The following is a 57,671-nucleotide window of genomic DNA, read 5'->3' on the forward strand; positions in this document are numbered from 1 at the left end:
TCTTCAGGCTTGAGCTATGACCTCTCGGCTAAATTCAGGAGGGGCGATTAAGAAGTTACGCGTTACTACCAATAATTCAAATGCTGCTGAATCAGTTGGCGTAGACAGATGAGTATGGCCAATTGATCCTGATACACCAAGAGAGCGGATTTAGCTTTTACTAGTTTGCGAACCGTTTATATCCTCCATCACGGCTTTTGAAAAGCGTCGGAAGTTAACACGCCCGATTGATTTACACTCCTGGACTTCTACTTATGCCCATGCTGACTCGGTCAGTATGGGCATAAGTATATCATAATCTAAACTATTTTCTGGCATCATTTATCTTACTAATTTGACACACTTTCTTCTGTTTCAATGTCTTTAATCTATTTAGAATCAGCCATTCTCTAATCTCGTTTTAATACGTTACCATCCATTCAATTTAAGACTACCATAACTCTATCCGTAGCTATTTACCATAAATGACACTCCGATTTGTTCTGTTGGAATAATAAATAGTACTTTTTAAATAGTATCCTTGTGCAATAGTAAAAGCTATCTTTTGTAAGACATGCATTATTCATTAAACTAGGCTCATAGTAGTGGATTGCTTATAAATCCAGCATATTTTCACCTTGTTAGCGATTTAAACTTTTCTAATATATTCTAATTCCCTTTTTAAATCGTTTTAATATCACGTTGCTTGCTTTGCGTCGAAGTAATACCGATACAGGCTATGCAACGCCAAAATTCTCCTTCGATTTTGCTGTACAGTTTTGGATTGGCGCTGGCGCTTTCGCTGGCGTTCAACGGGTTTCTGCTGTATGAGCAAAGTCGCCCGCGCAGCAATTATGCATATGAGCTAAGTGATTCTGCTTATTCGTTAGACAAAGCGGTTTGCCAACAACAGCTTTCTGAGTGTCAGCGAGCCAATCAACAGAAAGACAGCTTGATTCTTCGGATGGGGCAAGCTCCTAACGCACCTCCCAATCAGGCTGTGGCAGTTCAGCCAAAAGCCGGGAAATAAAATCACAACGATTTCAGCGACCTATCCGAATGGTCGATGCTCACCTTCAAACATTGTCAACATAGTGCTGTGTAAAAACAAGAGTCTTATGAAGAAAAACCTCATGCTCGTGCTGGTAGGCTTAGTTGCTTTACTGGGTCATACAAGCTGTTCACACAAAGAAGAAGAAAAAGAAGAAGAGGCTGAATATCTGGTTACCAGCCCCTTGAAGAAAGACACGACCATCACAAATGATTACGTGTGTCAGATTCATGCAATCCAGCACATTGAGTTAAGAGCACTGGAGAAGGGTTACCTCCAGAAAATTTTTGTGGACGAAGGTCAGTACGTTAGAAAGGGGCAGCTTATGTTCCAGATTCTGCCGATTCAATATCAGGCCGAACTACAAAAAGCAGAAGCTGAAGCCAATTTCGTTGGTGTCGAATACAAAAATACAAAAGCACTGGCCGACAGCAACATCGTTTCGAAAAACGAACTAGCACTGGCAAAAGCTAAGCTCGACAAAGCAAATGCAGAGGTGTCTTTAGCGAAAGTACACTTAGGCTTTACGGAAGTAAGAGCACCTTTCGATGGTATTATGGACCATTTTCAGGTACGGCTGGGTAGCCTTGTTGATGAAGGCGATCTGCTAACTACGCTCTCCGACAACAGTAAAATGTGGGTGTATTTTAACGTACCGGAAGCCGAATACCTGAATTATAAATCGCATACGCAGCAGGAAAATCTGAATAGTGTAAACCTGTTGATGGCCAACCAGCAGATGTTCAAATACCCCGGCGTAGTACAAACTGTTGAAGCTGATTTCAACAACGAAACCGGCAACATTGCGTTTCGGGCTACTTTCCCCAATCCTAACAGCTTACTACGTCATGGCGAAACTGGTAATATTCGAATGACTTTACCGCTCAATAACGCCATGATTATTCCGCAAAAAGCCACTTACGAAGTGCTGGAAAAGAAGTATGTGTACGTGATTGACAAGAACAATGTGGTTCGCTCCCGTGAAGTTACGGTAGCCGCAGAAATGCCGCACATTTTTGTTATTAGCGCTGGTCTGAGTAAAGATGACAAGATCCTTCTGGAAGGCTTACGTCAGGTAAAAGAAAACGAAAAAATAAAATACAAGTTCGTGCAGCCTGATTCTGTCATCTCGAATTTGGGATTATACGCCGAATAATTCTGACACTCTAACAACCAGACGTTATGTTTAGTAGATTCATACGCAGACCCGTATTCGCTATTGTGATATCAATCATGATAGTCTTTATTGGGGTTCTGGCGATCAAGAAGTTACCCATCTCTCAGTTTCCTGACATTGCCCCAACAACAGTAAATATATTTATTGCATATCCGGGTTCCAGCGCCGACGTATTGGTAAAATCCACACTTATTACGTTGGAACAGGCCATCAACGGTGTTCAGGATATGCGATACATTGCAACCGACGCAACCAGTGCCGGTGAAGCCACTCTTCGGATTATTTTTGAACCGGGAACCGACCCAAACGACGCCGTTATCCGGGTAAAAACCAGGGTAGACCAGGTTATGCCGCTTCTGCCTGAACTGGTTCAGCGCGAAGGGGTTATCATTACGCCCATTCAGCCTAGTATGCTCATGTACGTCAATCTCTATTCGAAGGAAAAGAGTATTGACGAAAAATTCCTGTTCAACTACGCTACAGTTAAAATGATCCCCGAAATCCAGCGGACAAAAGGGGTAGCCAGAGCACAAATATTGGGTAGCCGCCGATACGCAATGCGCGTTTGGTTGAATCCGGAACGCATGCGGGCCTATAAAATCTCCGTAGAAGAAGTAATGAAGGCCATCGGCGAGCAGAGTATTATTGGTCGGCCGGGCCGGATTGGTCAAAGCTCCGGTATCGCTGCCCAATCGCTTGAATACGTACTTACTTATAAAGGGCGCTACAATAAACCGGAAGAATACGAAGGTATTATTATTCGGGCCAATTCCGAAGGCGAAAGCATTCACTTACGGGACATTGCCCGCGTAGAATTAGGTAGTGAATTCTTCGATATTTATTCGAATCTCGACGGCCATGCGTCGGCCGCTATTGTCCTGCGCCAGAACTATGGCAGTAACGCCAGCGAAGTAATTGAGCAGGTAAAACAGAAGCTTGAGGTAATGAAAGAGTCATTTCCTCCGGGCGTCGACTATAAAATCAGCTATGACGTATCGCAGTTTCTGGATGCCTCTATCGAACAGGTAATTGATACGTTGCGCGACGCCTTCTTACTGGTAGCCTTAGTCGTTTTCATCTTTCTGGGTGATTGGCGGTCTACTCTCATTCCGATTCTTGCCGTTCCGGTATCACTGGTTGGGGCCTTCTTTGTGATTCAGGCGTTTGGCCTTTCAATCAACTTAATCACCCTTTTTGCGTTGGTACTGGCCATTGGTATTGTGGTCGATGATGCCATTGTGGTGGTTGAGGCCGTACACGCCAAGTTTGAAGAAGAGCCGGGGATATCTCCTTTCAATGCGGTGCGAAAAGTACTTGGTGAAATTAGCGGAGCCATTATCGCTATTACGTTGGTGATGGTATCGGTGTTCCTGCCAATTTCCTTTATGTCGGGTCCGGTCGGTACGTTCTATCGGCAGTTTTCCATCACCATGGCTAGTTCTATTGTGATTTCGGCCTTGATCGCTCTGACGCTTACGCCCGTGTTGTGCGCCATGCTGCTAAAAAACCATCATGGACATGAAAAGAAGAAGAATATATTCACCAAAGCGCTGGATAGTTTCAACCGGGGTTTCGATAAAATGACCGGGCGCTACGTTGGTTTGCTACGTTTGATCGTTAACCGTCGGGTTGTTACGTTCCTGATATTGGGCGGTTTCTGTTTGGGCATTGCCTACGAAAACGAAATCCTTCCAGCCGGATTTATTCCAAACGAGGACCAGAGTACGATTTACGCCATCATCCAGACTCCTCCGGGTTCTACGTTGGAAAAAACCAATCAGGTTTCCCGACACCTTCAGCAGATTTGTGAAGACGTAGAAGGCATTGAGTCAATATCGTCGCTGGCGGGTTACGAGATCATGACCGAAGGCCGGGGCTCGAATGCCGGTACGTGTCTGATTAACCTGAAACCCTGGTCGGAGCGCAAGCAGAACGTAAAGGAAATCATGGAAGAACTGGAGGTGAAATCGAGAAACCTCGGAGCCACGGTCGAGTTCTTCGAACCACCAGCTATTCCTGGCTTTGGTACGTCGGGCGGTTTTTCGATGCGCTTATTGGATAAAAATACCGATACCGACTACAGCGAGTTCGATAAAATCAATAAGGAGTTCATGGCAAATTTAGGCAAGCGTAAAGAGCTGGCAGGCTTATTTACCTTCTTTGCCGCCAATTATCCACAATACGAACTGGAAATTGACAATAATCTGGCCATGCAAAAAGGCGTATCTATCGGGAAAGCGATGGATAACCTCAACATCATGATCGGTAGTACGTACGAACAGGGTTTTATCAAATACAACCAGTTCTTCAAAGTATATGTACAGTCAGATCCCGGCTTTAGAAGGCTTCCTTCCGACCTATTAAAGCTTTTTGTGAAAAATGATGCGGGTGAAATGGTGCCTTACTCGGCGTTCATGAAGCTGAAAAAGGGGCAGGGGCCTAACGAGATTACCCGTTTTAACCTCTACAATTCATCAGCTATTCAGGGGCAGCCAGCGAAGGGTTATACAACCGCAGAAGCCATCCAGGCTATCCGGGAAGTTGCTGCGAAGACGTTGCCCAAAGGCTACGACATTGCCTTCGAAGGTCTATCGTATGACGAGTCGATTCGTGGAAATGAAACGTTGATTGTGTTCCTGATTGTGGTGGCCTTCGTCTATCTGGTTCTGGCCGCTCAATACGAGAGCTTCATCATTCCGCTAGCCGTATTAACCTCGCTACCCGTTGGAATCTTCGGCTCGTTTTTCCTACTGAAAGCAATGGGTCTGGAAAACAATATTTATGCACAGATTGGCCTCATTATGCTGGTTGGTCTGCTGGGTAAAAACGCCGTATTAATTGTGGAATTCGCCGTTCAGAAGCGACAGCAGGGAGAAACTATTCTGAACGCAGCTATTGAAGGCGCAAAAGTTCGTTTCCGCCCAATCCTGATGACGTCCTTTGCCTTCGTGGCCGGGTTGATACCGCTGATTACAGCCAGAGGTGCTGGTGCTATTGGTAATCGCACGATTGGTGCTTCGGCTATGGGCGGTATGTTGTTTGGCACTATTTTCGGGGTCGTCATCATCCCCGGATTGTATTACATATTTGGCAATCTGGCCGATGGACGCAAGCTGATTAAAGGCGAAGAAGATGATTCATTAACCGAAAATCTGGTCCATGCGGTAGACAGTTTCCCACAACCTGAAGAAAATGAACTCAATGAGCAATAAACGATTAATGAATTGGGTAGGGCTGATTGTACTCATCATCCTACTCAATGCCGCCTGTAGCGTACCTCACCTAGTTCAGAAAACGGTGAACAAAACCGTACCTGCGAGTTGGAATAACTCGCAGGACACGACCAACATAGCCAGGAAGAGTTGGCGCGCTTATTTTACCGATCCAAATCTGGTTGCCCTGATCGATACCGCGTTGTATAATAATCAGGAACTAAACATTACGTTACAGGAAATTCAGATAGCTAGCAACGAGATACAGGCCCGTAAAGGAGACTATTTGCCTTTTGTTCGGGTTGGTGGCGGAACGGGCGTAGAGAAAGTATCCCGCTATACGAGTCAGGGAGCCAGCGATGAAATCACCGAAATCAAGCCGGGTAAATCAACGCCCGTTGTGTTACCCAATTCCTATTTTGGTGCTTTTGCCAGTTGGGAAGTCGATATCTGGCACAAACTACGTAATGCCCGAAAGTCTGCCGTAGCCAATTACTTTGCGTCTATTGAAGGGAAAAATTTCATGGTAACGAATATCGTTTCCGAAATTTCGAACTCGTACTATGAACTGCTGGCTCTTGACAATCAACTGGCTATTATTCAGCAGAATATCGGTATTCTCACGAACGCACTCTCCATTATCCGGCAGGAGAAAGATGCGGCCAAAGTAACCGAGCTGGCAGTGAAACGATTCGAAGCCGAAGTATTTAAAACGCAAAGTCTTCAGTTCGAAATACAACAGAAAATTGTTGAAACGGAGAACCGGATTAACTTTCTAGTAGGTCGATTCCCGCAACATGTCCAACGGAATTCACAAAATTTCGGCGACGTAGCACCCGCTAAAATTGCAACAGGCATTCCATCGCAACTACTCGAAAATCGTCCCGACATCAGACAGGCTGAATTAAAATTACAAGCTGCTAATCTGGATATAAGCGTGGCTAAAGCTAATTTTTATCCCTCACTTAGTCTTTCAGCCTCGTTGGGTGTTATGGCCTTTAATCCTCTTTATATAGGCAATATTCCAGAATCATTAATTGCCTCACTGATTGGCGATTTAGCCGGACCTGTAATTAATAAGAACGCCATTATTGCTACGTATAAAAGTGCCAATGCCAAGCAAATACAGGCTGTTTATGATTACGAACGATCCGTTTTGAAAGCATATATTGAGGTAGCCAATCAGTTGTCGAACATGGACAATCTGGAAAAAAAGTACAACACAAAAAATAACCAGGTGCAGGCATTAACCCAGTCGACGAGTATATCGTTGAAATTATTCACCTCAGCCAGAGCCGATTACATGGAGGTTCTATTGACGCAACGTGACGTACTGGAGTCACGAATGGAGTTAATTGAAACCCGCATGTTGCAAATGAACGCGCTTGTTAATACGTACCGCGCACTAGGTGGCGGATGGCGTTAAACATTGGCAGGCGTGTAAAAACATGATTCCTCCCGAAGTTTGGTGAATACTTTGATACGTATTCACCAAACTTCGGGAGGAATCATGTTTTACTTTTATTCGTTCATCATCTGCACAAACTGATCAAACAGATAATGCGAGTCATGTGGACCAGGCGATGATTCTGGATGATATTGTACTGAGAAAGCTGGTTTATCTTTACGACGTATACCTTCAATGGTTTTATCATTGAGGTTGATATGCGTCAGTTCCACGTTGGTATGATCCATCACTTCATCAGCTTTTACGGCAAAGCCATGGTTTTGTGAAGTGATTTCACAATGACCGGTGATTAGGTTTTTAACCGGATGATTCAATCCACGATGGCCGTTGTGCATTTTATATGTTGAAATCCCACTAGCCAGTGATAGAATCTGATGACCGAGGCAAATACCAAACAGTGGTTTTTCTGTATCTAATGCCTGTTTTACCGTTTCAACAGCATAAGGCATAGCTGCCGGGTCGCCTGGGCCATTTGCGATGAAATAGCCGTTTGGTTTCCACGCAGCTAGCTCGGCATGAGCTGTTCGTGCTGGAAACACTCTGCACAATACTCCCCGCTCATTGAAATTGCTCAGGATGCTACGTTTTACGCCCAAATCTAAAACTGCTACCCGCAATTTCGCTTCCGGATCTCCCTGCTCATAAGCTTCCTGTGTACACACTTCCGATGATAGTTCCAGACCAGCCATATCAGGCACTTTATTAAGTTCGGCTAATAGAACAGCCGGGTCAAGAATTTCGGAAGAAATAATGCAGTTCATTACGCCTTTAGAGCGTATATAACGTACTAATTGCCGGGTATCAACACCATGAATACCGACAATATTAGCCCGCTCAAAATAATCCTGCAAGGATCCATCGGCGGTATAACGCGAGTGAATATTCGAGAAAAAATTACAGACCATCGCCCGAATTTTTACACCATTCGATTCTTGCTCCGCATTATTTAACACACCATAATTACCAATATGTGAAGTGGTGTTTATAATTACCTGCCCATAATAAGAAGGGTCGGTATAAATTTCCTGATAACCAGTCATGCCGGTATTAAAGCAAATTTCACCTCCGGCGGTCCCGATTTTACCGAGCGCCAAACCTCGATAAACGGTACCATCCTGTAAAACCAGTAATGCTTCAGGTTGCTTTGTTTGTTTCATCTAGTTGCTTTGGCTTAAAAGACTAAAAAAAAGGGCTAACCGTTATCGGTTAACCCATTTCTATATGACATGTTTGTAGGTCACTATTCTTCTGCTTCTTTACCACCTTTTAAACGATCTTGCAGTTCTGCAAGTTCTTCCCACTTACCGTCACGAGCTAAAGCCGCCTGTTCGTTCCAGGTCGTTGCATCGTGTACATTAAAACGAGGCCCAGCTTCAACTAATACTTGCTGAACGTCTTCGTCCTTAGCGTCGGCTAGTTGTGCAAAGGTAGTAATACCTGCGTTATTGAGCAACTCTGCAATCTTCGGACCAATACCTTCAATTTTAGTAAGATCATCGCCTGCGCTTGCAGCAGTTGCTTTCGTAGCTGGAGCAGCTTCTTCTATAACTTCGGCCGTTGTTTCTACAACAGGAGCTTCAGTCGATTCAGCCTGACGTGCGCTAGTGCTTCGACGGCTCCGACGTGTTTTAGTAGTAGCTGCTTCTTTTTCAGCGGCTACCGAAATCAGCAATTCGTTAAAATCAACAAGTTCAATCAGGCAAGTGTCAGCATTATCACCAATGCGATTACCCAATTTAATAATCCGTGTGTAACCACCCGGACGGCTAGCAATTTTATCAGCAACCGTACCGAACAATTCTTTGATGGTTTCTTTATTATGCAGCGATTGGAAAACGACCCGACGATTTTGGTAGGTGTCATCTTTTGCCCGCGTCAGAATAGGCTCTACAAACTTGCGTAGCTCTTTCGCTTTAGCAACCGTCGTTTCAATACGCTTGTGCATGATCAGCGATGAAGCCATGTTTTGCAACATCGCTTCGCGGTGCGAATGCGTACGACCTAAGTGATTATCTTTTTTCCCGTGTCTCATTGTCTTTTGTAGTCATCGGTCGACAGTCGTTAGTCGTTAGCAACTAACGACTGACGACTAACGACTATTAATCTTCGTCTAATCTGTACTTCGAGACGTCCATTCCGAACGTCAGATTTTTTTCTGCCACCAGTTGCTCTAATTCGGTCAATGACTTTTTACCGAAGTTACGGAATTTCATCATATCCGAAATCTCTAACCGAACTAGGTCACCCAATGTCCGAACATCAGCCGACTTAAGACAGTTATAGGCACGTACTGACAAGTCAAGATCAGCCAGCGACGTTTTCAGCAGTTTCCGCATGTGCAATACCTCTTCATCAACGACATTTTCTTCTTCCGGTTTGGTTGTCTCAAATGTCATTGTTTGATCAGAGAACAGCATAAAGTGCTGAATCAGGATATAAGCAGCACCTTTCAGTGCATCTTCAGGATGGATAGAACCATCCGTTTCAATATCCAGTAGCAAGCGCTCAAAGTCTGTCTTCTGCTCTACCCGCGTATTTTCTATGCTATATTTTACATTCTTAATTGGCGTGTAAATAGCATCGATAGGAATATGACCAAAAGGCAATTCGTTTGCACGAGGCTCATCGGCAGGAACATAACCGCGACCTTTCTCAACGAAAATTTCCATTTCTAAATCCCGCGTATCGTCGATATGACAGATTTCAAGTTCGGGATTTAGCACCTCGAACGACGGCGAGAATTTAGATATATCACCAGCTTTTAAAACTGACTGTTTTTTAATGTTGACGGTAATTTTGTTGTCAACCATGTCAGAAATTTTCTTGAACCGGATCATTTTCAGATTCAGGATAATTTCAGTTACATCTTCAACAACCCCCTCGATGGAAGAAAACTCGTGCAACACTCCGGGGAATTTTACGCTTGTAATAGCATAACCTTCCAGCGAAGACAACAAAATGCGACGTAGCGCATTTCCGATTGTTACACCGTATCCTTTTTCAAGGGGTTTAAATTCAAACACCCCGTGAAAGTCGTCGGCTTTCTCCACTACGACTTTGTCGGGCATCTGGAACGCTAATATTGACATACGTTTCGTATTTTACAGCAGTTCTCTGCCTTGGCGTGAAGACTCTAAACAAGTTTTCAATTTACGATTTACCAGTTTCTGTCTTATTAACGACTAAACGTAATGAATAACAACAAAAACTAGTAAACCATAAATTATCTATTACTTCGAATACAATTCGACGATGGCCTGCTCGTTGAAGTTCTCTGGAATTTGGTCGCGCTCTGGGTAACTGATGAATTTTCCCGTTAGTTGTTGAGCATCCCATTCAACCCAGTTATACCGTTTTGTATTGCGGGCAGCAACGCTAGAGCTAATAGCTTCGAGCGATTTCGATTTCTCACGAACGCTGATCAATTGACCAGGTTTCAGCGAATACGAAGGGATGTTTACCACTTCGCCATCAACAACAATGTGTTTATGAGATACTAGCTGACGAGCAGCCCGGCGTGATGAAGCAATACCTAAACGGTAAACCGTATTATCTAAACGAGCTTCGCAAAGTTTTAGCAGGTTTTCACCAGTGATTCCTTCACGTACCTGAGCCCGGTGGAATAAGGCACGGAACTGACGTTCCAGAATGCCGTAGGTATATTTTACTTTTTGCTTTTCAGTTAATTGGAGCGCATATTCAGACTGTTTCCGTTTGCGTCCACGACCGTGCATACCCGGTCCGTAATTTTTCTTCTGTAGCGCTTTACTCGGTCCCATTATAGGCTCACCGAATTTGCGCGAAATTTTGGCTTTTGGCCCTGTGTAACGTGCCATTCTTCAATGAATGAATAATTGTGAAACATTGGACAGACACAACCAAATGTCGCCTGCCCGTATTCATGTCATCCGTATTATACGCGACGACGTTTTGGCGGCCGGCAACCATTGTGCGGCAACGGGGTAATATCGCGGATAGTCGTTACTTCGATACCCGAGTTCTGAACGGTACGAATAGCTGATTCACGACCAGATCCTGGACCTTTCACGAACACCTCAGCTTTACGCATACCCAAATCGTGGGCAACAGCAGCACAGTTTTGCGCTGCCATTTGAGCTGCATAAGGTGTATTTTTCTTCGAGCCACGGAAGCCCATTTTACCAGCCGATGCCCAAGAAATAACCTGACCATTCATGTTAGTAATCGAAATGATGATGTTATTGAACGTAGCCCGGATATGTACCTGACCAACGGGTTCAACAATTACCACCCGCTTTTTCGCTTTGTCTTTGCGTTTTGCTTGAGCCATTGTTTTTAGGTAATCGTCAATGTGTCATCGGTTGTCATTACTTGCTATTTAGTTTCGTAACAAACAGCTTCAAATGTCCCTTATGACGATGAGCGACCAATTAATTATTTCGTTACTTTCTTCTTGTTAGCAACTGTCTTACGCTTACCTTTCCGCGTACGTGAGTTGTTTTTCGTGTGCTGACCACGAACGGGTAAGCCTTTCCGGTGACGGAGGCCACGGTAGCAACCGATGTCCATTAAGCGTTTAATGCTCAATTGAACTTCAGAACGTAGCTGGCCTTCTACTTTGTACTCGTTCGCAATAGCGTTACGCACAGCGCTAGCTTCGTCGTCCGACCATTCACTGGCTTTTTTATCAACGCTAATACCTGCGTCGGTCAAGATTTTTTTTGCCCGACTCCGGCCAATGCCGTAGATATAGGTCAGCGCGATTTCGCCACGCTTTTTATCTGGGATATCAACACCTGCAATACGTGCCATGCTTAGCCTTGTCTTTGTTTGTAACGGGGATTCTTTTTATTAATCACGTACAGTTTTCCTTTCCGACGGATCACGATGCAGTCTTCGCTGCGCTTTTTGATGGATGCTTTAACTTTCATCTTCGTTAGTGTTAAGCGCCAGAAATTTTGCCCAAAGAGTGAAGTATTATCTTAACTCTCTTTTCATATTTTCCGACTTACTTATATCGGTACACAATTCTTGCCTTACTTAAATCATAAGGCGACATTTCCAGTTTCACGCGATCTCCTGGCAAAATTTTAATGTAATTCATTCGCATTTTGCCAGAGATGTGAGCGATTACCTCATGCTTGTTGGCCAGTTCGACCCGAAACATTGCATTTGATAATGCCTCCAAAATAACGCCGTCCTGTTCTATAGAAGTCTGCTTTGCCATATGCGCTTTAAGCTGCTACTAAATCCTGTGAATCAATCATCAGGCTTGTATTTGCGGTAACAGCTTCAATATATTCAAAGGTTGTCAGAATTTCAGCCTTTCCTTTTCGTACAGCTACTGTATGCTCAAAGTGAGCAGACGGCTTTCGATCGACTGTCCGAATTGTCCATCCATCACGTTCCTGAACAACACCCTTTTTGCCGAAATTAATCATTGGCTCAATAGCCAGAATCATACCTTCCTGCAATTTAGGTCCTTGTCCACGTTTCCCATAATTTGGCACTTCCGGGGCTTCATGTAGATCTTGGCCAACACCATGCCCTACGAGTTCCCGCACAACCGAGTATCCAAATTTTTCCGTATACGTTTGAATTGCGTACCCAATATCACCAATTCGATTTCCTTCAATCGCCTTTTCCAAGCCAATGTATAGAGACTCTTTGGTACGGGCCAATAATCTACGTATCGCCGGATTTACATCTCCGATAGGATATGTATAAGCACTATCGCTGTGAAATCCATTTAACTTAACTCCACAGTCAATCGATACTATATCTCCATCACGAAGTTCATACCGGCTCGGAAAGCCATGTACAACAACATCATTTACGGAAATGCAAAGAGAAGCAGGAAATTTGTTATAACCCAAGAAGGATGGATGACCGCCATTATCTCTAATGAACGTTTCGGCAACCGTATCTAGTTCCTTTGTAGTAACTCCCGGACGGATAAGCTTCGCCACCTCTCCATGTGCTTTTCCTAGCACTTGTGCGCTGGCTTTAATCAGAGCGATTTCTTCATCGCTTCTGAAATAAATCATCCTATCTTTTCGATCCGAACCACTCATCTCAATTAGGCAGCTACAGTTTCGCTACTTGCACGTCCTTGCACACGACCTGATTTCATCAAGCCTTCATATCGACGCATTAACAAATAACTTTCTACTTGTTGAAGCGTATCCAGTACCACACCAACCATAATTAGAAGGGAGGTTCCACCGAAGAACTGAGCAAATCCGCTAGTCATTCCTAACAGATTGGCAATAGCAGGTAGAATAGCAACGATAGCCAACATAACAGCACCAGGCAACGTAATACGGTCAAGTACCGTACCGATATATTCTGATGTCTGAATTCCTGGTTTTACGCCTGGAATAAACCCTCCACTACGTTTCATATCATCGGCAATTTGGGTTGGGTTAACCGAGATTGCCGTATAGAAGAACGTAAAGATGATGATCAACAATCCGAACAATACGTTATACTGCCAGGTAGTATAGCTCTGGAATGCATTCTGCACGCTTGCCGCGAAATCACTTTTTTCAGCAAACAATCCGGCTACGTATGTTGGAATAAACATCAGAGCTTGCGCAAAAATGATAGGCATTACGCCCGCAGCATTTAACTTTAACGGTAAATACTGGCGTTGTCCTCCCACTACTTTATTTCCAATTACCTGTTTTGCATACTGAATCGGAATCCGACGCACCGCCTGTGTTAATACAACAGCACCCATAACCACAAAATACAGTGCAACTATCTCTAACACGAATAACAGAATCCCGCTTGAACCCCGTGATTGTTGCTCACCGATAATGGCACCTGGCAGACGTGATACAATCCCGATCATGATGATCATAGAAATACCATTGCCAATACCTTTATCCGTAATTCGTTCACCAAGCCACATACAGAAAATAGTTCCTGACGTTAGGATGAAAACCGATGCAATTGTGAACAAACCTCTGTCGATTAAGAGTGCTTCTGCCGGGATCGTTGTATTCACATACGTAATCGCCTGCACAGCCGTTACCCCAATCGTCAGTACGCGTGTAATTTGATTCAAACGCTTGCGACCAGATTCTCCTTCCTTCTGCATTTTCTGGAAGTAAGGTAATGCGAGCGTAAGCAATTGAATTGCGATGGATGCCGAAATGTAAGGCATAATGCCCAAGGCAAAAATTGACGCCTTACTGAATGCTCCTCCTAAAAAAGTATCGAGCAAACCGAGTAATCCTCCTGTATTAATGTTCAGTTTGTTCGGATCAACGCCCGGCAATACAATCGCCGAACCAAGTCGAAAGGCAGCTATGAACAACAGCGTGTTGAGGATTCGACTCCGCAACTCGTCGATTGCAAAAATATTTTTAAACGTGGTGATGAGTCGGTTCATAAAAATAGGTCGGCTAATGCCTTACTCACAACTTAATTCGCTGCTTCCTCGTTCGCTTCTTTTGTGGGCACTACGGCCTTACCTCCTGCTTTTTCAATGGCTTCTTTCGCACTTGTAGAGAAAGCATGCGCATGAACTTCTACTGCAGAAGTCAGTTCACCTCGGCTCAAAACTTTAACGAGATCTTTTTTGCTCACCAGACCATGCTGACGCAAAAATGCCAGATCTACTACAGTTGCTTTCGTCTCTTCGACTAAAGCCTGAATGATATCCAGATTGAGAGGCTTATATTCGACGCGGTTAATGTTTTTAAAGCCGAACTTTGGCACACGACGCTGTAATGGCATCTGGCCACCCTCGAAGTGAGTTTTACGACTATAACCCGAGCGTGATTGCGCTCCTTTGTGACCACGTGTAGACGTACCGCCCATACCTGATCCTTGCCCGCGTCCGACTCGCTTGCGCTCTCTGACGGAACCTTTTGCCGGTCTAAGGTTGCTTAAATTCATTGGTTTATTAGTAAAAAGTGATTCTTTTGGCTTCTCACAATGCCCTTACCAACAAGGTAAAGCAGTCTGAAAACCAAAAGAATCGCAAAGGTACTTAAATTTCTTCAACTTTTACTAGGTGCTGCACCTTATTGATTGCACCTTTCAGAGCGTCGTTGTATTCTAGTTCAACACTCCGATTGATTTTGCCCAAGCCTAACGACTTGATGGCGTTTTTTTGCGATAACGGCCGCTTAATGGTGCTGCGGACTTGCGTGATGCGTACTCGTGCCATGTCTGTTGCTCCTTTTAAATTAACCGTTAAACACTTTTGCTAAGCTCACTTGACGCTGGAAGGCAACCTGATGCGGTAAACGCATTTTCAGCAGAGCATCTAACGTAGCTTTTACTACGTTGTGAGGGTTCGAAGAACCTTTTGACTTTGCCAAGATGTCGTGTACACCAGCCGATTCGAGAACGGCCCGCATAGCACCACCAGCAATTACTCCCGTCCCTGGAGCGGCTGGCTTCAACAGTACAAAACCACCGCTGAATTTACCTTCCATTTCGTGGGGAACCGTACGCTTCAGGAGAGGAATTTGTACCAGATTTTTCTTGGCATCTTCCACACCTTTAGCAATAGCGTCAGTTACTTCATTGGCTTTGCCCAATCCATAACCCACTACACCGTTACCGTCGCCGACAACCACAATCGCCGAGAAACTAAACCGGCGACCACCTTTCACCACTTTCGCTACGCGATTGATGGCTACCACCTTTTCTTTCAGGTCGGCTTCGTTGAATTTTGTTGGTCTTGCTGAGTTTATGTTCATCTCTTAGAACTTAAGGCCTCCCTCGCGGGCTGCATCGGCCAGTGCTTTTACTTTACCGTGATATAAGTAGCCGTTACGGTCGAACACAGCCGCGCTGATGTTCTGGGCAACTGCTTTCTCGGCCAGGCGCTGGCCTACTTTTTTCGCCGTTTCAAGGGTATTTCCTTCGGCTTCGCTTTTCAGCTCTACAGATGAAGCAGAAGCCAGTGTGTGACCAGCTACGTCATCGATCAGTTGAGCATAGATTCCTTTGTTCGAACGGAAAACCGATAGGCGGGGACGTTCTGCAGTACCCGAAACCTTTGCCCGAATACCGAACTTAATCCGCTGTCTTCTTTCTTGTTTAGTTGCCATCTTATTTGATTCCGACCAAATAGGCTTTTATTGTTATATGCTTCAGATTCTAAGCTTAAGGCAATACCAATCGATATAAACTCAAAACCAAGAATCTGAAACAATAAATTATTTCTTCGACGAAGTCTTACCAGCTTTCCGGCGAACCTGTTCACCGATAAACCGAATACCTTTGCCTTTGTAAGGCTCAACTTTCCGTAACGAGCGAATCTTAGCCGCTACGTCGCCCAAAAGTTGTTTGTCAGAGCCTTCTAAATAAACTTTAGGGTTCTGTCCTTTCTCGGTAACAGCCGTAACTTTAATTTCGCCAGGAACTGCTACGTAAACATTGTGCGAATAGCCCAACTGAAGTTCAAGAACGTTATTCGTAACAGCAGCTTTATAACCTACCCCGATAATTTCAAGGTTAAGTTTAAAACCTTCGCTAACGCCTGTTACCATGTTGTTCACCAGCGCACGGTATAGACCGTGCATTGCTTTATGACGCTTCTGATCTGTTGGGCGAGATACTTGTATCTGGCCCTCTTCGATTGCCACCGAAATGTCCGGGTCAACCGATTGGGTCAGGGTGCCTTTTGGCCCTTTCACCGTTACGACGTTTTGCGCGTCGACAGACAACGTTACGTTGCTGGGGAGGGCGATTGGTTTCTTACCTATACGTGACATCGTTCAATTCGGATTAATAGACGTAACACAATACTTCACCGCCTACATTCAGAGTCTTCGCTTCTTTGTCGGTCATAACACCTTTAGAAGTCGATAGGATCGCAACACCCAATCCATTCAGGATACGTGGGAGGTTGTCAGCACCCCGGTATTGACGCAGACCAGGACGGCTGATACGTTGCAGGTCAACGATAGCGGATTGCTTCGTGGTAGGATTGTACTTCAGAGCAATTTTAATTGACCCCTGTGGCGTGCTATCATCAAACTTATAGTTTTGAATGTAGCCTTTATCGTACAATACTTTGGTAATTTCTTTCTTTATATTAGAAGCAGGAATTTCCACAACCCGGTGCCGTGCCCGGATAGCGTTTCTGACACGGGTCAGGTAATCTGCTATTGGATCTGTATTCATTCTTAGCGTTGCGTTACTTGCAAACCCCTGTTTTTCAGGAAAGTTCGCAAAATTACGGAAACTGAATTACAAATTGAAATGGTGCCTGGAATTACCAGCTTGCCTTAGTTACACCTGGAATTTTACCTGCCGATGCCATTTCCCGGAATGTAACCCGTGAAATACCAAACTTACGCATGTAGCCACGAGGCCGACCGGTCAGTTTGCAACGGTTATGTAGACGAACTGGCGATGCATTTTTAGGCAGTTTATCAAGACCAATATAGTCTCCTGCTTCTTTTAACGCTTTCCGTTTCGCAGCATATTTGGCAACCAACGCTTCGCGTTTCCGTTCCCGTGCTTTGATTGATTCTTTTGCCATTTTTTTAGCCTTTGTGTCGGTTATTATTTACCACTTTTAGCAAACGGCATTCCCATTGCTTTCAGCAGTTCGTAACTTTCATTGTCGGTATTAGCGGTAGTCACAAACGTGATATCCATACCTGAAATACGAGCCACTTTATCAATACTGATTTCAGGGAAGATAATCTGCTCCTGCACGCCGAACGTATAATTACCACGGCCGTCGAATCCTTTGTCGCTTATGCCTTTGAAGTCACGAACACGTGGCAACGATACCGTTGTCAGGCGGTCCAGAAATTCATACATGCGCTCACCACGTAACGTTACCTTCGCACCAATGGGCATTTTCTCCCGTAGTTTGAAGTTCGAAACAGCCTTCTTCGACATCGTCGGAACGGCTTTCTGGCCCGTAATTGTCGTTAATTCTTCGACACCTACATCTACCAGTTTTTTATCTGCAACGGCGGCTCCGATCCCTTTATTGATGACAATTTTGCTCAGACGCGGCACTTGCATGACCGACTTATACTGGAATTTGTCTTTCAGTTGGGGAATAACCTCGTTTAAATATTTTTCTTTCAGTCTTGGCGTTGCCATATCTTAGACCTGCTTAAAGTTATTTACGAACATCTGGGATGAAGTTGCCCGTCTTCTTCGAGTAGCGTTGCAGCTTGCCCTTGTCGTTCAACTTACGACCCGTGCGGGTAGGTTCGCCGGTAGCAGGATCAACCAGTTTCAGATTGCTGATATGGATTGAACCTTCTGTTTTCACCAGACTTCCCTGCGGATTAGAGGCTGTAGGTTTAAGGTGTTTCGTAATCATAGCAACACCTTCTACACGAGCGCGGTCTTTTTCTACGATCACTTCCTTAACTACGCCACTCTGTCCTTTCGAGTTACCGCCAATCACGACGACCGTATCGCCCGCCTTGATGTGGAATTTATGTTTCGGTAGCGTTATTTTCTTTTCCATTGCTTAGAGTACCTCCGGGGCTAACGATACAATTTTCATGAATTGCTTTTCACGCAATTCGCGGGCTACAGGCCCGAAAATCCGGGTACCACGTGGCTCATCATTGTTGTTGAGCAACACGGCTGCATTGTCTTCAAAGCGAATGTACGACCCATCTTTCCGACGTACTTCTTTCTTTGTCCGAACAACAACGGCTTTCGAAACCGTACCTTTTTTCATGCTGCTGGACGACAGAGCTTGCTTCACCGTTACGACGATTTTGTCACCGACCGATGCATACCGCTTGCCCGTACCGCCCAGGACGCGGATAACCAGTACTTCTTTAGCACCACTGTTATCTGCTACTCCTAATCTTGATTCTTGCTGTACCATGGCTTACTTCGCTTTTTCGATGATTTCGACTAACCGCCAACGTTTATTCTTGCTCAATGGGCGGGTTTCCATTACGCGAACCGTATCGCCAATACCGCACTCATTATTCTCATCATGAACCGTTAGTTTCTTCGTTTTCGTCTGAAACTTATGGTACAACGGGTGCTTTACTTTACGGTCGATAGATACCGTAATCGTTTTCTGCATTTTGTTGCTAGTCACCCGTCCGATACGCTCTTTCCGAGCGTTACGCTCCGACGCCGATTTAGCTTCGCTCGTTGTAGGAGCGGCTGTAGTCGACTGTTCTGTTGTAGCTGCTGCCGCTGGAGTTGCTGTCTCTTCCTGCGGTGCTGGTGCTTGTTGCTCTTCCATCGTCGTTCTTATTAGGCTTGCCGAGATTTCGCTGTCAGTTCTGTATTCAGGCGAGCAATCCGTTTACGGCTCTCGCGGATACGCATTGGGTTCTCGATTGGAGATACCGCGTGCGCAAAGTTCAGTTTCTGCAGTCGGTCCTGCTCAGCACCTATTTCAGTGCGCAGTTGATCAGCCGACAATCCTTTTAAATCTTCTTTTTTCATCTTGTTCGTCGCTTAAGGGTATTATTCCTCGCCTTGCTCCTGATAATCGCGCCGAACCACAAACTTGGTCCGAACAGGTAATTTCTGAGCTGCCAAACGCAGTGCTTCCATACCTGTTTCGAGCGGAACACCCGTAGCTTCGAACATAATCGTGCCGGGTTTCACAACGGCTACCCAATATTCGGGAGCACCTTTACCTTTACCCATCCGTACTTCAGCCGGCTTCTTGGTAATTGGCTTATCGGGGAAAATACGAATCCAAACCTGGCCTTCCCGTTTCATTGCACGGGTAACCGAAATACGTGCAGCTTCAATCTGGCGAGCAGTAATACGTCCTGGCTCCAGCGATTTGATAGCGAACGTACCGAAAGCTATTTCATGGCCGCGCGATGCGATCCCTGGAATCCTTCCTTTATGTTGCTTGCGGAATCTTGTTCTTTTTGGCTGTAACATCTTTTAAGAAGTTATGAGCTATGAGTGATAACCGGGCCGCCGGAGCGGTGATGAGTCGGTGCCTATCAGCATTCTTCACTCATCATTCATCACTTATATCTTATTTATCGTCTTGGTCCTCCACCGCGATTACCACCCTGGCCACCGCCACCGCGATTTCCGCCTTGGCCACCGCGATTACCGCCCTGACCACCACCACGGTTATTACCACCACGGTCGTTACGGTCACCACGGCCACGACCACCACGGTCATTACCATCGCGGTCGCCACGTGGACCACGACGATCACCACGATCGTTCGAAGAAGCAGCACGCTCACCTGCTTGTGCCTGACTCATCATTGCTGCTGGAGACAGATCACGCTTGCCATATACTTCACCTTTAAAAATCCACACTTTGATGCCGATTTTTCCGTATACAGTTTGTGCTTCCGAAATAGCATAATCGATATCGGCACGTAGCGTATGAAGAGGAACACGTCCTTCTTTGTATTGCTCAGAGCGGGCAATTTCAGCACCACCTAAACGGCCAGATACTTTTACTTTGATGCCTTGAGCACCTACGCGCAGAGCCGACTGGATAGCCTGTTTCATGGCCCGACGGAACGAAATCCGCGCTTGTAGTTGCTGAGCAATTGCTTCACCTACAAGTTTAGCGTCGATTTCAGGACGTTTGATCTCGAAGATGTTGATTTGAACGTCTTTACCCGTTACTTTTTTCAACTCTTCTTTAATCTTATCGACTTCGCCACCGCCTTTACCGATAACAATACCCGGACGAGCCGTATGGATTGTTAACGTAACACGCTTCAGTGTACGTTCGATAACTACCCGAGCAATGGCTCCTTTAGGGATACGGGCTGCTACGTATTTACGGATTTTTTCGTCTTCAACGAGTTTGTCCGAAAATTCTTTGCCACCGTACCAGCTCGACTCCCAGCCCCGAACAATACCAAGTCGCAGGCCAACTGGATTTATTTTTTGTCCCATTTCTTATTATTGTTCGTTTTCAGGGGTTTCTACTTCTGCTGAAGTCAGTGCAGTTTGCGCTGCGCTATCAACCACAATCGTAATATGGTTCGAGCGTTTCCGAATCCGGTGACCACGTCCCTGTGGAGCAGGGCGCAGGCGTTTCAGCATTGGACCGCCATCAACAAAAATCGTTTTTACGTAAAGATCAGCATCTTCGATACGCTCATCTTCGTTCTTCTGCTGCCAGTTAGCAACTGCCGATAGCAGAACTTTCTGCAATATGGCGGCACCTGCTTGTGGCTGGTATTTTAATAGACCCAACGCCCGGCTAACGCGCTGACCACGAATCAGGTCGGCGATTAACCGCATCTTACGGGGCGACGTGGGCACATCTCTAAGTCTTGCTACTGCTTCCATTTTTTTGTGGCTTTGGGCTCGGGGCACGAGACTCGGGGATAAAACCCTGAGCCCAACACCCTATGCCCCGTGCTAGTTTATCGTTTGCCCTTGTCTTTTTTAGCGGTGTGCCCCCGGAAGTTACGCGTTGGTGAAAATTCACCAAGCTTATGACCTACCATGTTTTCCGTTACGTATACCGGGATAAACTTGTTCCCGTTATGAACGGCGAAGGTGTGGCCTACGAAATCCGGCGAAATCATCGAACGACGCGACCAGGTTTTGATGACCGATTTCTTACCCGAGTCATTCTGCGCCTGCACTTTGTTGTCCAGGCGAAAATCGATATATGGGCCTTTTTTAAGTGAACGTGCCATTTTTATCTGTTACTTTTTGCGTCGGCTAATAATCATTTTTTCAGATGGCTTGTTCCGGTTCCGGGTCTTCTGACCTTTCGCGTACTGACCATTGCGCGAACGTGGGTGACCACCCGACGCCCGACCTTCACCACCACCCATTGGGTGATCGACTGGGTTCATAACAACACCACGTACACGTGGACGAATACCCAACCAACGGCTCCGGCCAGCCTTACCAACAACTACGTTCATGTGATCAGGATTCGATACAGAACCAACGGTTGCCATACCTGCACTCAATACACGACGGGTTTCACCAGAAGGCAGACGCAGAATAGCGTACTTATCTTCACGACCTACTAGTTGTGCATACGTACCCGCCGAGCGAGCCATCGAACCACCCTTACCAGGCGTTAATTCGATGTTATGCACAATAGTACCAATTGGCATTTCAGAAAGAGGTAATGCATTACCTACATCAGGAGTTGAGCCTGTACCTGACTGGATTTTCTGCCCAACTACAATGCCTTGAGGAGCAATGATGTAGCGCTTTTCGCCATCGGCATATTGCACCAGAGAGATGCGGGCCGAACGGTTTGGATCATATTCAACAGTCAAAACTTCGGCAACCTGGCCGACTTTATCGCGCTTAAAGTCAATGATACGGTAATGCCGCTTATGACCTCCTCCAATGTAGCGCATAGTGCGGTGACCTTCGTTGTTACGGCCACCGGTTCTCTTCAGGGGCTCCAGCAGGCTTTTTTCCGGCTTGGAGGCTGTCAGTTCCGCGAAATCGGGTGCCACGCGAAAACGTGTACTCGGCGTTACTGGTCTTAGTTTTTTAACTCCCATGACTGATTATTGTAGAGCAATGCTCGGTTTACAGATCTGCGTAAATATCAATTACTTCGCCCTCTGCCACCGTTACGATTGCTTTTTTCGTGGTTGGGGTTTTGCCCGTTACTACACGTCCGTTAATGTTTTTGCTACGTTTCTTTCCGTATACCCGGAACGTATTGACAGCTTCTACGTTAACGCCGTACATTTTCTCGATGGCTTTACCTATTTCGAGTTTGTTTGCGTTCAATGAAACCTCAAAAGCATACTTCCCCTGCTTGTTAAGGCCCGTCATTTTTTCAGTGACGATTGGTCGTTTCAGTACGCTCATGACTATTGCTGGAACAAGGTTTGAATGGTTGACAAAGCTTCTTCGCTAATGAGCAGTTGATCTGCGTTCATCAGATCATAGGTGTTCACCTGTGCGGCTGTAGTCACCTTCGTTTTCTGAATATTCCGGCTCGACAGTACTACGTTCGTATTTACGTCTGGCAGAATCAACAGCGTTTTACGGCCTGTTACGTTCAGATCGTTCAGAAATTGAACATAATCTTTCGTACGTGGAGCTTCCAGCGTGATGTTGTCAATAACCGAAATGCTATTCGACTGCGCTTTTACTGCATAAGCCGATTGGCGAGCCAGCGATTTCACTTTTTTGTTGATTTTGAAGCTATAATCACGGGGGCGAGGTCCGAAAATCGTACCACCTCCAACAAACACAGGCGATTTAGCGCTACCAGCACGAGCACCACCTGTACCTTTTTGCTTCTTCAATTTGCGAGTCGAGTGCGCATTTTCTGCACGCTCTTTCGCTTTGTGGGTTCCTTGCCGCTGATTGGCTAAGTACTGTTTCACGTCGAGGTAAATCGCGTGCTGGTTTGGCGTGATGCCGAAAACCTCATCTGAAAGGGTGACCTTTTTGCCTGTGTCTACGCCCTTGCTGTTATATACGATTACTTCCATGACCTACTTCTCGATAATAACGTATGAATTTTTGGCTCCAGGAACCGAACCGCTAACAACGAGCAGATTTTGCTCAGGCAGAACACGTAGCACGCGTAGGTTTTGCACCTTTACGCGGTTACCGCCCATCCGACCAGCCATACGAAGACCTTTGAACACGCGTGATGGGAACGAGCAAGCACCAATCGAACCTGGGTGACGACCCCGGTTGTGCTGACCGTGTGTTTGACCACCTACACCACCGAATCCGTGACGTTTCACAACGCCTTGGAAACCACGACCTTTTGCTGTTCCAACTACGTCAACGAAGTCGGCTTCAGTAAATATGTCGGCTACCGTGAGAGTTTCGCCCAGATTCAGCTCCTGTACGAATTCTTTGAATTCAACCAGTTTGCGTTTTGGGGTCGTACCAGCCTTTTTGAAATGGCCTAACTCCGGCTTGTTGCTGTGCTTCTCTTTTTTCTCACCGTAACCCAGCTGCACAGCCTTGTAGCCATCTTTCTCGACGCTACGTACTTGCGTTACGACACAGGGACCCGTTTCAATAACCGTACATGCCAGAGCCTGCCCGTCCGCATTGTACACGCTGGTCATCCCGATTTTTTTGCCAATTAAACCAGACATTTGTGTTTGTTTAAAGTAAGCAGGTAATAGTTAAATTACTCATTTCCAAGCCAGACCTGCCGTCTGAATCGGGCCGCAAAAGTAGGCAAACTTTCGGATTATTCCTATATCTGCTTTAAAATCAGGCCCAAAAACAACAAAAAAGGTCGGGCGCGCTGCACCTGACCTTTCATAGGCAAACAATACTCTATCTAGGTAAAGTTTGTTTTGCCAAAAGTCAGATGTGGTTTCCGCAGCAGCAGACCTTCACCTTACGTATGTTGTTGACGTGTATTTCTAGTTTGGGAGTGCAAAATTAGAAATTTTTCCAGAATAATGAAAAATATTTTTTAAAGAAGTTTTTGATTGTTACAGTATTACGTAACAATTGGTAAATTTTGTCTGCTTCATAACAGAAAAGTTGCCAATCTCTGAAGAGCGGCAACTTTTCTGTTATCAAACGAAATGATTTTTACCTACAGGTGAATAGCTTCACCGTAAGCAGCCTCCGTAGCATCTTTAATTGCCTCCGACATAGTGGGGTGCGGGTGAACTGCCTTAAGAATTTCTTCGCCTGTTGTTTCAAGTCTGCGAGCGGCCACAACTTCGGCAATCATTTCCGTTACGTTATTACCAATAAAGTGAGCACCTAAAAATTCACCATATTTGGCATCGAAAATAACTTTCACGAAACCTTCTGGTGTACCTGCTGCTTTTGCTTTACCCGAAGCCGAGAATGGGAACTTACCAACTTTAAGCTCATAACCAGCTTCACGAGCCGCTTTTTCGGTGTAACCAACCGACGCAATTTCTGGTGTGCAGTACGTACAGCCAGGAATATTGTTATAATTCAAAGGCTCTACGTGCCCTAGGCCAGCAATTTTTTCAACACAGATAATTGCTTCAGCCGATGCTACGTGTGCCAGAGCCTGTCCTTTCGTACAGTCGCCGATAGCGTAGTAACCATCAACATTAGTCCGGTAATAATCGTCTGTTACAATTTTGCCCCGGTCAACCGAAATACCTGTTTCTTCCAGACCAATGTTTTCGATATTAGCCACTACCCCGGCAGCAGAGAGTACTACGTCAACATCAAAAGTTTTTTCGCCATCGGGCGTTTTCACAAATACCTTACAACCTTTACCGCTGGTGTCGACTTTCGTTACTTCCGACTTGGTGTAAATATCGATACCGATTTTTTTGTATTGCTTGGCAAGTTCTTTCGAGATGTCCTCGTCTTCAACTGGCACTACATTCGGCAGGAATTCAACGATGGTCACTTTCGTACCCATGCTGGCATAAACGTAGGCAAACTCTACACCGATAGCACCGGAACCAATTACCAGCAAAGAGTCTGGTCGTTTTTCCAGCGACATTGCCTTACGGTATTCGATTACCTTACTTCCGTCTATGGGTACGTTCGGTAACTGGCGCGCCCGACCGCCTGTAGCCACAATAATGTGCTTGGCTTCATAATCGGTAACTTTACCGTCGGCCGCCGTAACCTCGACTTTCTTACCGGCTTTCAATTTACCGTTGCCATTGATGACATCGATTTTATTTTTCTTCATCAGAAACTGTACGCCTTTGCTCATGCTTTCGGCAACACCCCGACTCCGTTTAATTACCGCTCCAAAATCGGCCTTCGATTCACCAGAAATGGTGATTCCATAATCAGCCGAATGTTTGATATACTCAAAAACCTGCGCCGATTTCAGCAGCGCTTTCGTTGGGATACAGCCCCAGTTCAGACAAATGCCGCCTAGACTTTCGCGTTCGATAACGGCGGTTTTCAAACCCAACTGCGACGCCCGGATAGCAGCTACGTAGCCGCCCGGCCCGCTACCCACAACGATTACATCGTACTGTGAAGCCATTAGTTAATGGATGAATTTATAGAATGAATAATAAATAACTCGTTTACAAAGAGAACGCAAAGGTAGGCCGAAAAGTTGATACCCGAACTAAACCATCCCCCCTCCTTCTTTTGTTCTATCTTTGTGACGCAAGGAAGTTATAGAGTTATAAGTCTACAAAGTTGTACAGTTATAAAGTTAGCGTCGCGCCATAGAACATGACAACTATAGAATCTTATAACTCATTTATTAAACCAAGAAAACAAGTTCATGACAACTGACCAGTTGACCGACTTGAGAGCCAGAGTAGAGGCTCTAAGGGGGTATCTTTGACTACGATAGCAAAAAAGAACAATTAGCCGAACTCGAACAACAAACGTTTCAGCCAGAATTCTGGACGGATGCCTCTCGTGCTGAAGGTGTAATGAAACAGGTACGCGCGCTCAAAGGCTGGATTTCGGGGTATGAAAACCTGAACAGTCAATTTGGTGATCTCGAAACGCTGTTTGAATTCTATGAAGCGGGTGAGGTAACCGAAGAAGAGGTTGACGAAGAAGGTAAAAAAGTGTTTGCTACGCTCGACGACCTTGAACTCAAAAAAATGCTGGGCAATGAAGAAGACCAGCTAAGTGCCGTTCTCGAAATTAACGCCGGGGCTGGTGGTACTGAGAGTCAGGACTGGGCCGATATGTTATATCGGATGTATATGCGCTGGGCTGAAAAACACGGCTATAGCTTAAAACAGGTTGATTATCAGGAAGGTGACACGGCGGGCATTAAATCTGCTACTATTGAAGTCGATGGGGCGCTTGCTTATGGCTTTCTGAAATCTGAAAATGGTGTTCATCGACTCGTGCGTATTTCGCCTTTCGATTCCAACGCACGGCGGCATACTTCCTTCGCTTCGGTTTTTGCCTATCCGTTAGTCGATGATACCATTCAAATCGACGTTAACCCGGCCGATATTGATTGGGATACGTTCCGATCGGGTGGAGCTGGCGGACAGAACGTAAACAAAGTTGAAACGGCGGTACGTCTCCGGCACCGTCCGTCCGGTCTGATTATTGAATGTCAGCAGGAACGTAGTCAGTTACAGAATAAAGAAGTAGCCATGCGTTTGCTGAAATCGAAACTTTATGAGATTGAGGTTCAGAAACGTAACGCGGCCCGTGCCGAAGTAGAAGCCGGTAAGCAGAAAATTGAATGGGGTTCGCAGATACGTTCGTACGTATTGGACGATCGGCGTGTAAAAGACCACCGTACAGGTCATCAAACATCGAATACTGATGCCGTTCTTGACGGTGATATTGATGGGTTTATCAAAGCTTTTCTGTTAGAACAGGAATAAGCCACTTGATTAATCTGTTTCTTACAACCCGAAATCGACAACGTTTTCGGGTTGTTTGCATATAAAAACTAGTCAGCGTAACAACCTCTATCTTTTGGCATTGAACTAAAACAACAGGACTAGCATGAAAACAATATTGATTACAGGCGCATCGGGAGGCCTTGGACAGGACGTAGTGACTTATCTGCATGAACAGGGTTATTCAATTCTTGCAACTGTTGGCTCGAGTCGGCACATTGATGATTTTGCAGAGTTGGCGAACGTTCAAACAAATGAAGTAAACGTATTAGACGAAACTGCAGTAACCTCGTTCCTGAAAGAACATCAAGCAAAAAAAATTCAGGCGGCTGTTTTGCTGGTTGGTGGTTTCGAAATGGGAACAATCGAGAAAACGGATGATACGCTTCTCCGTCGCATGTTCGATATCAACTTTTTTTCAGCGTTTAATCTGGTGAAACCACTACTGGCTCAGTTTGAGCAGCAAGGCGGAGGGCAATTTATTTTAATTGGTTCGCGGCCCGCACTTCACCCAAATGAAGGGAAAAACGTAGTGGCTTATGCATTGAGCAAAACGCTGATTTTCGAGCTGGCCGAAATCATAAATGCGCAAGGTAAGTCGAACAATATAACTGCCAATGTGATTGTACCCAGCACCATCGACACACCCACAAACCGAAAAGCGATGACCGATGCCGATACAAGCCGATGGGTTCCGACAAAAAACATCGCCGAATTGATTGGGTTTCTCCTCAATGATACGGGCCAGATGATGCGCGAAACAGTTATCAAGCTTTATAATCAGGCATAAGGGAGAATATACTCAATCAATAGCGGGACATTAGCCCATCTTGGCCCGTCAACTTCTTGTCATCAGCCACTAGTCACAGAATGGCATATTGGCGATAAGTGATACGATTGAAGTTCCCCTCGTCTTTTATATTTTCCTTTTGCCTGTCAGGTCGTTCCAACTTGGGCCACTTGCTTGAACCCTCCCCATTTGTAAAAACTTTCTGGTTTTTTCATCGTTGTTATTAAACGAAAGCGGCCATGATTTGTCTAATCGGCAAATAGGTTGACGACTAAACAGGTTTAATCATGAAAACGATAAAAAGCATACATCTGGCAATTGCGGGTTTGTTCATCGTACTGATGACCAGTTGCGGCCCCGCTTATGTAAGCACGGGCGGCAACTACGGCCCCCGTCCCTATTACCGTTATAATTATGGATATCGTCCTTACGGATATTATCGTCCGGCACCGCCTGTTGTGGTGCGGCCTCGTTACGTTGCACCCCGATACAGGAATTACAATTATAGCCCCAATGCGCGCAGTGGCTACTACAACCGCTCGCGTGGACGTGGGCCAAGGTAGTAGGATCTATTCCTAAAGAGATGCCAGCTTCAGCAGGAGCTGGCATTTTTTATAGGCGAATATATACTTGATATGATCGAAAAAATCAACCTGCTGTCATACCGCCATCCAGATGAATGGCCTGCCCAGTGAAAAAAGCATTCTCTTCTGAACAAAGCCACAAAATAGCCTGAGCAATATCGTCGGGTTCGCCCAGGCGACCTATCGGAATCAGTCGGCGCATCCGTTCTTCCATTGCGGGGGCTGTCTGAATAAGCTCATCTACCATTGCCGAATGCGTGTAGACCGGGCAAATTGCATTGATACGGATGTTCTGACGCACATATTCTAAAGCCGCTGTTTTGGTTAAGCCGATCACAGCATGTTTCGATGCACTGTAAGGTGCGCCCATTGGCATACCACGAACACCAGCAATACTGGCTACGTTTACAATTCGCCCCCCCTCTGGTTGATTTACCATCTGCCGGATCTGCGCTTGCATTCCGTAAAAAATGCTGCCGACATTTACGGACATCATTTGCTCAAAATCCTGTTGCGTCTGGTCAAGTAGTTTTCCGTATTTTCCTCCAATACCTGCGTTATTAATACCAATATCTAACCGACCGTAGTGATCAACCGTTTGTTGTATTGCCGATTCGATTTGGCTGGGTTCTGCTACGTTACAACGTATAAATAATGCGTCGCCATTGGCTTGTAAAATCTGATCAACGGTTTCCTGACCACTACGTTCGTTGATTTCGGCAACAATGACCCGAGCGCCAGATATGGCGAAAGCCAGCGCTGTTGCCCGACCGATACCCGAACCAGCTCCAGTAATAAAAACAACCTGATTAGTGAAATTCGACATAAGCAAATTAAGAAAAGGGTAGGGAGCAAGTGTTGAAAATAACACTATTTTGTGTTTCTATTGCTGAGCCTATATATTCAGTAGTGTATACGTAGCATTTTTCCTCAAAATGATCTTCCCCGAAGCAAATACAGACACGTTAACTTCTATCCGACCCTATCAGTCTCGTCTGCTTTCTCTCGATTTTTTTCGGGGCATAACCGTAGCCGCTATGATTCTGGTCAATAATCCTAGCGACTGGAGCCATATCTATGCACCGCTCGAACATGCAACATGGAACGGATGGACGCCAACAGATCTGATTTTTCCGTTCTTCCTTTTTATTGTAGGCGTATCCATTACGTTCGCGTTAGGTCAATACGTCAACAATGAACGCGGAGCCGGGAAGAAACTGATTTTGAAAATTATTAGACGTAGTGCTACATTGTTTCTGCTGGGATTATTCCTGAATTTTTTTCCAAAGTTCGATATCAACACCGTCCGAATTCCGGGAGTTTTACAACGTATTGCGCTGGTTTATCTATGCTGTGGGTTATTGTTTCTAAAAACCAGTTCGCGGCAGCAGGTAGTTATCCTTATCTTATTGTTGCTAACGTACTGGCTATCAATTACCATGATTCCTGTACCGGGCGTTGGCTATCCGAATCTGGAGCCAGAAACGAATCTGGCTGCCTGGTTTGATCGCACAATTCTTACACCCGCACATGTCTATAAACCCGCAAAAGTCTGGGACCCGGAAGGGGTATTAAGCACGTTGCCTGCCATCGGAACCGGCTTACTAGGAATACTGACGGGTACATGGCTACGTAGCAACCGACCAGCCTCCGAAAAGGCAGCCTGGTTATTCTGTGTAGGCTGTTTCATACTGATAGCCGGACTATGTTGGGACAAAATCTTCCCGATCAATAAAGCCCTTTGGACAAGTTCATATGTACTACTAGCAGGTGGACTCGCTATGCTTGGTCTCGCCGTTTGTTATTGGCTTATCGACGTACAACAATATCGCTGGGGCATATTACCATTCGTTGCCTTTGGCGTAAACGCAATCACCGTCTTTTTCCTGTCGGGCCTGATTCCCCGGGTCATGAACCTGATTCATGTTACGTTGCCTGACGGTAACGAAGTTGGTTCGAAAGAGTATCTTTTCCGAACATTCATTGCCCCGCCTTTTTCCGATCCACGTAATGCATCACTGGCTGGTGCGCTCACGTTTGTACTGATCTGGTCCGGTATTCTTTGGTGGATGTATCGTAAAAACGTGATTATAAAGGTTTAACGTATCATTATTAGAATCCTAGTTTCAGCTGTGCGCTGGAACCATAATTGATCGGTTTTGCGGCATCATAGTTGATACGTCGGGCATTGGCAACGTAGCTGGCGGGTATGATTACAGGGTGCTTGATCTGTACAGTATCGTCCGTAGCGGGAATTCGATTGCATGACCACGTACCCGGATCGTTCCACAAACCCGTTCGGATCGTGTACATGGTTGAACAAGGTATCGAGGTTTGGAACCTGGAAGAACTCGTAAAAGCCGAATTTTCCGACGCCGAGCAGATTGCCCGGATTTGCCACTCATACGTAGTACTGCCTGAAAGATCATTAATGATTCTGGAGCCTTGACTATTGTTACTCGTCAAATTATCCAGCATAACCCAATCGAAGGCACCAACTGCCCGATAACGAGCCTGATAGCGGGTGTCAGCATTTGGGTACGAAAAAAACCAGTTCAATTGGGCTGAATTAGTTGTTATGTTCGTTGTCTGACTGATACTTGGTACACCGCAACCATACGTAGTAAAATTTGCCCCTGATGCGTAGCCAATGCTGTTAGGGCATATTACGCCGACTATCCACTCATAGGTAGTATTTCCGGTGAGGTTCGTAACAACATAACTTGCACTACTCACATTACTAATAGTGGTCCAGGCTGCTGTTCCCGATCTTCTGTACTGGATGGTATAGGCCGTATTTGGGCTGATTAACTCCCAGTTCAACGTAGCGGAGGTAATCTGTGGATTAACATACCTGAATATAGGCACTCGGCAATACGTTGTAAAGTTCGGGCCAGCGGTAAAACCTGCCGATTCGCTTCCGGAACATATCGTTCGGAGTTGCCATTCGTAGGTTGTTATGTCTGTAAGTCCTGTCAACGTAATGGTTGTTCCGAGCGTGCTAGTCGTTGACCAGTTTGGCGAACCTACCGGTCGATACCGAATATCGTAATGATTGAGGGGGTCATCTGTGATGGTCCAGTTCAATTGTGCCGAATTTGGCGTGATGAAGGCTACCGAAAAACCGTTGGTCAGCGGCACTGTACAATTGGTTGTAAACTGGGCGATAGTAGAGAAATCGGACAGTGCCGCTGGTGAGCAGGTTGTCTGAACACGCCATTGATACGTAGTACCAGTTGTTAAGCCAGTTAGTTTGGCAGAGCCACCGGCGAACGTAGTAGTTGTACTCGTAACGGTAGCCCATTCTGCCATGCCAATAGGTCGGTATTGCACAATAAACGTAGTGCCAGTTTGAGTGTAAGGTATAATCTGCCAGCCTAACTGAGCCTGCGTTGCTGATGCATTAGCTGTTAAGCTGACCGGTGTTCGACAAAGCGTTGTAAACGAAAACGAACTAGGCGACGCATAATCCGTTTGTTCGGTTGATGAACAGACGCTACGTACCTGCCATTCATACGTTGTATTGTTCGTAAGCCCGGTTAGTTGATACGTGCCTGTGGTATTCGTAATACTGAGACTGTTGACAGTCGTCCAGATAGGCGTTCCAATCGGGCGATAACGCAGATCAAGAGTCCGGGCGGGGTCTTGCACACTGAAAAACCAGGATAGGCTGGCCCAGTCTCCGCCTACAGCATTGAGCGACGATGAGTAAGGTAGTTGACATGCGCGGGTGGTGAACGATTGAGGATTGCTAAACTCCGACCGAAACGCTGGTAAACAAACTCCCTGAACCCGCCATTCGTAGGCGGTTACCGAAGTCAGCTCCGAAAGCGTATACGTATTAACAGTCAGATTATTGATTGTTGTCCAGTCCGACGAACCAGCCGGCCGCCACTGAAGGGTATAGGTCTGATCGTTGGCACCAACCCAGGAAAGTTGGGCTCGCATCCGCTCGGGTGAACTAAACAGATTGGCTGGAATCTCGCAGATTGTTGTGAACGTAACAGGTCCGGAATAAGTAGTGCCAAGAGCAGCTTTGACCTGCCATTCGTACGTTGTATTACTCGCCAGAAATCCTATTGGGGTAATGGGACTGGAAATATGCCTTACCGTATTCCATGTAGTAACGCCTACCTGACGATATTGAACCTCATACTCAACACCATCACCCAGACTATTCCAGATGAGTTTCGCACCATTTCCGGTAATGTTAGTGGTGGTTAAACCCGTAACTGGCGGCATAGCGGGCGTAGTAATCGTAGCGTTTTGGCTAAGGCTGCCAGTGGTTGTGTTGGATGGGCGAATGCGGTAATAATACGTCGTGTTCGGCATAATGCTCCGGTCAGTAAACGACGTAACGTCGGGTTCAACACCGCTAATTGAGACAAAGCCAGTAGTGGGCAACGTAGAGCGTTCAATGAGATAACCCATTTCATTACTTGCGTTATCCTGCCAGGAGAGCTGTACCCATAGACCATTGATCGTTGCCGTCAGATTGGTGACGTGTGGTACGTTAGCTGCCGGATAATCAAGCGTATAAGCCGTGTGTCCCTGCCGAATAGCCAATCCTGCCTGAATGCGTTCATACTGCCCCGACGTAAACTCTTCAGGGCAAGTCGTGAAATTATAATACGACATGATATTGTTAACCAGTGGTGTATAGGGGTCGCCATTCGCATCGCGGAGGGTATTATCGGGCGAATATTGCATGCAACCATCGGCATCGTCAGTATACTGAAATTCTTCGGGGAAGCTCACAAAAGGATCGGCGGGGGTATCGCAAATCTGGTCGCCTGCGATGGTACAGTTAGCCCCGGCTCCACGAGTCACCAACTCATTAGTACGCATTCCGCTTGTGGTACCGTGGGTATGAATTAAACTGAAGTTGTGGCCCAACTCATGCGCTACGGTCTGATTAAAATTGAATCGTGTATTTATACTGATTATTGAACGGGTTGAACGGATATCATCGCTGGGATAGAAGGCAAAACTCGAAGACGGAGCATTAATAGAATTCGGATAATACTGATTCATGGCGTTCGACGCATCGTACGGGTCTAACGCCGATTGATTTGTATACGGGAAATTGGTATACAAATTATCATCGCTGAGGTAGTGGGGCGTTTCACCAGCAAAGTAGAACTGAATACCTAGTCCGTTGGTCATAAAAGAGCGGTTTGCAGCCGCCAGAGCGCTATTTAATCGCGCCAAATCAAGGCCGCCAGTGCCATCACTCCGGCGAATAATATGCGGACGAATTGGTATATAAGTCAACGTAGTAAACACGTTATTGGTGGCCATCTTCTGCTTGAGGGCTAATATTACCTGCTGCTGTAATGCTTTTGCTTGCTCAGGGCTTATCTCCGTACCACAAATCCGTTGCGACTGATTTTGCGCAACCGATACGTAGTGAACACCTCCACACAGCAGAAGGCAAAAAAAGAGGTTGATAGCAAAGAGGTTAATTTTCATAAACGTTGTAAAAAGAGGTGGCTTGAGTGGCTTCGTCTTTAGAAGCCAAGTATTAATCGAGCATCGGCTCCATAGGTAAGTGTTGTACCCGGATTAAATTGTAATTTCTGTGCAGTTGCTACGTAACTGGCCGGTAAATTCACTACGTGCCTGAGCTGTACTACGTCCGAGCCAACAGGAATTCGATTGCACGACCATACCGTCGGATCGACCCACGAGCCGGTTTTAATCGTGTACATACCATTGCATGGAATGCTGGTGTAAAACGTAACGGAGTTGCTGAATTCAGAACTTTCTGTGCCTGAACAGAGCGTGCGAATCTGCCATTCATAGGCCGTTCCAACTACTAATCCGTTAAGAATCGTATAGCCCGTTCCATCGGTACTCGTTAAATTATCGAGCATAATCCAGGCCGATGCGCCAATAACACGGTAACGGCCCTGATAACGTGTATCGACGTTAGCCGCCAGAAAAGTCCAGTTTAGCCGGGCCGATGTATTAGTCAGACTGGTGGTTTGTAAGTTAATTGGCGTTGTACAGCCGGGCGTATAGAACGTTCGTGTCGATGAGTAATTGGAAGCGGTTCCATTGCCGCAAAGTGTTCTGACCTCCCAATCATAGGCCGAATTAGCGATCAGCCCCGTAACCGTTATAGTCGTACTGGTAATATTGGTAATCACGGTCCAATCACTCGTTCCCAGTTGTCGATAACGAGCTTCATACGTAGCGGTAGGACTCACCGAATCCCAGTATAAGGAAGCCGACGTAACAAACACAGCTGGATATAAATTGATGGGTGTTGGGCAAAGGCTGGTGAAGGCAGGCCCTGCTGTAAACGTCGAGTTTTGCGTTGGCGAACAGGCCGTGGCTACTTCCCATTCATAATTGGTGCCGGGCAGTAAGCTCGTCGCTGAATACGTTCCTGTTGTATAAACGGCATTGCTGGTTGTGGCTGTCAGACTCGATACAGTTGTCCAGTTGGGCGCACCAATCGGGCGATAACGTAGCGTGAACAGTGTGCCCGGATCTGTCGTTGCAAACCAGTTAAACTGAGCCGACGAGGACATAATAATGGATGTAGATAAATCCTGTGTTTTGGGCGGAGAGCAGGACGTAGTAAACGTAGCTAGAATAGAAAAATCAGAAATTGCACTAACTGAGCAGACCGACGCTACCTGCCATTCATACGTAACATCAGTCGAAAGTCCAATAAGCTCATAATTCGGCTGGATGCCCGTATTAACCGTAACCCAGGCGAGATTGCCAACAGGTCGATAGCGCAGTTGAAACGATTGTGCATCGCTAGGGAAAGGTGATGACCATTGCAATCGGGCTTTTGTCTGTGACGCCAACCCATAGAGGGCTGTTGGTATTCTACACTGTGTTGTAAAGGTAGCACTTGCCGTGAATGTTGAACTTTCGGTGGCCGTACATACGCTCTTTATTTGCCATTCAAACGTAGTGTTAGTTGGCAGTCCCGTCAGCGAATAGGATTGAGTAGCAATTCCGCTTACCGTAGTCCAGTCGGTACTTCCCATAGTTCGATATCGTATGTCGAACGTTTTGCCGGGTTCAGTAGGAGAAACGTACCAATAAAGCTCCGCTGCCGACGACGTAGCGCCTGTGGTGCCTAGAAAATACGGAGCCGTGCAGGAATACGTAGTAAATGTCTGACCTGCTACATAGGATGAGCTGGCAGTGGGTGAACAGACTGACTGCACTTCCCATTCATATGTAGTACTCGCGGTTAGGCCAGTAAGTGTGCAGGGCACTGAATTAATACCCTCGATTATAGTCCACTCGGCGGCTCCTGACTGATGCCAGCGAACGTTATACGTCTGCCCCACCTGCGTTATCCAGTATAAATTAGCCGTAGATCGGGAAGGGTTGGGCGTTGGGTATTGCGGTACTGTACACGTAGTAAACGCTACGGTTTGGCTAAGATGATTGGTGATTGTATTTGAGGGGCGGATACGATAATAATACGTTCTGTTGGCCAGTACATCTGTATCCGTGAATGTTGTTACGTTTGGCCCCACACCACCGATAGGAATAAAGCTGCCATTCGGCACTGTAGAACGCTCAATAAAATAGCCCATTTCATTTGTGGCGTTATCCTGCCAGTTCAGCGCAATTGAATTGCCCGTATAACTTAAACTCAGGTTGCTGGGGGGCGTCATGGAGGTGGCCGGAGCATCGAGCGTATATGCGGTATGTGACTGACGTAACGCCAAAGCCTGTTGAATATGATCGTACTGTTCTGCAGTGAAATCGTGGGAGCAGTTGCCACCGTTCCAGTACGACATAATATTAGTCATAGGTGGACTATATGGCTCTCCATTGGCGTCGCGGGCAGTATTGCTGGGACTATACACAAAGCAACCGTTCGCATCTTCTGTATAAGAACTAGCATCTGCCCGGCCGTATGGATCGGCGGGAGTATCGCAGATAAAATCGCCCTCTGTTTCGCAGTTGGCCCCCGGTCCGCGAGTTACCAATTCGGCAGTTGGTATATCACCACTTCCCATACCGAAGGTGTGGTATAACCCGAAATTATGTCCGAATTCATGCGGTATGACGTAGTTGCCTATAATTTTTTTGATGTTGGGAGTACTACTAACCTCTATAATAGACTGGGTTGAATAAAGGTTATTCGCCGGAAACTGCGCCAGTCCTGCCCAACCTCCCTGAATGCGATGGACATAATATTGGTTCATTGCATTAGGAGCATCAAATGGGCCGGGAGGGCCTGCGAAGCTTTCATATACATCGTCATTATCAATATAGTCGGGTGTTTCGCCAGAAAAATAGAACTGAATGCCAAGTCCATTCATCATATAATACTTATTAGCCATGGCCATTACTTCGTTCATATCCGATAAGGCAAAGCCACCTGATCCATCGCTCCTCCGAATAATATGTGGGCGAACCGGTACGTAGGTCAGCGTAGAGAATGCACTGTTCGTAGCTGCCTTTCGCTTAAAAGCCAGCATCTTTTGCTTAAGATTCTTTGCTTGATCTAGCTTAAGCATAGGAGTTCCACAAATAGATTGATTAACGGGTGCCGATACTTGCGCCCATAGTGATTGTTGACTATAGAGCCCTAGTAAAATGTATAAAAGTCTAGTATATATTGTTTTCATATTTTCAAGAAATAATATGTTATTTTCAATAATAAATTTCTGATTTTATTAGCTAATAAATACTATGGATATCTAATTAAAATTACATTAAAGTAAGTGGTTATTTATTGGATATATATAACTACAATTGTCTAATAACGAGACAATTAGTTTTATTTATTTTTAAAAGAAGATCGCCCGAATTGTGGTGGAAAGTAACTTACCTTCCACCACAATTCGGGCGATCTTCAAACAGATAATAGCTGATCGGTTAGAGAGTCATAGCTACCTAAAGGTTTTTCAGCCAGTTTTCGCGGAGTTTAAGCTGTTCTGGAGTTGCCTGAGGATCGGCTTCAAACGAGTATTTTTTCACTTCGTCGATCTCCTGCATGGTCGGTTTTGCCGTTATCAACTGTCCATTCCGACGAACGCTCAACTCATACGTATCACCAGCTTTGAGGCTATTGATTTGCTTACGAATGTCGGCTAGTGTAGACGGATTGATAGGCAATTGGTTAAAACTAACCAGCTCGTCATTGTCCTGTAAACCCGCCTGACGTAGTGGTTCGCTTACTTGTCGCAGACGTAACGTATCGTTTACCGGCATAAAGCGCATACCGAGTGAGGGAAGTTTTTTGCCCGTAATAGCCATTGGCGTATAACGAATACCTAATTTCCCGTAGTAATCCTGCAACGGCAGTGGCTGCGCATCTTTGACGTAGCGGTCAAAGAAATCGGCAATTTCGGGATACGTTTTCTGAGCGAAAATGGTGAAGAATTCTTTCTCTGGAAACGGACGATTTGGACCATACGTAGCGGCCAGTTCATTAATCACTTCCCGCAAACCGCGTTTGCCACCCGATAACTCCAGTAAGCGTATGTCAAGCAAAGAACCGACCAGTGCGCCCCGATTATAGATGTTTCCGTATTGTTTCTGACCTTCTGGCGTATAACAGGTCATGGCCAGTTTCGATAAGCTATACGTAGTGTCCAGTTGCTTGTCAATCTGAACTTTCTGGCCCATTTCTGTCAGGTACTCAGGCAAATCAATCAGTCCGCCCCGTAGGCGCATCATGCCATTGGCCCATTCCGTTACACCTTCATACAGCCACAAATGTTCCGACGGCGTAGGCGTGACGAAGTTGAATTGCTGAATAAGCTCACTGTGGATATTCAAAGGCGTAACAACGTGAAAGAACTCGTGCGCGGCAATGCTGGTTGCCCGAGCCGCCAGCCGTGGTGAATAAGGTTCTTCTTTAAAGATATACTCCGAACTATACGAATGTTCCCAGGCTCCCCACGATTCGTCTTCGAAGTGATACAGAAAGGCGTAGCGTTTTACGGGCAATTTTTTCAGAAACTGTCCAGCCGCGTTCAGCATCGCCTGCATACCATCGAGTAATTGCTGCGAATTTACCTGATCGGTTTTCGAATAGGTATACAGCTCAATAGCCGCTCCTCCCACTGTCGTTTGTGCTTTAGTAAGCCGACCAAGCAGAATCGGTGAATCAACGATACGGTCGTAGTTATCGGCCAGATAATAGCCATCTTTTCCTTTTTCGAGCGCGGTGCCAACCATCCATTCGGTCGGATAGTTAAGCTTTACGGCTAACGGAGTTGCCTGCATGCCAGTCGGAAAACCAAACACGCCCTGACCATTGATCAATACGTGGTCTTTCTCGATAGACGTACCACACATGCGGTAAATAACGTCTTTGTCGACTTTCGTATCCCAGGTTTCGGCAATTTTATACCGGATCTCACGAACCTGTTCGGGTTTGTCAATTTTCCATTGATTGGTCGATACGTGCTCGGTTTTCAGTTCGTTGCCTTTCTTATCCAGCGCCTGAAACGACCGAACAAACCGTCCGATATCCATGACCTGATACGTACCGGGGGCCGTAGCGGCAAATTGGTAAACCGCGTTTTCAGGCTTGAGCCCATCTACACGTAACGTAACGTTAAAGAGATCGTCGGCGCGGTCGTTCAGATTTATTTCATAGGTAAGTTTGGCAGGGGGAGCAGCCCAAACCGATGTGGCTAGTGAGCAGGTTATCAGTAAATTGAGAAGCGTTCGTTTTTTCATGAAACTAGTAACGAATAAGGATGTTAATTGCATAACTATAACTACAAAATTACTAATCATTTGGCATTGGTTGCGAACGAAATAGGATAGTAGGTGCAACCGCCTGATTTGTGGATGTGCCTAAGAAACACGATGATTACCCCATGACACGGCAGACTACTGACCTGAAACAGCAAATTGAGCGAATTTTACACTGGGAGCCTTCCCGTCATTGGCGACCGCGTGATTTTGTGCAGTTGAGCGAGCAGATAAGTCAGCATACGCATCAACGCGTAGCAGCTCAGGAATTACAACTATTCTGGCAATCGACCGACGTACCATCAACAAGACTACTCAACGTACTGGCCCGTTTTGCCGATTACATCGACTGGGACGATTTCTGTGAACGGAATTTCTATGGCGAAGTCAATCTTGACGACGAAACGCAGCTATTGCATGCACCCATGTGGGAAATTCCGATACGTTGGGTTGTAGTGATCTGCTGGTTTTCGGTTTTTGCATCAATCATCATTGCAGCCCTACTCATCTGGAAACGATAAATAATTTACTGGATTGCGTGTATTGTAAATCAAATGAATATATTACAATTCCTTTCTAAATACTGTATTAGTACTTAAAAAAGAATTGCAATATATTGTTAACCTAGTGAGTGGAATAGGTTTCTTAGGAATGCGTAAGGCTAGGCGGAGTCGTTTTTGGAGAGGATGGGCAACTAGTTTGGACGTAATTGGGCACTTGGTGATCTTAATAATAGCCGTGAACACCAATGCACTTTGGGCGCAGGCTATTTTCTTACCCAAACCTGAGCTAATTACTGCACGTCAGGGATTGCCACAAGCATTTGTGCCAGCTATCGTGCAGGATAAACGTGGCTTTATCTGGATGGCTACCCGCGATGGACTTGCCCGTTACGATGGCTACACCTTCAAGGTTTTTCAGCCCGCTGCCGATGGACAGCCATCACTTTCTTCGCCGGGGATCACCAACCTAACCATGGCCCCCGATGGCTACATCTGGATTCAGAATGACCAGTTTGGCCTCGATGGATTCGACCCTGTTCATGAAACCTTTACGAATCTGTCTCGCCACCCCGCTTACCGGCGGACCTTCGGACAGGATACACTCCTGAGCGTTTATCCCGATACGCACCGTCGACTCTGGCTTTCCTTCCGCCGGGGAGGGCTGGCCCGCTATGAACTCGATACGCAAAAATTTGTCAGGTACACCCACAGACCCGGCCAGACTACGTCACCCAGCAGCAATTCAATTACGGCTGTCCTGGAAGATAAACAAGGGCAACTCTGGATCGCAACAGCGCAGGGACTGGACCGCTTCGACCCGGTAACCGGCCAGTTTTCCCACATCGGATATCCGGCGAAAGAGGGAAACGTAGCGATAACTAACCCCATCCGGCAGCTATACCGACGACCAAACGGAGACCTGTGGCTGTGCAGCGACCGTCGGCTGACGCGCTGGAATCCGCAAACGGGTCAAACTCACTCATATCCTCTGGCATGGACAAACGCACAGGTAACCTGGCCACATCAGATCACGTCCGATAGCCAGGGTGCTGAGTATATTGACTTGGGCCGAGGATTATTTCGCTATAAAGAAGCCCAGGGTTTACAGCCGCTGACCGTGCCCGACGGCGTGGCGAAGTATGTTTCGCTGTTTGTTGATGGGTCGGATGTGCTCTGGATGGGTACCGATCTGGCAGGGGTGTACAAGATAAATTTGCGGGCGGCTGCCTTCCGAAATCATCCTTACCAACGCTCGTTTGTCAACGATTGGTTGATCAATTACGCAGGCGTGTCGGAAGCCCGACTGCCGACCGAACTGGCACACGTAGTAGCCTATAACTTTCGGGCAACCATCGATGCCAATGGGCAACTCTGGTTCGCTGTTGGCGGCACTCCTTTGTATCGGCTCAACCCGGCTACTGGTCAGATTACGTCCGTTCCCGGACCAGTTCCTCTTCAGGATTATCAGTTAGAGCGCCCTACTTTACTGGCTACTGATCCCAACGGGAAAGTTTGGCTGGTGCATCGCGACTGGACCGGTTATTACGAAGATTCACAAAATCGATGGATTCGCTTTGCCCATCCCTTCCAGTCGACTGTTCGTTCGGCCATGCTTCAGACCGTAGTCGACCGGAGGGCGTTGTGGATTGCTACAGCTAGCAAGGGCCTTTATCGGGTCGACCGACGTAGTGGAAAAATTCGGCATTACCAGCGACAGCCCAGGGATTCTACATCGCTCAGCAGCGATAATCTGTACTGGCTGAACACCGACCCGCTGGATACGAATCGGTTATGGATCGGCACCTTTGGTAGCGGACTCTGTCAGTTCGACAAGCGAAGTGGACGTAGCATTCGAATCACCACCCGACAGGGGTTACCCAACAACGTAGTATATGCCGCTATTCCCGACCATTGGGGCTCGGTCTGGGTAGCCACCAATCAGGGACTGGGTCAACTCGACCGACGTACCGGCCGCATCCGGATCTATCGACAGGAAGACGGTCTGGGGGCCGACGAATTTAATCGCTTCCACGCCGTATCGATGCCGGATGGACGTATCATACTGGGCAGCATTTCGGGCCTGGTGGGTTTCAATCCACGTACCATTCGTACCGATACGTTCCAGCCGACTGTGCAATTGTCGGATATCCTGGTAAATAATCAGTCGTTGCTGGATTCGTCACTGGCGACAAATCCGCCCGATTCTCTTCGAGAGCTTACACTGCCTTATAATCAGAATTTTATTACGTTGCGCTTTGCGGCTATGCAGTATAATCGGCTGGGGCAGGCAACGTACCGTTATCGGTTGGATGGGTTATCGCCGGGCTGGGTCGTAACGAATCGGCCGGAAGCTATTTTTACAGCACTGTCGCCGGGAACGTATCGGTTGCAGATTCAGGCCGCCAACACCACCGGACAGTGGAGTCGTTACGTTCGGGAACTGATACTCACCATTGCCCCACCCTGGTGGCGTAGCAATTGGGCGTATCTGCTATATGGCTTTCTCGCTGTGGGTCTGGCAGGCATTTACAGTCAGTTTCGTGCCCGGCAGTTTCGGCAGCAACAGGATCAGATAGCGCAGCAGCGCGAGGCTGACCAGCTACGGGAGTTGGATGCGTTAAAAACTCGCTTCTTTGCTAACGTAACGCATGAACTACGCACGCCACTCACGCTGATTCTGGGACCCACCCAGCACCTAAAAAAAACGATTCACCAACCCGAAGAACAACACTGGCTGGCAACCATCGACCGGAATGCGCACCAGCTCTTGAGCCTGACCAACCAATTACTGGACCTCTCGCGACTGGAAGCCGGCGTGGTACGTATCGACGAACGTCCGGGCGAATTAAGTACGTTCGTCGCCCAGGTTGTCGATTCACTACGTTCGGAAGCCGACAAGAAAGGCTTGAATCTCTCCTTCACAGACGAGCTTGTTGGAAAGACGTACTGGTTCGACGCCGAAAAGCTGGAACGTATCGCGTTGAATCTGCTGACCAACGCCATTAAATTCACTCAGCAGGGGAGCATTCACGTAGTGCTACGTTCTGGCGTAGAGCTGGCGGTCGAAGATTCGGGACCGGGACTGACGGCTGCCGAACAGGAACGGGTATTTGACCGATTTTATCAGGCTGCGCCCATGTCGGCATCATCGCCGGGTTCGGGGATCGGTCTGGCGCTGGTGAGCGAACTCGTTACGTTACAGGGGGGCACGGTGCGCGTAGAAAGTCCCTGGACAACGGCGCACACCGGTACCCGATTTATCGTACAACTTCCTTATCGACCTGTTTTGTGGGAGGAACCCGTAGTGAACGCTACGTTGGTTTCTACCCCGGAACCTTCCCCTTCCGAACCGGAAACCAACGTAGCAGTTGACGAACGACCTCAGGTTCTGGTAGTCGAAGACAATGCGGAACTGCGCGATTTTATAACCCGAACGCTCGACCCGCTCTACCAAATTCAACAGGCGGACGACGGTCAGATGGGTTGGGAGCGCGCGCTGGAAACAGGCCCCGATCTGATCATCAGCGACGTACTGATGCCTCGTATGGATGGTTTTACGTTATGCCGAACGCTCAAAGCTGACTTGCGCACCAGCCATATTCCGGTTCTGCTACTGACGGCCAAAGTGACCCATGAGGATCAGTTGACTGGGCTGACTGAGGGGGCCGATGCGTATCTGACCAAGCCATTTCACGTGAGTGAGTTGCAATTGCGGGTGCGTAACCTGCTGGCTCAGCAGCAACGCCAACGTAGCTGGTTGCAGGCTCAACTCCTTCAACCGGACGTAGTACCGGCAAATGACGAGTCCGTTGATGCTACGTCGGAACGTACCGAACATACGTTTATGGATAGTCTGCAAACGGTTTTGCAGCAGCACCTGAGCGACCCCACATTTGGTGTAGAAGCGATGGCCGAGGCCATGCAATTGAGTCGGGTGCATCTTTACCGAAAAGTGAAAGCCGTCAGCGGTTTGACCGCTACCGAACTGCTACGTAACTATCGACTAGGGCAGTCGCGGCCTTTACTACGTCAGCGCCGGACGGTGGCCGACGTAGCGGAAGCCGTCGGTTTCGATGATGCGGGCTATTTTACCCGTTGTTTCCGCGAACAATATGGCCTGACGCCGACCGCCTACCAGCAGGGTGATAATCCTCTCCAAGCCTAATATTTTTGCTGCAAAGGTTCGTTTTTGACCAAATGTAACATCTTTCCCATAGGCATGTAACATTTGTCCTACCCCCCCGCTCCCTCCTGACTATAGCTTTGCGGCCGTGCAGGAGACCTAACCCCCTGCTACGTTCTATTATGTCCTCAACAACTACTCAATCCCGCAAGGGACATCGTAAGGATTGGCAATGGCCGACCTTACTATTGCTTTTATTTTTCAGTATAGTCAATAACTCATTTGCCCAAACACAGGTAGTGAGTTTTAGCTTCACCGGGTCTATTGAAACATGGACGGTTCCTGCTGGCGTTACCTCGCTCACTATAGAGGCCAGAGGTGGCGAGGGGGGAGCTGTTGTTGGACAACAGATTATATCTGGTAGAGGGGCTATCCTGGCCACTCAAGTTAGCGTTAGTCCAGGGCAAGCATTGAGTGTACTAGTGGGTCAGAATATAAACGGTAAGTCTGCGGGCGGGGGCGGCTCATTTGTGGTAACCAACATCGCCAATACAATAACCCCACTGATAGTTGCAGGTGGGGGTGGGGGGGCTTCTCAGTTTGGTCAGGAATCAGCGGCTAAACATGGTCAACTGGTCACTACGGGGGGCACAGTTCCGGCTGGTGGACTTGGAGGGCAAGATACACAGGGGGGCAATGGCGGTAACAACGGCAAAGTTGGCGGTGGGGGTGGGTTACTCGGCAACGGCGGAGGAAGCACTGCTTACCCAAACGCAGGGGGGCGCTCTTTTGTCAATGGTGGAGCAGGCGGTTCCGCTTTTAATGGTGGTAGCTTTGGTGGTGGTGGCAGCGGCAGCTCAGATGCAGATGCTGGTGGCGGTGGCGGTGGTGGCTACTCAGGTGGTGGTGGCGGTGGCGGTGGTGTCGGAGGGGGTGGCGGCTCGTTCACAGCGGGTACTCGACTATTTGCCCGCACTGGGGCTACCGAAGGCAACTCGGGAAATGGGTTGGTCGTTATTACCTACGTAGTGCAGCCCCCAACCATTACTAACTTTGCGGCTAGTCCTAACCCTGCCTGTGCGGGAGACTTAGTGAGCTTTAGCGCTACCATTGGCAACGTCTCGGGCAGCTATAGCTATACGATGACCGAAATAACCTCCACTGCCTCTTATACGGGCACCAGCACGGTTAATGGTGACATCACTTTATTTAACTTGTTATACGACTCACCCGGACCCAGAAATTTCGTGCTTCGCGTAGTCAGTAACGGCCAGGAGACCACCAGTGGAAATCTCCCCGTAACAATTAATCCGAACCCGGTAGCTACCCTCTCGAACGACGGGCCAATTACCTGCATCAAACCTACCGTCACGTTGACGGCTTCGGGCGGTAGCAGTTATACCTTTAACAGCAGCAGCGGCACCATAGGCACACCGGGTTCGGCCAGTACGGTGGAGGTAAGCACTCCAGGTACCTATACAGTCAGGGTAGCTAACCCTAGCGGCTGCGTCAGCAGCACCACAACCACGGTGGGCAGCACAGCGGCCACCGTTACCGCTAACCTGACCAACGACGGTCCGTTGAGCTGTACCAAAGCTACGGTGAACCTGATGGCCAGCGGGGGCAGTACGTATCAGTTCAGTGCTGGCGCTACCCAGGTTGGGGGCAATTCCACCAGCGCCGTGGCGACAGTGAATCAGGCAGGCGTGTATTCAGTGACGGTACTGGATGGCAACGGCTGTTCGGGAACAGCTTCCACCACGGTGGGTCAGGACAACACCCAGCCTACGGTCAGCATCTCGGCCAATCCTTCGTTAACTATTGCGCAGGGCCAGAGTACTACGCTCACGGCTAGCGGGGCAAATACATATGTCTGGAGTGACGGGACAAGCACCAATGTCATCGTAGTCAATATACCCGGTACGTATTCGGTGACCGGCACTACGGGCACCTGCCAGGGGGTAGCCTCGGTGACGGTGGTGGCAGCGGGGGCTTTTGCCATTACGGCCGTAACGACCAACAACTGCCAGCAGATTGCTGCCAACCGCTATGTGATCAGCTTTACGCCCCAGTACCGAGCCAGCAATGGACAGCCTATCAGCTTCTCAGTAGTCAACGAGATCTTCCCCACTACGAATCCAGGGCCATACACGCTGCAACTCTATACCGATAATCCGGTCATTGTGCTCAAGGCCACCCAGCCAGGCAATCCAGGTGAAGCGAGTTCCAGTTACAACTGGCTGATGGCCTGTTCGAACCCCATGCCCAACACGCCACCACGAGTGAACCAGCCCCTGACCAATCAGATCGCTAAAGTGGGGGAAGCGTTTGGCTATAACATTCCCCAAACCACCTTCACCGATAACGAAACGCCCCAGAGCCTGGTGCTGTCGGTGAGCGGTTTACCGGCGGGGATGAACTTCACGCCCCCCAACCAGATCGGGGGCGTACCGAGCCAGACGGGCGTGAGCCAGGTGACGGTAACGGCCACTGATCCACAGGGGCTCAGTGTGAGTACTACGTTCTCGTTGAGTGTAATCGCCCCATCTGCGGGCAATACGACCCCCACGGTGGCGAATCCGGTAGCGAATCAAACGGCTACGCAGGGGCAACCGTTTAGCCTGAATGTGAGTGCTACGTTCACCGATGCGCAGACGCCCAATGCCCTTACGTTGACCAGCAGTCCGCTACCGCTGGGTCTGACACTATCGAGTGGAGTGATCTCGGGTACGCCCTCGCAGACTGGTACGACCAACGTAACACTGACGGCCACCGATTCTGGGGGCCTATCGGCTAGCACGAATTTCAGCCTGACGGTGCAGCCCGCTCCTATAGGAGGAAACTTCGTTATCACCGGGGTAACCACCAACAACTGTCAGCAGATTGCTTCGAATCGGTATGCCATCACGTTCACGCCAATTTACAGCGGCACTACGGGAGCGCCCATTAGTTTCTCAGTGGTGAATGAGTTGTTCCCCACCACCGATGCGGGCCCCTACTCGTTGCAGCTCTACAATGACAACCCGACTATTGTACTCAAAGCCCAGCAGTCAGGTACACCGGGGGAAGTGAGCTATCCCTACAACTGGCTGGCGGCCTGTTCGAATCCTATGCCCAACACCCCTCCTCGTGTGAACCAGCCTTTGAGCAATCAGACAGCGCGTGTGGGTCAGGAGTTCGGCTATACGATTCCCCAGCTTACCTTCACCGATAACGAGACACCCACAACGCTGACTTTATCGGTAAGTGGCTTACCGGCGGGGCTGAACTTTAGCCCACCTACCCAGATTGGGGGCGTACCGAGTGTCAGTGGCGTTAGCACGGTGACGGTAACGGCCACCGATCCCCAGGGCTTAACCGTGAGCACTACGTTTATGCTCACGGTTGTTTCGGCCAGTACGCCCGTTGGTTTTGCCATTACGGGCGTGCAGACGATAAGCTGCCTGAGCACCAGCGCAAACCAGCGCTCAGTGACGTTCCAACCCCAGTACAGTGGTTCCAACGGCAGTCCGATCAGTTTTTCGGTGGTCAACGAGATGCTGCCTACTACGAATCCAGGTCCGTACACCTTGCAACTCTATACCGACAATCCAACGCTGCAACTACGGGCTCAGCAGGGCGGTTCGCAGGCTGGTTTTGCCTACAACTGGCTGGCGGCTTGCAATAGTCCGGCTCGTCAGGGAGCAACAGATGAACAAGTGGTTACACTGGCTGTCAGAGTACTAGGTAATCCTGTAGTGGGCGAATCGGTCGAGATTGAAATTCGGGGGGCAGTGGGTCAGTCACTCCAACTACAATTGACTAGTGCAAACGGAAAACTGCTGAGTCAGCGGCTGGTTGAGCGAGCTGGTGACGTGGAGCGTCAACGCATGTCGCTAGGCCAGCAGCCTGCGGGTTTATTACTGTTGCAGGTAAGTACACCCAACCAAAGCCGAATAATTAAAGTCATTAAAGTGGACTAAAAATTCTGGCTGTCGCAATAAGTTAGTGTCGGAAAAGCCGCATGCCGTTTTAGGCATGCGGCTTTTCCGGTTAGTTTCGGTGGAGTATCACTACGTTGCTCAGAGAGAACGATAAACGATTCGGTCGACTCCACCGTTATTAAGCAAATAAAAAGACACTGTCGATTCCCGAAGCAACGTAGTGATAATCAGAGTCGGTTAGCGTTTATCAATTACTCATCGTAAATCGCATATAAGTCTATAACTTCGTTCTAATTAACAATTTGCTTAAACCACGTAATGGTACGTTTCCCACTCTGTCTGAGCTTGTTAGTCAGCGTTACGTCCCTGTTGGCGCAACCTGTCTCAAAACCTAAAACTCCTGCCCGGCCTGCTGCTAAAACGGCAAGTGCTTTAAACCTGAATCTACCCATTCCGTCTGATCCGGCGGTTAAAGTTGGCAAACTGCCAAACGGGTTAACGTACTACATTCGTAAAAATGTGGAACCGAAAAACCGGGCTGAGCTACGGCTAGTGATTCGGGCAGGATCGGTGCTCGAAAATGATAATCAGCAGGGGTTGGCGCACTTCATGGAGCACATGGCGTTTAACGGCACTAAAAATTTCCCCAAAAATGAGCTGGTAAACTTCCTGCAAACGGCTGGAATCCGCTTCGGTGCCGACCTGAACGCCTACACCGGTTTCGACGAAACGGTCTATCAGTTACCGGTTCCGACCGATTCCGTAAAACTGTTTCATCAGGCTTTTCAGATTCTGGAAGATTGGGCGCATAACGCAACCCTCGACCCGGTTGAAATTGACAAAGAACGGGGCGTTGTGCTTGAAGAACGTAGGTCGGGACGTGGTGCGGGCCAGCGTATGCGCGACCAGTATTTTCCGGCTTTGCTGAACAATTCGCAATATTCGAAACGCTTACCCATCGGCACTGAACAGGTGCTTACTACGTTCCGGCCCGAAACGCTACGTGAGTTTTATAAAGACTGGTATCGTCCTGATTTGATGGCGGTTATTGCCGTAGGTGATTTCGATACGAAAGAGGTTGAGGGCATTATTCGCGAAAAATTCAGCCGGATTCCAGCCGTAAAAACTCCGAAATCACGTACCGATTATGAGATTCCGTCGCACAAAGACACGAAGGTCGTTATTGTGACCGACCCAGAGCAGCCAAACACGGTAATTCAGGTGATTTATAAGCGTCCTGAAATCAAGGAAAAGAACCTGAATGATCTTCGCGAAAGTATCAAACGTGGACTTTTCAATACTATGCTTGGTAACCGAATTCAGGAACTAACCCAGCGTGCCGACCCGCCATTTCTCGGTGGTTACAGTAATTACAGCGATTTTCTGGGTAATGTGGATGCGTTTTCGTCCATTGCTGTGGCAAAGGAAGGTAATGTAGAAAAAGCCATTCGGGCTGTTCTGGATGAAAATGCGCGGGTTAAACAGTTTGGCTTTACCGATACCGAACTTGCCCGTGCCAAGCAGGAATTTATGACCAGCGTAGAGCAGGCCTATAGCGAACGTAACAAAACCCGATCGGCTAATTTCGTGAACGAATACGTTCAGAACTTTACTGATAAGGAACCCTACACGAGTATCGATTTCTATTATGATTTTCTGAAAAAAGTGCAGGACGGTATCAAGCTGGATGAAGTGAATAAGCTGGTCGATTTGTTTATTCACAACGATAATCGGGCTGTAATTGTGATGGCTCCTGAAAAGGACAAAGCCAAACTGCCCACTAAAGAGCAGATTTTGGCCTTCATCGATGAGTCCGGTAAAAGCCTGACTGCCTATGAAGACAAAACTTTGAACAGCCCCTTACTCGCAAAAGAACCAACTGGCTCGCCGGTTGTAGATGCGAAGAAAATCAATGATATCAACGTAACAGAGTGGAAGCTGAAAAATGGCGTGCGGGTTATTCTGAAACCAACCGATTTTAAAAATGATCAGATTCTTTTTTCAGCTAATAGCTTTGGCGGTACGTCGCTTTACGATCTGGACGATTATCAGTCGGCGCGGTTTGCGTCTACGTTAACAGCTATGGGCGGCACGGGCGAGTACAATCAGATTCAGCTAGGCAAATTCCTATCGGGCAAACAGGTTGGCGTTTACCCATATATCGGCGAACTAAGTGAGGGAATTAGTGGTAGTGCTGCGCCTAAAGATCTGGAAACAGCAATGCAATTGATTTACAGTCATTTTACGCAACCGCGAAAGGATGCCGACGTAGCGAAAGGGTTTCTATCGAATCAACGTAGCGCCTTACTGAATCAGATCAATACCCCAACCCCCGCCAAAGTTTTTCAGGATACGGTAACTGTTACGTTAGGTAACAACAATCCACGTCGACAGCCGCTTAAACCCGACGATCTCGATAAAATTGATTTGGATAAAGCATTGAAAATCTACAAAGAGCGTTTTGCCAACGCGGGCGATTTTACGTTCTTCTTCGTCGGTAACTTCAAAGAAGAGCAACTAAAACCACTGGTCGAAAAATACCTGGGTGGGCTACCTGCTACGGATAAAAACGAGAAATTTAAGGATTTAGAAATTCGCGCTCCCAAAGGCCAACTTAGTAAAACAGTTTATCGTGGACTCGATCCAAAAGCATCAGTTCAACTGGTTTACAGCGGAGATATTAGTTGGTCGCCCGAAACGGCTACGCAGTTAGACGCTTTAAGTGAAGTACTGGAAATTAAGCTGTTAGAAAAACTGCGTGAAGAAGAAGGGGGCGTTTATAGCGTTGGTGCCAATGCCGCTTATGCCAAATATCCAGTTCCGCGTTATACGTTCCGGATAAGTTTCGGCTGTTCGCCCGGTAATGTGGAAAAGCTGATCGCTAAAACGCAGGAGCTTATCTCCGATTTGAAGCAAAAGGGAGCATTACCCGCCGACATTGCCAAATTCAAAGCTGAAACCCGTCGTGAAACCGAAGTACAGTTAAAAGACAATCAGTTCTGGCTCGGTTACCTGCAAAATCAATATTACAACGGCGACGCACCTGATGAAGTGCTGCATGAAAACGAGCAATTAGCTAAAGTGACTGTCGAAAGCACAAAAGAAGCGGCCAACACGTATTTCGGTCAGAATTATATTCGACTCGTATTGATGCCTGAAAAGAAGTAGTAAAAGGCTGGTTAGTCGCTGTTCGTTTTATGAAGTCAGAAACGAACAGCGACTAACGAAATTTAACTATCAACTGTTAATAGTTGACTCAACGGCTACCTCCGTTTTTTTGATGGCGGTCATTCCTCCCTCTACATTCACTACATTGTGAAAACCACGCGCTTTTAGAATCGAGTTAGCCACCATCGATCGATAACCACCTGCGCAATGAACGTAGACGGGTTCGTTACGTGGTATTTCGGCCATGTGCTCATTCAGATTATCTAAAGGTAAATTTTCAGCATCTGCTACGTGTTCGTCGATGAATTCGCTTGGCTTGCGCACATCAACTACGGTTACATTCGGGTTTTGTTGCCAGCGAACAGCAAACTCGTCTGCTGAAATGGATTCAATTGAATCGACTTCTTTACCAGCGTTTTGCCAGGCGGCAAAACCACCTTCGAGATAACCGATACAATTGTCGTAACCAACTCGAGCCAGTCGAAGCACGGTTTCTTCTTCCTGACCTACGGGCGTAATAAGTGCAATCGGTTGCGTTAAATCAGGAATAAGTGCGCCCACCCAGGGAGCAAACTGACCGTTCAGACCGATGTTGACAGCATTGGGGATAAACCCTTTTGCAAAATCAGCCGCATTGCGGACATCTAGCATCAGCGCACCTGTTTCGTTAACCGCTGTTTCGAAAGCATCAGGCGAAAGCGCGTGACTGCCCCGTTGAAGAACCCGGTCGATTGATTCATAACCTTCTTTGTTGAGCCGGGCGTTTTCGGCAAAGTAAGCAGGAGCCGTTGTCAAACCATCAAGCACTTTATCAACAAATTCCTGTTTCGACTTGGCACGTAGGGCATAATTGAAACGCTTCTGATTGCCCAGCGTATCGGTTGTTTCCTTGCTCATGTTTTTGCCACAAGCCGATCCTGCTCCATGCGCAGGATAAACGATTACGTCATCGGCCAACGGCATAATCTTCGTTTGAAGGCTATTATATAGCATTTCTGCCAGATCATTTTCCGTCAGATCACCTTTGATGGCAAGATCCGGGCGACCAACATCACCAATAAACAACGTATCGCCCGTGAAAATTGCGTAGTCGTTGCCGTTCTCGTCGAGGAGTAAATACGTAGTAGATTCAAGGGTATGGCCGGGTGTGTGTAGAGCTTTTATCGTTACGTTACCTAACGCAAACGTTTCACCATCTTTGGCCGAATAGGCTTTGTAAGCGGTTTTTGCATTGGGTCCATACACGATTGTCGCCCCGGTCTTCTTTGCTAAATCCAGATGACCCGATACAAAATCGGCGTGGAAATGGGTTTCAAATACGTATTTGATGGTGGCACCAGCTTTTGCTGCTTTTCGGATATAGGGTGTCGTTTCCCGAAGTGGGTCGATGATAGCTGCTTCACCTGCACTTTCGATGTAATACGCACCCTGAGCAAGGCAGCCAGTATAAAGTTGTTCGATAACCATAGGTAAGGCACGTAACGCGGACATATAATCCGCATCCAAATCATAAGAACAACAGACAAATTGCCTGTGTTACAGAATTTCTCTAAGAATCATATAGCTCGCAACCGTCAGCACAAACCAGCCGAATCCTTTCTTTAGCTTTTCGGGAGCAATAAAACGAGCTAAATACATACCCAGAAAAATTCCAATAATAGATAAACCTGTAAACGGTAGTAGAAAATTCCAGTCCGACTGGGTATGATGAATATCTCCCAGAAATCCGACAAATGAGTTGACGGCAATAATGAGTACCGACGTAGCAACGGCGCGGTGAATGGGTAAACCAGCCAGAAGAACCATCATCGGTACAATCAAAAATCCGCCACCTGCGCCAATCGTTCCAGTTAGCAGCCCAACCGCCAGTCCATCGAGTGCCAGACTACCGTAACGAGGACGTCCATCGGCAGCTTCTCCATGTTCTGGCCGATCGCTACGTATCATGGCGCGGGCGGCAATGACCATCACAATGGCGAAGAAATACAGAATCGCATCGCTTTTCGATAGGGAAGACTGCCCATACCGGACCAGCGGATCAGGGAGGGCTGGTAACAGAAAACGTCGACTTAGGTAAACAGAAACAAACGATGGAAATGCAAAAGCTAACGTAACACGTAGATCGATTCGTTTTTGCCAGATGTGATTAAGCGACCCAATAAGCGACGTAGTACCTACAACAAACAGTGAATACGTAGTGGCCAGTACGGTAGGAATATGAAATATGTACACAAAAATGGGAACCGTCAGAATAGAACCGCCACCTCCTGCCAGCCCAATAACCAGACCAACAATCAAAGCCGATGCATATCCTACTATTTCTTGTATACTCATTCAGCTACAAAATTACATATCTATTCGGAATTGTTTTAGTCTATAGACTAATGAAAAAACCCCTTGACCTTGGTCAAGGGGTTTAGAACGGTATCTTATCTATAATCGCAATTACTCTTCTGGGTTATTTAAATTGCTATGCTTACGGCTATAAGCGAAATAAACAATGAGTCCCAATATACACCAGACCACAAAGGTGATTTTGGTATCGGTACGTAGGTTCCACATCAGGTATAAGTTTGCCAGAATACCTAACGTAGCAACTATAGGAAGAGCTGGAGTTTTGTAAGGGCGTTCCAGATTTGGCTCCCGAACACGTAGCAACCATACTGCACCACAGATCATCGCAAAAGCGAAAAGTGTTCCCGAACTGGTCAACTGCGATACTTTATCAATAGGCGTAACGGCAGCTACAATGGAAACAATCGTACCTACGAAAATCGTGCTTTTCCAAGGTGTTTTGAACGTTGGGTGAATCGATGCAAACAGGCTTTTGGGTAGAAGACCATCTTTAGCCATACCAAGAAAAACCCGCGTCTGCCCCAACATCATCACCAGCATTACCGATGTTAATCCGGCAATGGCAGCAATCGTAATCAGGTAAACGGCCCAGGTTAGTCCTGCGTCAGCAAATGCTTGTGCAACAGGAGCTTTCAGGTCAAGTGTGTCGTATCTTACCATCCCGGTCAACACAAGTGATACCAAAATATAAAGGGTCGTACAGATGAGAAGTGACGCAATAATGGCAAATGGGACGTCCTTCTTCGGGTTAATAGCTTCACCAGCCTGCGTCGAAACGGCGTCGAAACCGATGTACGCAAAAAACACGATACCCGCTGCCGTAACAATACCGGGCATACCAAAGTGGGTTTGACCAGTTTCGTCGACGACTCCTGTGGGAATAAACGGTGTCCAGTTGGCTGTATCCACGAAAAAGGCACCGGCGATAATGACGAAGATAACCGTTGCTACTTTGAGTATAACGATCAGGTTATTAGTGCTGGCTGCTTCTTTGATCCCTTTAACCAGAATATACGTAACAACCCATACAATAAGCAGAGCAGGCAGGTTAATGGCAAACGTAAAATCAGGAACACTTTGCCCAGCGGCACGTAATGCTTCGGCTTTTTCCTGCGCTGTCACTGGGTCATTCATCAACCATATGGGCGGTTCTATGTGAAAGAGATGAAGGAATTTCTCAAAATACCCCGACCAGCTTACAGCTACCGTAGTGGCCCCCATCATGTATTCCAGAATCAGATTCCATCCAATCAGCCAGGCAAATAATTCACCTACAGTACCATACGAATAAGCATAAGCAGAACCCTCAACCGGCAAAATAGATGCAAACTCAGCGTAGCATAAGGCAGCAAACGTACAGGCCACACCGGCAATGATAAAGGCCAGCGCTAAAGCCGGACCTGCCCATTCGCGGGCAGCAATACCAGTTAATACGAAAATACCACCGCCAATAACGGCTCCAATACCTAATGAGGTCAATCCCCATCGAGTTAATACGCGTTTAAGTTCACTTTTTTGCGCATCTGCGGCATAAGCCGAGAGCGGCTTTTTGCGCATGACGCTGGTATCAACGGGTTTGAATTTTGTTTCCATGTAGGGAAATAGAGTTTGGTGATTGTGCCTTTTGGAGAAATATTGTTAGGTTAAAACGTTTGGAAAGATACGAAAAATAAAGAGTGAAAGTGCGAAAGAGTGAAAGAGTGAATACCGTCCGGTAATTTTTTCACCCTTTCACTCTTTCGCACTTTCACTCTTTATTTAACTAAGACTGTGAAGGGCGGATCAACGGCTTTTTGTCTTTCTTTTCTTTCTTTGCCGTAAATTCTTCAGGCGTTGCAGTTGCGGCTGTTGTGAAGTCGGCTGGAATAGCATCGTAGCCCGTTTTCTTCTCTGCTTTGGCAGGTGCTGCATCTTCTTTGTCCTGATCGCGGCTCAGTGTGTCAACCACAATTGGAGTTGCTACGAAAAGCGACGAATACGTACCAACAATAACTCCAATCAACATAGCAAATGAGAAACCACGGATAGTTTCTCCGCCAAAGAAGAACAGTACCAATAGTACCAGAATGGTTGAGAAACCAGTTACAGCGGTACGGCTTAACGTGCTGTTCAGGGCGTTGTTGATAATTGTCGGAATGCTTTCCTTTTTACCCCGGTTTTCGGCTAAGTATTCCCGTACGCGGTCAAATACAACGACTGTATCGTTCATAGAATAACCCATAATCGTGAGCAGCGCACCTACAAACGCCTGATCGACATCGAGCGAGAAAGGTAGGAAACCGTTGAAAATAGAGAAGATAGCCAGAATGATCAGTACGTCGTGGAACATGGCCACCACGGCACCGTAACCAAACGCTAACCGTTTGAAACGTATCAGAATGTAAGCAAATACAACCGCTACCGCCAACAGAATCGACCACAAAGCCGAGGTCAGAATATCGTAAGCGATGGTTGGGCCAACTTTCTGCGAACTTTCAATTTTGGCAGGATTGCCTTGCAGCGAGCTTAAACCTTGATAAATAGTAGCTTCAGCTTTTTTGTCGGCTCCCTGTGAATTGTCGTCTACCAGATAAGGCGTAGTAACTTTCACCTGATTGGCACCAATACCCGTACCACCATAAGTTTTTACTTCAGGCGACGCACCCAGAACACCTTCCAGCGCATTTCGAACGTCGTCGGTGCTTACTGATTTCTCAAAACGAATAACATACGAGCGTCCGCCTTTAAAGTCGACACCGAGGCTAAAGCCTTTGAAAAGCACCGAAATAACACCAGCTGCAATGATTATTGATGATACAGTATAATATAGTTTCCGACGCGATACGAAATCGAAGTTAGAATCAGCAAACAGATTCTTGGCCCAGGTAGACGTGAAAGTCAGCGTCTTACCATTACGGATGTAGTATTCCAGCAGAAGCCGTGTAATGAAGATGGCAGCAAACAACGACGTCAGAATACCAATGATAAGGGTTGTTGCAAAACCAAGAATCAGACCCGTACCAAAGATGAAGAGTACAATACCCGTCAGGAATGTCGCTACGTTCGAGTCGATGATCGACGACATGGCGTTTTTAAATCCATCGGCAACCGCAACCTTGAAGGTTTTTCCTTCGGCAAGTTCTTCTTTAATACGTTCGAAAATCAGTACGTTCGCATCAACGGCCATACCAATCGACAGTACGATACCGGCAATGCCGGGCATGGTCAGTACCGCACCAAGCGAGGCCATTACGCCTAATAGGAAGAACAGGTTAACGATCAGAGCAATATCGGCAATAAGACCAGCGCGGTTGTAATAGAACACCACAAAGCCAAGTACCAACAGAATACCTACCAACGAAGACAGTACACCCGCGCTAACGGCTTCTGAACCTAACGTAGCACCTACAATACTTTCTTCTACGATGTTGGTTGGAGCTGGCAACTTACCGGCTTTTAGTACGTTCGACATATCTTTGGTTTCTTCTACTGTGAAGTTCCCCGAAATGCTTGAACGGCCGTTTGGAATCTCGTTCTGTACGTTAGGCGCTGTGTAAACCAGATTGTCGAGTAGAATAGCTACTGGACGACCAACGTTTGCGGCTGTCAGGTTACGCCATTTACGGGCACCTTCAGCGTTCATGTTCATCGTTACTTCCGGACGACCCCGATCATCGTAATCGTTGGTAGCATCGGTAATTACATCACCTTCAAGCGGAGCGCGACCACCTAATTTTTTCAGGAAATACAATGGAAGAATCTCCTTGCCATCGGTTGCTTTGAATGTTTTACGATCCCACGCAAATACGGCATCAGATGGGAATAGGCCACGTACTTCGGGCGAATTCAACACGGCATTAGCACGAGCCGTATCTTTCAGATAAACCCCTAATTGATCTTGGCCAACAGGTAGAAATAGTTGAGTAAGAGCTGTTCCCTGAGCGGCAGCGGCTGCCGTATCGTTTTTCGCTTTGCCGGTTGAATCGGTTTTTCCACCCTGCGCCAGTTGTGATTCAAGACTTGAAGTTCCTTTAGCCGCCGAACCAGCCGCTGGTACCGTTGTTTTCAGAGCCGCTTTGCGAGCAGTTTCTTCACGTAGCAGATAAGCGCCAATGCCTTCGATGGCTGGAGCCAGTTCGTTCAGACGATAAACTTCGGTGAATTCAAGTTTAGCTGCGCCTGTGAGCAGACGACGGATACGGTCAGGGTTATCAACACCCGGCAATTCGATCTGAATACGTCCTGAACCGGGCAGACGCTGAATGTTTGGGTTAGCAACCCCAAATTTGTCGACCCGTGCCTGAATGATTTGGTAAGCCCGTGTGATAGCACCGTTTACTTCATCAGTCAGCAGTTTACGCACCTCGGTGTCTGACGACTGGAAGTTGATTTTGCTACGGTTTGCACTGGTTGCAAAAACGCTGGCCAGACGTGTATCTGGAGCTATTTTCTTGAAATTGT

The 57,671-nt window shown here is 47.1% G+C and carries 51 protein-coding genes (1 of these 51 running past the window's edge); 12 read left to right on the plus strand and 39 right to left on the minus strand.

Annotation, left to right across the window (positions count from 1 at the left end; genetic code table 11):
• The first annotated feature begins 718 nt into the window (after nucleotides 1-718).
• From ACYVD4_RS03765 to ACYVD4_RS03780, 4 genes are all read left to right on the plus strand, one after another.
• The gene (locus tag ACYVD4_RS03765) at nucleotides 719-1,009 is read left to right on the plus strand and encodes a hypothetical protein (protein ID WP_460942543.1); all 291 of its coding nucleotides are present in this window, start codon (nucleotides 719-721) and stop codon (nucleotides 1,007-1,009) included.
• An 88-nt stretch (nucleotides 1,010-1,097) separates the two neighbouring features.
• Nucleotides 1,098-2,186, plus strand: a complete 1,089-nt coding sequence (locus ACYVD4_RS03770) for an efflux RND transporter periplasmic adaptor subunit (protein WP_460942545.1) — start codon at nucleotides 1,098-1,100, stop codon at nucleotides 2,184-2,186.
• Nucleotides 2,187-2,212: 26 nt separating this feature from the next.
• A complete protein-coding gene (locus tag ACYVD4_RS03775; protein ID WP_460942547.1) occupies nucleotides 2,213-5,419 on the plus strand; it encodes an efflux RND transporter permease subunit in 3,207 nt (1,068 codons plus the stop codon).
• Entirely contained in the window at nucleotides 5,409-6,845 is a 1,437-nt protein-coding gene (locus tag ACYVD4_RS03780) for a TolC family protein (RefSeq protein ID WP_460942992.1), read from the plus strand. Before ACYVD4_RS03775 ends, ACYVD4_RS03780 begins: the two co-directional genes overlap by 11 nt.
• Before the next feature lie 95 nt (nucleotides 6,846-6,940).
• On the opposite strand, the gene carA is transcribed toward ACYVD4_RS03780, so the two are convergent.
• The 31 genes from carA to lpdA all read right to left on the minus strand — a co-directional run bounded on the left by carA (nucleotide 6,941) and on the right by lpdA (nucleotide 25,742).
• Complete coding sequence (gene carA, locus ACYVD4_RS03785; RefSeq protein WP_460942549.1) at nucleotides 6,941-8,044, minus strand: glutamine-hydrolyzing carbamoyl-phosphate synthase small subunit; 1,104 nt, start codon at nucleotides 8,042-8,044, stop codon at nucleotides 6,941-6,943.
• Nucleotides 8,045-8,127: 83 nt separating this feature from the next.
• Nucleotides 8,128-8,919, minus strand: a complete 792-nt coding sequence (rplQ, locus tag ACYVD4_RS03790; RefSeq protein WP_460942551.1) for a 50S ribosomal protein L17 — start codon at nucleotides 8,917-8,919, stop codon at nucleotides 8,128-8,130.
• A 67-nt stretch (nucleotides 8,920-8,986) separates the two neighbouring features.
• Nucleotides 8,987-9,976, minus strand: a complete 990-nt coding sequence (locus ACYVD4_RS03795) for a DNA-directed RNA polymerase subunit alpha (protein ID WP_460942553.1) — start codon at nucleotides 9,974-9,976, stop codon at nucleotides 8,987-8,989.
• Between the two features lie 141 nt (nucleotides 9,977-10,117).
• The gene (gene rpsD, locus ACYVD4_RS03800) at nucleotides 10,118-10,723 is read right to left on the minus strand and encodes a 30S ribosomal protein S4 (protein WP_460942555.1); all 606 of its coding nucleotides are present in this window, start codon (nucleotides 10,721-10,723) and stop codon (nucleotides 10,118-10,120) included.
• 77 nt (nucleotides 10,724-10,800) lie between these two features.
• The gene (gene rpsK / locus ACYVD4_RS03805) at nucleotides 10,801-11,196 is read right to left on the minus strand and encodes a 30S ribosomal protein S11 (RefSeq protein WP_460942557.1); all 396 of its coding nucleotides are present in this window, start codon (nucleotides 11,194-11,196) and stop codon (nucleotides 10,801-10,803) included.
• A 104-nt stretch (nucleotides 11,197-11,300) separates the two neighbouring features.
• A complete protein-coding gene (gene rpsM, locus ACYVD4_RS03810) occupies nucleotides 11,301-11,678 on the minus strand; it encodes a 30S ribosomal protein S13 (protein ID WP_420148824.1) in 378 nt (125 codons plus the stop codon).
• A gap of 2 nt (nucleotides 11,679-11,680) precedes the next feature.
• The gene (ykgO, locus tag ACYVD4_RS03815) at nucleotides 11,681-11,797 is read right to left on the minus strand and encodes a type B 50S ribosomal protein L36 (protein WP_009284800.1); all 117 of its coding nucleotides are present in this window, start codon (nucleotides 11,795-11,797) and stop codon (nucleotides 11,681-11,683) included.
• Between the two features lie 77 nt (nucleotides 11,798-11,874).
• The gene (gene infA, locus ACYVD4_RS03820) at nucleotides 11,875-12,093 is read right to left on the minus strand and encodes a translation initiation factor IF-1 (protein ID WP_163941485.1); all 219 of its coding nucleotides are present in this window, start codon (nucleotides 12,091-12,093) and stop codon (nucleotides 11,875-11,877) included.
• 7 nt (nucleotides 12,094-12,100) lie between these two features.
• Entirely contained in the window at nucleotides 12,101-12,940 is an 840-nt protein-coding gene (gene map, locus ACYVD4_RS03825) for a type I methionyl aminopeptidase (RefSeq protein ID WP_460942560.1), read from the minus strand.
• 5 nt (nucleotides 12,941-12,945) lie between these two features.
• Nucleotides 12,946-14,265, minus strand: coding sequence for a preprotein translocase subunit SecY (gene secY, locus ACYVD4_RS03830; RefSeq protein WP_460942562.1), 1,320 nt, complete (start codon nucleotides 14,263-14,265; stop codon nucleotides 12,946-12,948).
• Between the two features lie 32 nt (nucleotides 14,266-14,297).
• Nucleotides 14,298-14,774, minus strand: coding sequence for a 50S ribosomal protein L15 (gene rplO / locus ACYVD4_RS03835; protein ID WP_460942564.1), 477 nt, complete (start codon nucleotides 14,772-14,774; stop codon nucleotides 14,298-14,300).
• A gap of 94 nt (nucleotides 14,775-14,868) precedes the next feature.
• Complete coding sequence (rpmD, locus tag ACYVD4_RS03840) at nucleotides 14,869-15,048, minus strand: 50S ribosomal protein L30 (RefSeq protein ID WP_190888459.1); 180 nt, start codon at nucleotides 15,046-15,048, stop codon at nucleotides 14,869-14,871.
• Nucleotides 15,049-15,067: 19 nt separating this feature from the next.
• Nucleotides 15,068-15,586, minus strand: a complete 519-nt coding sequence (gene rpsE, locus ACYVD4_RS03845; RefSeq protein WP_020603982.1) for a 30S ribosomal protein S5 — start codon at nucleotides 15,584-15,586, stop codon at nucleotides 15,068-15,070.
• Between the two features lie 3 nt (nucleotides 15,587-15,589).
• Nucleotides 15,590-15,940 (minus strand): 50S ribosomal protein L18, encoded by a 351-nt coding sequence (rplR, locus tag ACYVD4_RS03850; RefSeq protein ID WP_460942567.1) that lies wholly within the window; start codon nucleotides 15,938-15,940, stop codon nucleotides 15,590-15,592.
• Between the two features lie 108 nt (nucleotides 15,941-16,048).
• Nucleotides 16,049-16,606, minus strand: coding sequence for a 50S ribosomal protein L6 (gene rplF, locus ACYVD4_RS03855; RefSeq protein WP_460942569.1), 558 nt, complete (start codon nucleotides 16,604-16,606; stop codon nucleotides 16,049-16,051).
• Between the two features lie 13 nt (nucleotides 16,607-16,619).
• Entirely contained in the window at nucleotides 16,620-17,018 is a 399-nt protein-coding gene (rpsH, locus tag ACYVD4_RS03860) for a 30S ribosomal protein S8 (RefSeq protein ID WP_190888456.1), read from the minus strand.
• A 91-nt stretch (nucleotides 17,019-17,109) separates the two neighbouring features.
• The gene (gene rpsN, locus ACYVD4_RS03865; protein ID WP_020600943.1) at nucleotides 17,110-17,379 is read right to left on the minus strand and encodes a 30S ribosomal protein S14; all 270 of its coding nucleotides are present in this window, start codon (nucleotides 17,377-17,379) and stop codon (nucleotides 17,110-17,112) included.
• A 23-nt stretch (nucleotides 17,380-17,402) separates the two neighbouring features.
• A complete protein-coding gene (gene rplE, locus ACYVD4_RS03870; RefSeq protein ID WP_460942572.1) occupies nucleotides 17,403-17,957 on the minus strand; it encodes a 50S ribosomal protein L5 in 555 nt (184 codons plus the stop codon).
• Between the two features lie 19 nt (nucleotides 17,958-17,976).
• Entirely contained in the window at nucleotides 17,977-18,333 is a 357-nt protein-coding gene (rplX, locus tag ACYVD4_RS03875; protein WP_460942574.1) for a 50S ribosomal protein L24, read from the minus strand.
• Nucleotides 18,334-18,336: 3 nt separating this feature from the next.
• On the minus strand, nucleotides 18,337-18,705 hold the full coding sequence (rplN, locus tag ACYVD4_RS03880; protein WP_018618706.1) for a 50S ribosomal protein L14: 369 nt from the start codon (nucleotides 18,703-18,705) through the stop codon (nucleotides 18,337-18,339).
• Between the two features lie 3 nt (nucleotides 18,706-18,708).
• Nucleotides 18,709-19,077 (minus strand): 30S ribosomal protein S17, encoded by a 369-nt coding sequence (rpsQ, locus tag ACYVD4_RS03885; RefSeq protein WP_460942576.1) that lies wholly within the window; start codon nucleotides 19,075-19,077, stop codon nucleotides 18,709-18,711.
• Nucleotides 19,078-19,088: 11 nt separating this feature from the next.
• Nucleotides 19,089-19,283: a 50S ribosomal protein L29 gene (gene rpmC / locus ACYVD4_RS03890; protein ID WP_460942578.1), complete on the minus strand. Its 195-nt coding sequence runs from the start codon at nucleotides 19,281-19,283 to the stop codon at nucleotides 19,089-19,091.
• A 21-nt stretch (nucleotides 19,284-19,304) separates the two neighbouring features.
• The gene (gene rplP, locus ACYVD4_RS03895; protein ID WP_460942580.1) at nucleotides 19,305-19,736 is read right to left on the minus strand and encodes a 50S ribosomal protein L16; all 432 of its coding nucleotides are present in this window, start codon (nucleotides 19,734-19,736) and stop codon (nucleotides 19,305-19,307) included.
• A gap of 104 nt (nucleotides 19,737-19,840) precedes the next feature.
• Nucleotides 19,841-20,725, minus strand: coding sequence for a 30S ribosomal protein S3 (gene rpsC, locus ACYVD4_RS03900; RefSeq protein WP_460942582.1), 885 nt, complete (start codon nucleotides 20,723-20,725; stop codon nucleotides 19,841-19,843).
• Between the two features lie 6 nt (nucleotides 20,726-20,731).
• Nucleotides 20,732-21,124 (minus strand): 50S ribosomal protein L22, encoded by a 393-nt coding sequence (gene rplV, locus ACYVD4_RS03905; protein WP_460942584.1) that lies wholly within the window; start codon nucleotides 21,122-21,124, stop codon nucleotides 20,732-20,734.
• 77 nt (nucleotides 21,125-21,201) lie between these two features.
• The gene (rpsS, locus tag ACYVD4_RS03910) at nucleotides 21,202-21,480 is read right to left on the minus strand and encodes a 30S ribosomal protein S19 (RefSeq protein WP_012930238.1); all 279 of its coding nucleotides are present in this window, start codon (nucleotides 21,478-21,480) and stop codon (nucleotides 21,202-21,204) included.
• Between the two features lie 9 nt (nucleotides 21,481-21,489).
• Nucleotides 21,490-22,314: a 50S ribosomal protein L2 gene (gene rplB / locus ACYVD4_RS03915; protein ID WP_460942586.1), complete on the minus strand. Its 825-nt coding sequence runs from the start codon at nucleotides 22,312-22,314 to the stop codon at nucleotides 21,490-21,492.
• A 28-nt stretch (nucleotides 22,315-22,342) separates the two neighbouring features.
• Nucleotides 22,343-22,630, minus strand: coding sequence for a 50S ribosomal protein L23 (gene rplW / locus ACYVD4_RS03920; protein WP_460942588.1), 288 nt, complete (start codon nucleotides 22,628-22,630; stop codon nucleotides 22,343-22,345).
• A gap of 2 nt (nucleotides 22,631-22,632) precedes the next feature.
• The gene (gene rplD / locus ACYVD4_RS03925; protein ID WP_460942590.1) at nucleotides 22,633-23,262 is read right to left on the minus strand and encodes a 50S ribosomal protein L4; all 630 of its coding nucleotides are present in this window, start codon (nucleotides 23,260-23,262) and stop codon (nucleotides 22,633-22,635) included.
• A 3-nt stretch (nucleotides 23,263-23,265) separates the two neighbouring features.
• A complete protein-coding gene (rplC, locus tag ACYVD4_RS03930) occupies nucleotides 23,266-23,886 on the minus strand; it encodes a 50S ribosomal protein L3 (protein WP_460942592.1) in 621 nt (206 codons plus the stop codon).
• Between the two features lie 455 nt (nucleotides 23,887-24,341).
• A complete protein-coding gene (gene lpdA / locus ACYVD4_RS03935; protein ID WP_460942594.1) occupies nucleotides 24,342-25,742 on the minus strand; it encodes a dihydrolipoyl dehydrogenase in 1,401 nt (466 codons plus the stop codon).
• A gap of 249 nt (nucleotides 25,743-25,991) precedes the next feature.
• Between lpdA and prfB the strand changes: the two genes are divergently transcribed.
• The 3 genes from prfB to ACYVD4_RS03950 all read left to right on the plus strand — a co-directional run bounded on the left by prfB (nucleotide 25,992) and on the right by ACYVD4_RS03950 (nucleotide 28,440).
• Nucleotides 25,992-27,069, plus strand: a protein-coding gene (gene prfB / locus ACYVD4_RS03940) for a peptide chain release factor 2 (RefSeq protein ID WP_460942596.1) whose coding sequence is annotated in 2 segments (ribosomal slippage) — nucleotides 25,992-26,051 and nucleotides 26,053-27,069 — 1,077 coding nt in all. Because the reading frame shifts where the segments join, the coding sequence is not laid out codon by codon here.
• A gap of 124 nt (nucleotides 27,070-27,193) precedes the next feature.
• Nucleotides 27,194-27,877 carry an SDR family NAD(P)-dependent oxidoreductase gene (locus ACYVD4_RS03945; RefSeq protein ID WP_460942598.1) on the plus strand — a complete coding sequence of 228 codons (684 nt, stop codon included), beginning with the start codon at nucleotides 27,194-27,196 and terminating at the stop codon, nucleotides 27,875-27,877.
• 287 nt (nucleotides 27,878-28,164) lie between these two features.
• On the plus strand, nucleotides 28,165-28,440 hold the full coding sequence (locus ACYVD4_RS03950; RefSeq protein ID WP_460942600.1) for a hypothetical protein: 276 nt from the start codon (nucleotides 28,165-28,167) through the stop codon (nucleotides 28,438-28,440).
• A gap of 85 nt (nucleotides 28,441-28,525) precedes the next feature.
• Here ACYVD4_RS03950 and ACYVD4_RS03955 read toward each other — a convergent pair whose 3' ends face one another.
• Complete coding sequence (locus ACYVD4_RS03955; protein WP_460942602.1) at nucleotides 28,526-29,287, minus strand: SDR family NAD(P)-dependent oxidoreductase; 762 nt, start codon at nucleotides 29,285-29,287, stop codon at nucleotides 28,526-28,528.
• Between the two features lie 109 nt (nucleotides 29,288-29,396).
• Here ACYVD4_RS03955 and ACYVD4_RS03960 point away from each other — a divergent pair, with 109 nt between their 5' ends.
• Nucleotides 29,397-30,563 carry an acyltransferase family protein gene (locus ACYVD4_RS03960; RefSeq protein WP_460942604.1) on the plus strand — a complete coding sequence of 389 codons (1,167 nt, stop codon included), beginning with the start codon at nucleotides 29,397-29,399 and terminating at the stop codon, nucleotides 30,561-30,563.
• Between the two features lie 10 nt (nucleotides 30,564-30,573).
• On the opposite strand, the gene ACYVD4_RS03965 is transcribed toward ACYVD4_RS03960, so the two are convergent.
• The 3 genes from ACYVD4_RS03965 to ACYVD4_RS03975 form a co-directional block, all read right to left on the minus strand.
• On the minus strand, nucleotides 30,574-33,933 hold the full coding sequence (locus tag ACYVD4_RS03965; protein WP_460942606.1) for a fibronectin type III domain-containing protein: 3,360 nt from the start codon (nucleotides 33,931-33,933) through the stop codon (nucleotides 30,574-30,576).
• A gap of 38 nt (nucleotides 33,934-33,971) precedes the next feature.
• Nucleotides 33,972-36,965, minus strand: coding sequence for a hypothetical protein (locus tag ACYVD4_RS03970; RefSeq protein ID WP_460942608.1), 2,994 nt, complete (start codon nucleotides 36,963-36,965; stop codon nucleotides 33,972-33,974).
• Nucleotides 36,966-37,344: 379 nt separating this feature from the next.
• A complete protein-coding gene (locus ACYVD4_RS03975) occupies nucleotides 37,345-39,141 on the minus strand; it encodes a M61 family metallopeptidase (RefSeq protein ID WP_460942610.1) in 1,797 nt (598 codons plus the stop codon).
• 143 nt (nucleotides 39,142-39,284) lie between these two features.
• On the opposite strand from ACYVD4_RS03975, the gene ACYVD4_RS03980 reads away from it, so the two are divergent.
• The 4 genes from ACYVD4_RS03980 (at nucleotide 39,285) to ACYVD4_RS03995 (ending at nucleotide 50,876) form a co-directional block, all read left to right on the plus strand.
• Complete coding sequence (locus ACYVD4_RS03980) at nucleotides 39,285-39,680, plus strand: hypothetical protein (RefSeq protein WP_460942612.1); 396 nt, start codon at nucleotides 39,285-39,287, stop codon at nucleotides 39,678-39,680.
• A gap of 217 nt (nucleotides 39,681-39,897) precedes the next feature.
• Nucleotides 39,898-43,827: a hybrid sensor histidine kinase/response regulator transcription factor gene (locus ACYVD4_RS03985; RefSeq protein ID WP_460942614.1), complete on the plus strand. Its 3,930-nt coding sequence runs from the start codon at nucleotides 39,898-39,900 to the stop codon at nucleotides 43,825-43,827.
• Between the two features lie 140 nt (nucleotides 43,828-43,967).
• Nucleotides 43,968-47,747, plus strand: coding sequence for a putative Ig domain-containing protein (locus ACYVD4_RS03990; RefSeq protein ID WP_460942616.1), 3,780 nt, complete (start codon nucleotides 43,968-43,970; stop codon nucleotides 47,745-47,747).
• A gap of 279 nt (nucleotides 47,748-48,026) precedes the next feature.
• Nucleotides 48,027-50,876 carry a M16 family metallopeptidase gene (locus ACYVD4_RS03995; protein ID WP_460942618.1) on the plus strand — a complete coding sequence of 950 codons (2,850 nt, stop codon included), beginning with the start codon at nucleotides 48,027-48,029 and terminating at the stop codon, nucleotides 50,874-50,876.
• 69 nt (nucleotides 50,877-50,945) lie between these two features.
• Here ACYVD4_RS03995 and ACYVD4_RS04000 read toward each other — a convergent pair whose 3' ends face one another.
• From ACYVD4_RS04000 to secDF, 4 genes are all read right to left on the minus strand, one after another.
• Entirely contained in the window at nucleotides 50,946-52,343 is a 1,398-nt protein-coding gene (locus tag ACYVD4_RS04000; RefSeq protein WP_460942620.1) for an MBL fold metallo-hydrolase, read from the minus strand.
• 69 nt (nucleotides 52,344-52,412) lie between these two features.
• Nucleotides 52,413-53,210, minus strand: a complete 798-nt coding sequence (locus ACYVD4_RS04005) for a sulfite exporter TauE/SafE family protein (RefSeq protein WP_460942622.1) — start codon at nucleotides 53,208-53,210, stop codon at nucleotides 52,413-52,415.
• A 111-nt stretch (nucleotides 53,211-53,321) separates the two neighbouring features.
• A complete protein-coding gene (locus ACYVD4_RS04010; protein ID WP_460942624.1) occupies nucleotides 53,322-54,824 on the minus strand; it encodes an APC family permease in 1,503 nt (500 codons plus the stop codon).
• A gap of 169 nt (nucleotides 54,825-54,993) precedes the next feature.
• Nucleotides 54,994-57,671, minus strand: the 3' portion of a protein-coding gene (gene secDF, locus ACYVD4_RS04015) for a protein translocase subunit SecDF (RefSeq protein ID WP_460942626.1). 403 nt of this gene lie beyond the right edge of the window; the window shows 2,678 of its 3,081 coding nt (coding positions 404-3,081); its start codon lies off the right edge, out of view; it ends in the stop codon at nucleotides 54,994-54,996.

The sequence above is a fragment of the Spirosoma daeguense genome (genome assembly GCF_054776875.1).

Bases quoted from the DNA above. Each gene is read 5' to 3' on its own strand.
- rpsE (WP_020603982.1), bottom strand. From the start codon at position 15,586: ATGAACATAAACTCAGCAAGACCAACAAAATTCAACGAAGCCGACCTG.
- ACYVD4_RS03770 (WP_460942545.1), top strand. From the start codon at position 1,098: ATGAAGAAAAACCTCATGCTCGTGCTGGTAGGCTTAGTTGCTTTACTG.
- rplO (WP_460942564.1), bottom strand. From the start codon at position 14,774: ATGAATTTAAGCAACCTTAGACCGGCAAAAGGTTCCGTCAGAGAGCGC.
- ACYVD4_RS03780 (WP_460942992.1), top strand. From the start codon at position 5,409: ATGAGCAATAAACGATTAATGAATTGGGTAGGGCTGATTGTACTCATC.
- rplP (WP_460942580.1), bottom strand. From the start codon at position 19,736: ATGTTACAGCCAAAAAGAACAAGATTCCGCAAGCAACATAAAGGAAGG.
- rpsN (WP_020600943.1), bottom strand. From the start codon at position 17,379: ATGGCAAAAGAATCAATCAAAGCACGGGAACGGAAACGCGAAGCGTTG.
- rplV (WP_460942584.1), bottom strand. From the start codon at position 21,124: ATGGAAGCAGTAGCAAGACTTAGAGATGTGCCCACGTCGCCCCGTAAG.
- rplC (WP_460942592.1), bottom strand. From the start codon at position 23,886: ATGTCTGGTTTAATTGGCAAAAAAATCGGGATGACCAGCGTGTACAAT.
- ACYVD4_RS03970 (WP_460942608.1), bottom strand. From the start codon at position 36,965: ATGCTTAAGCTAGATCAAGCAAAGAATCTTAAGCAAAAGATGCTGGCT.
- lpdA (WP_460942594.1), bottom strand. From the start codon at position 25,742: ATGGCTTCACAGTACGATGTAATCGTTGTGGGTAGCGGGCCGGGCGGC.
- ACYVD4_RS03975 (WP_460942610.1), bottom strand. From the start codon at position 39,141: ATGAAAAAACGAACGCTTCTCAATTTACTGATAACCTGCTCACTAGCC.
- ACYVD4_RS03980 (WP_460942612.1), top strand. From the start codon at position 39,285: ATGACACGGCAGACTACTGACCTGAAACAGCAAATTGAGCGAATTTTA.
- secY (WP_460942562.1), bottom strand. From the start codon at position 14,265: ATGAACCGACTCATCACCACGTTTAAAAATATTTTTGCAATCGACGAG.
- rplN (WP_018618706.1), bottom strand. From the start codon at position 18,705: ATGGTACAGCAAGAATCAAGATTAGGAGTAGCAGATAACAGTGGTGCT.
- rplB (WP_460942586.1), bottom strand. From the start codon at position 22,314: ATGGGAGTTAAAAAACTAAGACCAGTAACGCCGAGTACACGTTTTCGC.
- rplF (WP_460942569.1), bottom strand. From the start codon at position 16,606: ATGTCACGTATAGGTAAGAAACCAATCGCCCTCCCCAGCAACGTAACG.
- ACYVD4_RS03775 (WP_460942547.1), top strand. From the start codon at position 2,213: ATGTTTAGTAGATTCATACGCAGACCCGTATTCGCTATTGTGATATCA.
- ACYVD4_RS04005 (WP_460942622.1), bottom strand. From the start codon at position 53,210: ATGAGTATACAAGAAATAGTAGGATATGCATCGGCTTTGATTGTTGGT.
- rpsM (WP_420148824.1), bottom strand. From the start codon at position 11,678: ATGGCACGTATTGCAGGTGTTGATATCCCAGATAAAAAGCGTGGCGAA.
- ACYVD4_RS03960 (WP_460942604.1), top strand. From the start codon at position 29,397: ATGATCTTCCCCGAAGCAAATACAGACACGTTAACTTCTATCCGACCC.
- ACYVD4_RS03990 (WP_460942616.1), top strand. From the start codon at position 43,968: ATGTCCTCAACAACTACTCAATCCCGCAAGGGACATCGTAAGGATTGG.
- ACYVD4_RS03955 (WP_460942602.1), bottom strand. From the start codon at position 29,287: ATGTCGAATTTCACTAATCAGGTTGTTTTTATTACTGGAGCTGGTTCG.
- rpsD (WP_460942555.1), bottom strand. From the start codon at position 10,723: ATGGCACGTTACACAGGGCCAAAAGCCAAAATTTCGCGCAAATTCGGT.
- rplW (WP_460942588.1), bottom strand. From the start codon at position 22,630: ATGAGCGTACTGAAACGACCAATCGTCACTGAAAAAATGACGGGCCTT.
- rpmD (WP_190888459.1), bottom strand. From the start codon at position 15,048: ATGGCACGAGTACGCATCACGCAAGTCCGCAGCACCATTAAGCGGCCG.
- rpsH (WP_190888456.1), bottom strand. From the start codon at position 17,018: ATGAATACAGATCCAATAGCAGATTACCTGACCCGTGTCAGAAACGCT.
- ykgO (WP_009284800.1), bottom strand. From the start codon at position 11,797: ATGAAAGTTAAAGCATCCATCAAAAAGCGCAGCGAAGACTGCATCGTG.
- ACYVD4_RS04000 (WP_460942620.1), bottom strand. From the start codon at position 52,343: ATGGTTATCGAACAACTTTATACTGGCTGCCTTGCTCAGGGTGCGTAT.
- rplD (WP_460942590.1), bottom strand. From the start codon at position 23,262: ATGGAAGTAATCGTATATAACAGCAAGGGCGTAGACACAGGCAAAAAG.
- infA (WP_163941485.1), bottom strand. From the start codon at position 12,093: ATGGCAAAGCAGACTTCTATAGAACAGGACGGCGTTATTTTGGAGGCA.
- carA (WP_460942549.1), bottom strand. From the start codon at position 8,044: ATGAAACAAACAAAGCAACCTGAAGCATTACTGGTTTTACAGGATGGT.
- ACYVD4_RS03995 (WP_460942618.1), top strand. From the start codon at position 48,027: ATGGTACGTTTCCCACTCTGTCTGAGCTTGTTAGTCAGCGTTACGTCC.
- ACYVD4_RS03945 (WP_460942598.1), top strand. From the start codon at position 27,194: ATGAAAACAATATTGATTACAGGCGCATCGGGAGGCCTTGGACAGGAC.
- map (WP_460942560.1), bottom strand. From the start codon at position 12,940: ATGAGTGGTTCGGATCGAAAAGATAGGATGATTTATTTCAGAAGCGAT.
- ACYVD4_RS03765 (WP_460942543.1), top strand. From the start codon at position 719: ATGCAACGCCAAAATTCTCCTTCGATTTTGCTGTACAGTTTTGGATTG.
- ACYVD4_RS03795 (WP_460942553.1), bottom strand. From the start codon at position 9,976: ATGTCAATATTAGCGTTCCAGATGCCCGACAAAGTCGTAGTGGAGAAA.
- rpsQ (WP_460942576.1), bottom strand. From the start codon at position 19,077: ATGGAAGAGCAACAAGCACCAGCACCGCAGGAAGAGACAGCAACTCCA.
- rplE (WP_460942572.1), bottom strand. From the start codon at position 17,957: ATGGCAACGCCAAGACTGAAAGAAAAATATTTAAACGAGGTTATTCCC.
- ACYVD4_RS03950 (WP_460942600.1), top strand. From the start codon at position 28,165: ATGAAAACGATAAAAAGCATACATCTGGCAATTGCGGGTTTGTTCATC.
- rpmC (WP_460942578.1), bottom strand. From the start codon at position 19,283: ATGAAAAAAGAAGATTTAAAAGGATTGTCGGCTGATCAACTGCGCACT.
- rplQ (WP_460942551.1), bottom strand. From the start codon at position 8,919: ATGAGACACGGGAAAAAAGATAATCACTTAGGTCGTACGCATTCGCAC.
- rplX (WP_460942574.1), bottom strand. From the start codon at position 18,333: ATGGAAAAGAAAATAACGCTACCGAAACATAAATTCCACATCAAGGCG.
- rpsC (WP_460942582.1), bottom strand. From the start codon at position 20,725: ATGGGACAAAAAATAAATCCAGTTGGCCTGCGACTTGGTATTGTTCGG.
- rplR (WP_460942567.1), bottom strand. From the start codon at position 15,940: ATGGCAACTAAACAAGAAAGAAGACAGCGGATTAAGTTCGGTATTCGG.
- ACYVD4_RS04010 (WP_460942624.1), bottom strand. From the start codon at position 54,824: ATGGAAACAAAATTCAAACCCGTTGATACCAGCGTCATGCGCAAAAAG.
- rpsK (WP_460942557.1), bottom strand. From the start codon at position 11,196: ATGGCTCAAGCAAAACGCAAAGACAAAGCGAAAAAGCGGGTGGTAATT.
- ACYVD4_RS03965 (WP_460942606.1), bottom strand. From the start codon at position 33,933: ATGAAAATTAACCTCTTTGCTATCAACCTCTTTTTTTGCCTTCTGCTG.
- rpsS (WP_012930238.1), bottom strand. From the start codon at position 21,480: ATGGCACGTTCACTTAAAAAAGGCCCATATATCGATTTTCGCCTGGAC.